Annotated in this window: 43 protein-coding genes and 1 tRNA gene; 16 read left to right on the plus strand and 28 right to left on the minus strand. The window is 57.5% G+C overall.

Annotated features, from left to right (window positions below):
* Positions 1-53: 53 nt before the first annotated feature.
* The 3 genes from M8010_RS19275 to M8010_RS19285 form a co-directional block, all read right to left on the minus strand.
* The gene (locus tag M8010_RS19275; RefSeq protein ID WP_250094331.1) at positions 54-3,239 is read right to left on the minus strand and encodes an Ig-like domain-containing domain; all 3,186 of its coding nucleotides are present in this window, start codon (positions 3,237-3,239) and stop codon (positions 54-56) included.
* 13 nt (positions 3,240-3,252) lie between these two features.
* On the minus strand, positions 3,253-4,590 hold the full coding sequence (aupA, locus tag M8010_RS19280) for an alkane uptake protein AupA (protein ID WP_250094332.1): 1,338 nt from the start codon (positions 4,588-4,590) through the stop codon (positions 3,253-3,255).
* A gap of 353 nt (positions 4,591-4,943) precedes the next feature.
* Positions 4,944-5,183 carry a TIGR02647 family protein gene (locus M8010_RS19285; protein ID WP_250094333.1) on the minus strand — a complete coding sequence of 80 codons (240 nt, stop codon included), beginning with the start codon at positions 5,181-5,183 and terminating at the stop codon, positions 4,944-4,946.
* A gap of 136 nt (positions 5,184-5,319) precedes the next feature.
* On the opposite strand from M8010_RS19285, the gene M8010_RS19290 reads away from it, so the two are divergent.
* Positions 5,320-5,652 (plus strand): tRNA-binding protein, encoded by a 333-nt coding sequence (locus M8010_RS19290; protein WP_502846236.1) that lies wholly within the window; start codon positions 5,320-5,322, stop codon positions 5,650-5,652.
* Positions 5,653-5,664: 12 nt separating this feature from the next.
* Here the strand turns inward: M8010_RS19290 and M8010_RS19295 are convergent.
* The 4 genes from M8010_RS19295 to rpsU form a co-directional block, all read right to left on the minus strand.
* A tRNA-Ile gene (locus tag M8010_RS19295) sits at positions 5,665-5,741 on the minus strand.
* 116 nt (positions 5,742-5,857) lie between these two features.
* Positions 5,858-7,705 carry an RNA polymerase sigma factor RpoD gene (gene rpoD, locus M8010_RS19300; RefSeq protein ID WP_250094335.1) on the minus strand — a complete coding sequence of 616 codons (1,848 nt, stop codon included), beginning with the start codon at positions 7,703-7,705 and terminating at the stop codon, positions 5,858-5,860.
* 179 nt (positions 7,706-7,884) lie between these two features.
* On the minus strand, positions 7,885-9,618 hold the full coding sequence (dnaG, locus tag M8010_RS19305) for a DNA primase (RefSeq protein WP_250094336.1): 1,734 nt from the start codon (positions 9,616-9,618) through the stop codon (positions 7,885-7,887).
* 153 nt (positions 9,619-9,771) lie between these two features.
* Positions 9,772-9,987: a 30S ribosomal protein S21 gene (gene rpsU / locus M8010_RS19310; RefSeq protein ID WP_007153483.1), complete on the minus strand. Its 216-nt coding sequence runs from the start codon at positions 9,985-9,987 to the stop codon at positions 9,772-9,774.
* 239 nt (positions 9,988-10,226) lie between these two features.
* On the opposite strand from rpsU, the gene tsaD reads away from it, so the two are divergent.
* A complete protein-coding gene (tsaD, locus tag M8010_RS19315; RefSeq protein WP_250094337.1) occupies positions 10,227-11,282 on the plus strand; it encodes a tRNA (adenosine(37)-N6)-threonylcarbamoyltransferase complex transferase subunit TsaD in 1,056 nt (351 codons plus the stop codon).
* Positions 11,283-11,285: 3 nt separating this feature from the next.
* Here tsaD and plsY read toward each other — a convergent pair whose 3' ends face one another.
* Positions 11,286-11,879: a glycerol-3-phosphate 1-O-acyltransferase PlsY gene (plsY, locus tag M8010_RS19320; protein ID WP_250094338.1), complete on the minus strand. Its 594-nt coding sequence runs from the start codon at positions 11,877-11,879 to the stop codon at positions 11,286-11,288.
* Positions 11,880-12,039: 160 nt separating this feature from the next.
* On the opposite strand from plsY, the gene folB reads away from it, so the two are divergent.
* On the plus strand, positions 12,040-12,396 hold the full coding sequence (folB, locus tag M8010_RS19325; protein WP_250094339.1) for a dihydroneopterin aldolase: 357 nt from the start codon (positions 12,040-12,042) through the stop codon (positions 12,394-12,396).
* Positions 12,396-12,914 (plus strand): 2-amino-4-hydroxy-6-hydroxymethyldihydropteridine diphosphokinase, encoded by a 519-nt coding sequence (gene folK / locus M8010_RS19330; protein ID WP_250094340.1) that lies wholly within the window; start codon positions 12,396-12,398, stop codon positions 12,912-12,914. Before folB ends, folK (M8010_RS19330) begins: the two co-directional genes overlap by 1 nt.
* 15 nt (positions 12,915-12,929) lie before the next feature.
* On the opposite strand, the gene pgi is transcribed toward folK (M8010_RS19330), so the two are convergent.
* From pgi to dksA, 10 genes are all read right to left on the minus strand, one after another.
* The gene (gene pgi / locus M8010_RS19335; RefSeq protein WP_250094341.1) at positions 12,930-14,594 is read right to left on the minus strand and encodes a glucose-6-phosphate isomerase; all 1,665 of its coding nucleotides are present in this window, start codon (positions 14,592-14,594) and stop codon (positions 12,930-12,932) included.
* A 24-nt stretch (positions 14,595-14,618) separates the two neighbouring features.
* Entirely contained in the window at positions 14,619-15,467 is an 849-nt protein-coding gene (gene panC, locus M8010_RS19340; RefSeq protein ID WP_250094342.1) for a pantoate--beta-alanine ligase, read from the minus strand.
* On the minus strand, positions 15,464-16,258 hold the full coding sequence (panB, locus tag M8010_RS19345) for a 3-methyl-2-oxobutanoate hydroxymethyltransferase (protein WP_250094343.1): 795 nt from the start codon (positions 16,256-16,258) through the stop codon (positions 15,464-15,466). Before panB ends, panC begins: the two co-directional genes overlap by 4 nt.
* Before the next feature lie 131 nt (positions 16,259-16,389).
* Positions 16,390-16,902: a 2-amino-4-hydroxy-6-hydroxymethyldihydropteridine diphosphokinase gene (folK, locus tag M8010_RS19350; RefSeq protein ID WP_250094344.1), complete on the minus strand. Its 513-nt coding sequence runs from the start codon at positions 16,900-16,902 to the stop codon at positions 16,390-16,392.
* 2 nt (positions 16,903-16,904) lie between these two features.
* Entirely contained in the window at positions 16,905-18,251 is a 1,347-nt protein-coding gene (gene pcnB / locus M8010_RS19355; RefSeq protein ID WP_250094345.1) for a polynucleotide adenylyltransferase PcnB, read from the minus strand.
* Between the two features lie 686 nt (positions 18,252-18,937).
* Positions 18,938-20,344, minus strand: coding sequence for a sigma-54-dependent transcriptional regulator (locus M8010_RS19360; protein ID WP_250094366.1), 1,407 nt, complete (start codon positions 20,342-20,344; stop codon positions 18,938-18,940).
* A 7-nt stretch (positions 20,345-20,351) separates the two neighbouring features.
* A complete protein-coding gene (locus M8010_RS19365; protein ID WP_284048219.1) occupies positions 20,352-23,312 on the minus strand; it encodes an ATP-binding protein in 2,961 nt (986 codons plus the stop codon).
* Entirely contained in the window at positions 23,302-23,478 is a 177-nt protein-coding gene (locus tag M8010_RS19370; protein ID WP_191966977.1) for a hypothetical protein, read from the minus strand. The genes M8010_RS19365 and M8010_RS19370 overlap by 11 nt, the downstream gene beginning before the upstream one ends.
* A gap of 50 nt (positions 23,479-23,528) precedes the next feature.
* On the minus strand, positions 23,529-24,401 hold the full coding sequence (gene gluQRS / locus M8010_RS19375) for a tRNA glutamyl-Q(34) synthetase GluQRS (protein WP_250094346.1): 873 nt from the start codon (positions 24,399-24,401) through the stop codon (positions 23,529-23,531).
* Positions 24,402-24,454: 53 nt separating this feature from the next.
* Positions 24,455-24,895, minus strand: a complete 441-nt coding sequence (dksA, locus tag M8010_RS19380; RefSeq protein WP_250094347.1) for an RNA polymerase-binding protein DksA — start codon at positions 24,893-24,895, stop codon at positions 24,455-24,457.
* Between the two features lie 118 nt (positions 24,896-25,013).
* On the opposite strand from dksA, the gene sfsA reads away from it, so the two are divergent.
* A complete protein-coding gene (gene sfsA / locus M8010_RS19385) occupies positions 25,014-25,742 on the plus strand; it encodes a DNA/RNA nuclease SfsA (protein ID WP_250094348.1) in 729 nt (242 codons plus the stop codon).
* Between the two features lie 31 nt (positions 25,743-25,773).
* On the opposite strand, the gene M8010_RS19390 is transcribed toward sfsA, so the two are convergent.
* Complete coding sequence (locus M8010_RS19390) at positions 25,774-27,402, minus strand: bifunctional aminoglycoside phosphotransferase/ATP-binding protein (RefSeq protein WP_284048220.1); 1,629 nt, start codon at positions 27,400-27,402, stop codon at positions 25,774-25,776.
* Positions 27,403-27,431: 29 nt separating this feature from the next.
* Here M8010_RS19390 and mrcB point away from each other — a divergent pair, with 29 nt between their 5' ends.
* A complete protein-coding gene (gene mrcB / locus M8010_RS19395) occupies positions 27,432-29,798 on the plus strand; it encodes a penicillin-binding protein 1B (RefSeq protein WP_250094350.1) in 2,367 nt (788 codons plus the stop codon).
* Positions 29,795-30,370: a tetratricopeptide repeat protein gene (locus M8010_RS19400; RefSeq protein WP_250094351.1), complete on the plus strand. Its 576-nt coding sequence runs from the start codon at positions 29,795-29,797 to the stop codon at positions 30,368-30,370. Before mrcB ends, M8010_RS19400 begins: the two co-directional genes overlap by 4 nt.
* A 50-nt stretch (positions 30,371-30,420) precedes the next feature.
* On the opposite strand, the gene M8010_RS19405 is transcribed toward M8010_RS19400, so the two are convergent.
* Positions 30,421-31,329 carry a DUF4382 domain-containing protein gene (locus M8010_RS19405; RefSeq protein ID WP_250094352.1) on the minus strand — a complete coding sequence of 303 codons (909 nt, stop codon included), beginning with the start codon at positions 31,327-31,329 and terminating at the stop codon, positions 30,421-30,423.
* 223 nt (positions 31,330-31,552) lie between these two features.
* Here M8010_RS19405 and M8010_RS19410 point away from each other — a divergent pair, with 223 nt between their 5' ends.
* The 4 genes from M8010_RS19410 to M8010_RS19425 all read left to right on the plus strand — a co-directional run bounded on the left by M8010_RS19410 (position 31,553) and on the right by M8010_RS19425 (position 34,699).
* Positions 31,553-32,140, plus strand: a complete 588-nt coding sequence (locus M8010_RS19410) for an RNA polymerase sigma factor (RefSeq protein ID WP_250094353.1) — start codon at positions 31,553-31,555, stop codon at positions 32,138-32,140.
* A complete protein-coding gene (locus tag M8010_RS19415; protein ID WP_250094354.1) occupies positions 32,094-32,858 on the plus strand; it encodes a zf-HC2 domain-containing protein in 765 nt (254 codons plus the stop codon). Before M8010_RS19410 ends, M8010_RS19415 begins: the two co-directional genes overlap by 47 nt.
* Positions 32,855-33,253, plus strand: coding sequence for a hypothetical protein (locus M8010_RS19420; protein WP_250094355.1), 399 nt, complete (start codon positions 32,855-32,857; stop codon positions 33,251-33,253). The genes M8010_RS19415 and M8010_RS19420 overlap by 4 nt, the downstream gene beginning before the upstream one ends.
* Positions 33,254-33,391: 138 nt before the next feature.
* A complete protein-coding gene (locus M8010_RS19425) occupies positions 33,392-34,699 on the plus strand; it encodes a tetratricopeptide repeat protein (RefSeq protein WP_250094356.1) in 1,308 nt (435 codons plus the stop codon).
* A 39-nt stretch (positions 34,700-34,738) separates the two neighbouring features.
* On the opposite strand, the gene M8010_RS19430 is transcribed toward M8010_RS19425, so the two are convergent.
* The 6 genes from M8010_RS19430 to M8010_RS19455 all read right to left on the minus strand — a co-directional run bounded on the left by M8010_RS19430 (position 34,739) and on the right by M8010_RS19455 (position 40,871).
* Positions 34,739-35,659: a lipase family alpha/beta hydrolase gene (locus M8010_RS19430; RefSeq protein ID WP_284048221.1), complete on the minus strand. Its 921-nt coding sequence runs from the start codon at positions 35,657-35,659 to the stop codon at positions 34,739-34,741.
* 234 nt (positions 35,660-35,893) lie between these two features.
* Positions 35,894-37,174 (minus strand): glutamate-1-semialdehyde 2,1-aminomutase, encoded by a 1,281-nt coding sequence (gene hemL, locus M8010_RS19435; protein ID WP_250094357.1) that lies wholly within the window; start codon positions 37,172-37,174, stop codon positions 35,894-35,896.
* 3 nt (positions 37,175-37,177) lie between these two features.
* Positions 37,178-37,873: a thiamine phosphate synthase gene (gene thiE, locus M8010_RS19440; protein WP_250094358.1), complete on the minus strand. Its 696-nt coding sequence runs from the start codon at positions 37,871-37,873 to the stop codon at positions 37,178-37,180.
* Positions 37,861-38,622 carry a bifunctional hydroxymethylpyrimidine kinase/phosphomethylpyrimidine kinase gene (gene thiD, locus M8010_RS19445; protein ID WP_250094369.1) on the minus strand — a complete coding sequence of 254 codons (762 nt, stop codon included), beginning with the start codon at positions 38,620-38,622 and terminating at the stop codon, positions 37,861-37,863. The genes thiE and thiD overlap by 13 nt, the downstream gene beginning before the upstream one ends.
* 38 nt (positions 38,623-38,660) lie before the next feature.
* Positions 38,661-39,083, minus strand: a complete 423-nt coding sequence (gene hemJ, locus M8010_RS19450; protein WP_250094359.1) for a protoporphyrinogen oxidase HemJ — start codon at positions 39,081-39,083, stop codon at positions 38,661-38,663.
* Between the two features lie 3 nt (positions 39,084-39,086).
* Positions 39,087-40,871 carry a chloride channel protein gene (locus tag M8010_RS19455; RefSeq protein ID WP_250094370.1) on the minus strand — a complete coding sequence of 595 codons (1,785 nt, stop codon included), beginning with the start codon at positions 40,869-40,871 and terminating at the stop codon, positions 39,087-39,089.
* Between the two features lie 134 nt (positions 40,872-41,005).
* Here M8010_RS19455 and argC point away from each other — a divergent pair, with 134 nt between their 5' ends.
* The 4 genes from argC to erpA all read left to right on the plus strand — a co-directional run bounded on the left by argC (position 41,006) and on the right by erpA (position 43,687).
* Complete coding sequence (gene argC, locus M8010_RS19460) at positions 41,006-42,043, plus strand: N-acetyl-gamma-glutamyl-phosphate reductase (protein WP_250094360.1); 1,038 nt, start codon at positions 41,006-41,008, stop codon at positions 42,041-42,043.
* Positions 42,044-42,052: 9 nt separating this feature from the next.
* On the plus strand, positions 42,053-42,793 hold the full coding sequence (locus M8010_RS19465) for a DUF6776 family protein (protein ID WP_250094361.1): 741 nt from the start codon (positions 42,053-42,055) through the stop codon (positions 42,791-42,793).
* 1 nt (position 42,794) lies between these two features.
* Positions 42,795-43,268 carry a bactofilin family protein gene (locus tag M8010_RS19470; protein ID WP_250094362.1) on the plus strand — a complete coding sequence of 158 codons (474 nt, stop codon included), beginning with the start codon at positions 42,795-42,797 and terminating at the stop codon, positions 43,266-43,268.
* Positions 43,269-43,357: 89 nt separating this feature from the next.
* Complete coding sequence (erpA, locus tag M8010_RS19475; RefSeq protein WP_250094371.1) at positions 43,358-43,687, plus strand: iron-sulfur cluster insertion protein ErpA; 330 nt, start codon at positions 43,358-43,360, stop codon at positions 43,685-43,687.
* A gap of 25 nt (positions 43,688-43,712) precedes the next feature.
* Here erpA and M8010_RS19480 read toward each other — a convergent pair whose 3' ends face one another.
* A complete protein-coding gene (locus M8010_RS19480) occupies positions 43,713-44,810 on the minus strand; it encodes an anhydro-N-acetylmuramic acid kinase (protein WP_250094363.1) in 1,098 nt (365 codons plus the stop codon).
* Between the two features lie 3 nt (positions 44,811-44,813).
* Positions 44,814-46,211 (minus strand): peptidoglycan DD-metalloendopeptidase family protein, encoded by a 1,398-nt coding sequence (locus tag M8010_RS19485; protein ID WP_250094364.1) that lies wholly within the window; start codon positions 46,209-46,211, stop codon positions 44,814-44,816.
* Between the two features lie 307 nt (positions 46,212-46,518).
* Between M8010_RS19485 and tyrS the strand changes: the two genes are divergently transcribed.
* The gene (gene tyrS, locus M8010_RS19490) at positions 46,519-47,721 is read left to right on the plus strand and encodes a tyrosine--tRNA ligase (protein ID WP_250094365.1); all 1,203 of its coding nucleotides are present in this window, start codon (positions 46,519-46,521) and stop codon (positions 47,719-47,721) included.
* The last annotated feature ends 413 nt before the right edge of the window (positions 47,722-48,134 follow it).

Genomic DNA, 48,134 nt, shown 5'->3' on the forward strand with positions numbered 1-48,134 from the left:
AATAACAACCAATGACGCCAATAATTCAGGCATCGCTGGTATCCTTTAGCTTCTCACTCACACTGGTTCTTCCTGGAGCACGTCAGATCACCGGAAAACGGTGTTTCTGGATGGGCACTAACTAGAACATTGATCTCCGGGCTTTCAACGTTGCGTTGTTCGATTTGCATTCGGCCGTCATCAAAGAAGGTAATCGGGCCCTCCAGTTTCAGCGTGAAGGGATAGCTGAAGAGGTTATGGCGCAAAACGTCGCCTAGAGGCAAGGCGAGATTGGGTGCGTCCAGCGTCAGGTCTGCCTCGGTTTTGAACATCGGCCGGCCATCGTCTCCCTCCACAATGATTCCACGAATCAGGCTGTTTCGGGTGCAGTTCTCTTCGCAGTCCGCGTCGTCTTTGGCGTATCGCATGCGCAGAATCTGAGGTCCTGTGACTTGTGGATCTTCGGGAGATAGAAGAACATCAGTCAGCCCGTTTCCGTCGTCCAGATATACCTCGAGAGAAGTGGTCGCAAGCAGCGTCGGATATAAAAGTACTCGCACGCCTTCTTTACCCGTCTCGGGGTCAACTGCAGGGCCAATCACTTCGGTATTTAATCCGTAGGTCTGGTAGATGAACTTTTTCTCTGGGCAGTCAGCCCCCGCCGTTTGACAACCGACACGCGCTTCACTTCTGTCGCTGCCAAGCACTCTCGGCTCTCGGGCTGGGTTAATCTCAAGCCTCGCAGCATTTGCTGAAGGCAGGAAGCCATCCTGGCCATCATCTGCGTGCTTAAATGGCTCCAGGCAGTCAGTGCCACCCAGCGTTGCGCAATCCACCACATAATTCGAGTTGGTGTCGCGAATGGGCAGATTGCGCAGCGGAGTAAACACTGACTGGTTCGCAGATGCGCCCTTGAAGTATATGGTCATGGACGGGCCGCCGGGCGCAGTGGGGTCTACCAAAAGATTGGTTTCCAGCGGAAATCCATTTTCTCCGCATATGTCATCCGGATCACAAGTTGCGGAGTTGGACGAAGTCAGCGTGTACCGGTAGTGAGTGCCTTCTTCCCAGGGAGTGTTCGGATAAAAGCGGACGCGCTGGTTACTCTTCTCGAGCCTGCCCGAAACGATTTCGCCGTTGCCTACCGTTGCTGTGGGATCTGAAACCTTCTCTACGATGAAAGTCTCTGCGTTAATAGTGTTCAGATTCATGGACTGGGAGAAAACCACGGTGATCGGCCGGCCGGCTGGCAGTGTAGTGACGGGTAACTCGTCAGGCGCGTGCCCTGCCGGGTAGTCGAGATTTCCGCCCGAGGTGTTAACTGCATCCTGACAGACACCATGGGAGCCGGCGCTCAAGTCGACCTCGGTCGTCACACATGGATAGCCAGGGTAAGTCGTCAGCGCAAGCGGAGACCTTTGGGTGACTGAGCCGTCTCCTAAATCCGGTAGGGCAAAGTTCAGGTCTTGCGGCATGGCACCATTGCCGGCCAGATCCGTCAGTGCGTTGCCAATCTGCAGAGTGTAATCAACACCATGCTTGAGCCCACCTTTCGGATTCAACACCAAGGCAGTTCCATCCAGTTTGGCCTCCAGTGAGCCATCATCGGTAGTCAACGGGTTGCCACCTTCATCCAGAACGATACCGTCAGCAATGGTTTCGGCATCCAGCGGCTCATCAAAGTTCAGAATCACAGGGTCGCCCGGGCGCTGCATGGCCTGGCGGGTGTCGGGCAGGGCATCTTCCGGCCCTGGCATCCAGCTCACCAGTTGGGGGCCGGTGTTGTCCGCAAGCTCTTCGTCGCGCTGCTCGGCAGCACTGAGTGCCGACGTGGAATCTGTAGCGGCCTCGATGCGGAAAGCGATGGTGGAGTCGGTGAACTCCTGGCCCAGCAGGTTGGGTTCAACCATACCGATGGCGTCGATGGTCAGTACGCCGTCTTCCACGATGGCGATGCCGGATAATTCCACGCCCAGCAGGTCCTGGGACAGGGATGCATTTGGCTGTGCCTCCTCGGTATTCATGGACACATCCATGAACAGCTTGATGTGGCGCGGAGCGTTCATGTCGTCGGTGTAGGGGTTGGGCATCAGGTAGCCGGTGGCGTCCGACAGCATGGTGACCTTGATGTTTCCGGTTTTCTGCATCTCGCCGGTGACCGGGTCGATCACAGGTACGGTGCCATTAACCCGCACATCGAGACTACTACTGCTCAGCACACTGCCTTTGGGTACGCGCAGGGGCAGGGGTTCGTCGGCTTCGAACGCCGGGGCATAGGCCAATTCCGCAAACAGGCCGCCGATCTGTTGCGATGGACCGGCGACGCCCTGTAGTACTGAATTCAGGGTTACACCGTTGATGATCGCGCCATTGAGACGGGAGCGGCGGGCGTTTTCCTCGTTTGCGCTGGCGTTCAGTCCAGAGTCGATTACCTCCTGGAAGAGCACCACCGTCGGGCTGGTCTCCCGCGGAGTAACTTCTTCACTGAACTCTTCCAGCGTATCGCCATTGATACCTGGGAGATCGCGGATGGAAACCGTATAGATCTCGCCGGCGTTCAGTACATCGTCTTCTCGGCCGCATCGTTCAGGGCTGTCCGCAATGCAGGGGTCGATGGTCACATAACGGCCGTTTACCAGCACAGTTGCCGGCACGGTGTCGCCGTTGCTGTCTGTCAGCTCAATGACGCCGCCGAGGTCTTCCCACTGCGGATGTACCGCCTTGGTCAGGCGTAGCCGGAAGGTGGAAAAGTTCATTGGGCGGAAGGTGTTGCCTTCAGAAGGAATCATCTCCGCCACGGTGAATCTGGAATCCAGATTATCAAGCTCTGCAATACCGCTGAACTCGCCCCGGGTGGTGAACTGTATACCGTCCGGGCCCACGGCATTGGGTGTTGCTATCACGCGGTTACCCTCGGCTTCAAGCGTTTCGCTGAATTCGATGGTGTATTCAGTGCCCGAGTTGAGCTTATGATCTGGTGATACTTTCAGGCTTTGCCCCTGATCAACGGGCTCTGTTGAAAAGGCTATTTCATTGACGCCATCACTGATGCGGATCTTGCTCTCGATGTCGTCATCAGAGAGGGCGTGTGAGAACCGCAATACCAGGTCTGCTTTGGGGCTGACCTCGCTCTGCCCATCGGCAGGATAGGAGTAAACCACAGAACCCGGCGTTGCAGGTTCGTTGATGGATTGATCATCACCCCCGCATGCTGCAAGCAGGGCGGCGGGAATCAGTGCCAGGGTGTTGTTGTATTTCATGGCGAACCTCTCCTCAGAACTTCAGGGTGATGGAGCCGCTGATCACATGAATATCACCGTCGGCGGTGGCCTGTTGTTCGTTGCCGTCATAGTCGACGATGGTGAAATCCCGATCCTGCAGTTGCTGGTACTGGTAACCGAGGTCCAGCCGCACCGGATAGGCCAGCAGGCGTGTGCGCTCGTACGTTGCACTGATACCCAGGCCGGCCACAATCTTGTCGGTGTCCAGATAGTTCAGCTCCGGATTACGGGTGGTTTTCAGGGGAGACTCTTCGTACGCCAAACCACCGCGAAGGGCAAAATTGCGGCTGAGCTGATATTCGGCGCCAATACGCGGAACCAGTATGTCGTCGAAGCCGATGCGGTTGCCGGCACTGACATCCTCCTGATCCTTGATGGTGTCACCAGTGAACTCGTCTTCGAGTTCTGACCAGTTCTGCTGCTCGATGCTGCCGCCGACGCGCCAGCCATCACCCTTGTACTGAGTACCAATGGCAATGGTCTCAGGCTGGAAGGAATCTATGGTGGCAACGGCCAGGCTCAGGCCCGGGTCCGGAATGGTCTGGGTGACAATGATGTTTGAGTCCACGGAAGTGGAAGCAGACGATTTGGTGCGATAGGTGACCGCGCTCTCCCATCCGTCCAGAAAGCAGTCACTTTCCGGACAAAGTGTTTCGCCCCATTTGATGGTGGTGCCAAGAATGGATTTCAGAGACGGCTCGGCGTTAACTGCCAGCCGCTCACGGCTGGTTTCACCGCCGAGGGTTGATACCGCATCCAGTTGCGCGGCCGCTTCCAGGGTCACACGCACCGAGAAACCGCCTGAAATGCCCCGCCAGAAGGGAGTAGCGCCGCCAATGTTGAGGAATAGTGGCTCCTTTCCATACTGAAGGTACTGACCGGTCTCGGAAGTCTGAGAGGAGAAGGCCAGCATTTCCTTTCCATATTTCTCAACGCCCGCGATGAACCCCAGGTAAATCGGATGCTTGAAGCGGGTCAGTGATCCCAGGTTGGTTTTCATGCCAATCAGCACATGCTGGCTGGGAGAATCAGAAACGATATCACCGTCGGAATCAGACCGGCTCGATCGCAATTCCTGCTCTGCGTGAACGATTCCGCCCGTTAGCTCACCGCGCTCGTCGCTGGTCAGGTAAGACGGATTGTAATAGGTGGACGACACCTGGTCGTTGAACATGGACAGGGACTGGGCGGTTGCAACGTCCACGGGCATGACGCCATAGGTGGTGCCAAGGTTACCCATGCTGGCAGAGGCATTCAGTGAAATGCCGGCGGACGCCGCAGCAACAGCGACTGTGATTGCACACAGGGAAAAGCGGGAGGTTAAAACCATGAAACACACTCCATTTGTTTGTCTTGTTATTGGCCTTCACATTGCTCCCAAGGGAGAGCGAGAGGGCTGGTAATCATTATTGGTACTATTGTTCGACAAGCAGTGTAGTGATCTTGTCTAATCGGGACGTTGGCCTTCTTGACAGCTTTTGATGTCGGAACGACCACTGCCGGGACAAAGATGGTTTAAAAATGACTGAAATACAGAGTCTTATCAGGCCGGAAAGTGTGTTTTTCTGTTACGGAAGGTTTTGAGTGGTCGTAGGTTTTCCGAAGGGGTAATAAAAAGGCTCCCGGTGGGGAGCCTCTGATAATGCGTGGACTGGATAAACGGTATTAGCGGAATCGCGCGGCCTAGCGGCTCGCCAGTACTGATAACACTCTCTGAGCATGCTCGGCCGTTTCACTACCCAGGCTTGTCAGATAACCCCCATCTTTCTGGGTAATCAGTCCCTTGTGGTGAAGTCGTTCAGCTGCGGCAACCATTTCCGGTGCTGCCGAGTGCTGGTGAACCTTGATGCCTTCCTGGGCAGAAGACAGGTCGAACATAGCCAACAGGTTGAGTTCATCAATGTGGTCGGAAGAGAACGGCATGGTGCTTTCCTTGTGTTATTTTTGATGGCTTCAGTGTAGTTGTATATGAAGCCAGTGTATTCGGCAAAATCAATTTGGCTTTGAAATTTCCTTTGTCCGGATGGCCGGCTCATGAATCCCCCCAGGAGAATTGTTAATGATCAGTTGGGAAGACTTCGAGAACGTAGAACTGAGAATCGGCACTATCATTGAAGTGAACGAATTCCCGGAAGCCCGCAAACCGGCGTACAAGCTGAAAGTCGATTTTGGCCCTGAGGTCGGCATTCGCAAATCCAGTGCGCAGATCACCGATCTTTACGATCCCGAGACGCTAATGGGGAAACAGGTGCTCGCCGTAACCAATTTTCCGCCGAAACAGATCGGTCCGTTTCTTTCGGAGTGTCTGGTGACCGGGATCAAGACGGATGAGGGCGCGATAACCTTGGTGAGCACGGATCACAAGGTGAGTAATGGACAGAGGCTTATCTGAAGCTCGGAGGAGTGGTGGGCCCAGGTGGACTCGAACCACCGACCAAAGGATTATGAGTCCTCTGCTCTAACCAACTGAGCTATAGGCCCTTATCAGGGAATGCTGTTCCAGGATTCGCTTTTGAGGTGTTGCTTCCGGGGAGGGAGCAACAAAGCGGGCGCCATTATACCCATGAGGGGTGGCGCCCGCTACTGTTGTGGTGCTGTTATCCGTTGCCCTGGTCGTCAATGAAGCCGCGCAGGTGGTCGGAGCGGGAAGGGTGACGCAGTTTGCGCAGGGCCTTGGCTTCGATCTGGCGAATTCGCTCACGGGTCACGTCGAACTGTTTGCCCACTTCTTCCAAGGTGTGGTCGGTGTTCATTTCGATACCGAAGCGCATGCGCAGCACCTTGGACTCTCTTGCGGTCAGCCCGGAGAGCACGGAGCGGGTGGCCTCGCGCAGGCCTTCGGCGGTAGCCGAGTCGACGGGCGAGAGGGCCTGGATGTCTTCAATGAAGTCGCCCAGATGGCTGTCTTCGTCATCACCAATCGGGGTTTCCATGGAGATCGGCTCTTTGGCGATCTTCAATACCTTGCGGATCTTGTCCTCTGGCATTTCCATGCGCTCACCCAGCTCTTCCGGTGTGGGCTCGCGGCCCATCTCCTGCAGCATCTGGCGGGAGATACGGTTGAGCTTATTGATGGTTTCGATCATGTGCACCGGAATACGGATGGTGCGGGCCTGGTCCGCGATGGAGCGGGTGATGGCCTGACGAATCCACCAGGTGGCATAGGTGGAGAACTTGTAGCCACGGCGGTACTCGAACTTGTCGACGGCCTTCATCAGGCCGATGTTGCCTTCCTGGATCAGGTCCAGGAACTGCAGACCGCGGTTGGTATACTTCTTCGCGATGGAGATAACCAGACGCAGGTTAGCCTCGACCATTTCCTTCTTGGCGCGGCGGGCCTTGGCTTCACCGATGGACACGCGGCGGTTGATTTCCTTGATGTCGGAAACGTCCAGGTCGACTTCGGTCTGGATGTTGGCGATGCGCTTCTGCAGACGGACGATTTCGTCGATGCGCTCGGCAACCAATGACGCGTAAGGCTTCTTGCCCTTGGAGATCTTTTCGGCCCAGTCGAGGCTGGTTTCGTTACCCGGGAACGACTTGATGAAATCCTTGCGCGGCATTTTGCATTCGCGCACGCAGATTTTCATGATGGCGCGCTCATTCTCGCGCACCAGATCGTTGGTGGAGCGGACCACGTTCACAAGTTCGTCAAACGCTTTGTTGCCCAGCTTGAAGGGTGCGAACACCTGGCCGAGCTCGTTCAGAGCTTCCTGGGTTTTCTTGTGGCCACGGCCGTGTTTGGTCAGGCAGGCGTCGGCGGCGTCGAGCTTTTCTTTCAATAGCTCGAAACGCAGGCGGGTCTCTTCCGGATCAGGACCGCTCTCGGTTTCTTCTTCGCTGTCATCATCGTCATCGTCGTCGGATGAATCGTCGGAACTGCTGGTCGTGTCCGGGGTGTTGTCTTCGTCCATGAACGGCTCGGCGCCGTCCGGGTCGAGGAAGCCGGATACGATGTCGCTGAGACGGCCTTCGTTCTCGATAATACGGTCGTAGGCCTGGATGACAGTGCCGGTGATGCCGGGGAAGTGCGCAACGGCAGCCATGACATCGCGGATACCTTCCTCGATGCGCTTGGCAATGACGATCTCGCCTTCGCGGGTCAGCAGTTCCACGGTGCCCATTTCCCGCATGTACATGCGGACCGGGTCGGTTGTGCGGCCAGCATCGGATTCCACGGCAGCGAGTGCGGCGGCAGCTTCCGCGGCAGCGGCTTCATCGGCGGTGGAGTCGCCGTCGGTCATCAGAAGTGTGTCTGCATCCGGAGCAACTTCAGACACCTGAATGCCCATATCGTTGATCATGCGGATGATGTCTTCGACTTGGTCCGGGTCAGCAATGTCTTCCGGGAGGTGGTCATTCACCTCGGCGTAAGTCAGGTAACCTTGCTCTTTGCCTCGTGCAATGAGGTCTTTCAAACGTGATTTCTGCGAATTGCCTGACATAGACACCCTGTGAACTCGCTGGTAATAGTAAAAAAGTTAAACAGCCATTATAGCTGCCACGCGATTGCTCTGCCACCGGATGGTTAGATGGTGATCAACACTGCAAGTTTCAAGTGCAGTGCCGTTTCCGGCTGCATTTATTGCGTTTTCTGGCCCGCCGGCCCTGTGCTTGCTGCTGTTCAGTCGTCGCTCTGGCCGGACAGCGCCTTCAGTTCCTGCCGCTCTTCGGCGGTGAGGTCTGCAAGGCTGCGTTTTTCCGACAGCAGTGACGCCAACCGCTGCTTTCGTGCCACTTCCTGGTTCGGATTCAGCATCTCCCGGGCGCCTGCCAGGGTTTGTTCCCGTGCCGGCACGTGTTCAATGCCATCGAACAGGCCGTAGAACTGGTCTCTGGCCCGTTTGTCCGTTGCCAGCTGGTAGATCAGGGAGCGCCGGTCTTTGATGCCGGCCTCCAGAATCCAGCCAGCAAACTGGCCGGCCTGCCGGTACTGTCGGCTGCTCCTGCACAGCTCAGCAATTTCACTGGCCATGTCCGGCGCTTCCAGCAGTGCCAGGCAAAGCTGGGTATCCTTGCTGAGTTTTACGTCAATGCGTTGTTCCTGAACCCGGCGTTCGCTGTATCCGCCTTTGCCGTTCTTCTGGCGGCGGTTCTGCCAGTCACCCCGGTTGTTGCCGCACAGCCGCAGCATCTCGTGCCACATGGCATCCCTGAGGGTGCTTTTGGGCATTTTCCTGAGCAACGGTTCTGTCCGCGCCTTCAGCTCACCCCGGTCTTCCGGCAGTGTCAAATCCAGCCCTTCGCTCTGCCGGTTGAACAGGTAACGGGACAGTGGTGTGGCACCATCGATGCGTTTCTGGAACGCCTCCGCGCCTTCCTTACGCACCAATGTGTCCGGGTCTTCGCCGTCTGGCATCATCAGGAATTGCAAATGCAACCCATCGGTCAGTAACTCCAGAGCATTTTCCATGGCCTTATCTGCTGCGCGGTAACCGGCCTGGTCGCCGTCGAAACAGAACACCAGATGCCGCACCTGTTTCAGCAGGGCCGAAAGGCTGTCCTGGTTGGTCGCCGTGCCCAGCGTTGCTACCGCAAAGTGGATGCCGTTCTGCGCCAGCGCAATGACGTCCATATAGCCTTCGACAACCAACAGTTTGTCGAGTTGACGGATCGACTGTTTGGCTTCATAAAGGCCGTAAATTTCGCGGCTCTTATGGAATACATCAGACTCCGGAGAGTTGATGTACTTGGCTTTGTCGTCTCCCAGGGCGCGCCCGCCAAAGGCGATGGTCTTGCCGCGGCTGTTGCGGATCGGGAACATCACGCGGTTGCGGAACAGATCCCGTGGCCGACCATAGCGGTCGGATACGGTACCGGTTTCGATCAGCGGCGCCTGCAAGTCCTTGCTGGCACTGTCGAACAGGGCGGTGCCGGTGCCAGGGGCGTATCCCAGCATGTACTGTTCGATAATGCTGTCGTCCAGGCCCCTTTGTTTCAGATAGTCCCGGGCGAATTCGCCCTGCTGGCCCCTGAGCGAGCCCTGGTAGAAGCGGCTGGCATAATCCAGGGCGTCCGTCAGCGTTCGCGCCTGTTGCATTTCCTGGCGAGCGTTCTGGTCGTAAGGCACTTCCATGCCGGCACGCCGGGCCAGTTCTTCCACCGCGTCGGTAAACCCGAGGCCGTCAAATTCGCGGACAAAGCTGATGGCGTCGCCATGGGCGCCACAGCCAAAGCAGTGGTAAAAGCCCTTGTCCGGCCGAACGTTGAAAGACGGCGTTTTTTCATCATGGAAAGGGCAGCGGGCCTTGTAGTTACCGCCGGCCTTTTTAAGGGTGACACGTGATCCGATCAGCTCGGCCAGGTCTATGCGGTCGAGCAGGTCTTCAACAAAGCGTTGTGGGATCAGTCCACTCATGATGTCTCCGGTCGCGCGGAAAATGCCAGAGCTGGAAGTACAGCTAAAAATGCCGCCGAAGCCAGGCCTCGGCGGCATTTTTGTATCGCTCTGTGCAACCTGTGGCTATACAGGCGATTATAGGCTTGCAGTCAAGCGGCGTCCGGATAAAGCTTAGTATAGACGCTCGAACTTGCGCTGTTCCCGCTGAAGCTTCTTGAGATGACGCTTGACGGCTGCAGCTGCCTTGCGCTTGCGCACGGCTGTCGGCTTTTCGTAGTGCTCACGGCGACGTACTTCCGACAGGACGCCTGCTTTTTCGCAGGAGCGCTTGAAGCGACGAAGGGCTACGTCAAACGGTTCATTCTCTTTCACTTTAACAGCTGGCATTCGAAAATCACCTACCTGATTGATTCGGTTTCTGTTTTGTCTGATCGACCGGTTTGTCAAATCGACTCGATACCTGGTCAGATTGGCTAAAACTCGACCAGTGCTTATTTAAGGCCGGCAATGATAGCGCCTGCTCATGGCCAAGGTCAATGTTTGTTCGATGAAACTGACGGAGGGTTTCGGGTTTCTGCTAAAATACTGCGCTGACTTTCACCAGCCCGGAGTTGTGGTGCTTAATTATGCTGATTCTCGGTATTGAAACCTCCTGTGACGAAACCGGTGTTGCCCTGTATGACAGTGAGCAGGGCCTGCTGGCGCACGCACTGTTCAGCCAGATTGCCATGCATGCCGACTATGGCGGGGTGGTACCGGAGCTGGCTTCCCGCGACCATGTGCGCAAGTTGCTGCCGTTATGCGACCAGGTATTGGCGGATGCGGGCAAAGTTCGCGGCAATATCGACGGCGTTACCTATACGGCCGGCCCCGGCCTGGTGGGTGCGTTGATGGTAGGCGGCTCTGTCGCCCACGCATTGGGGTTTGCGCTGAGTGTGCCTGTGCTGGGTGTCCACCATATGGAAGGCCACTTGTTGGCGCCGATGCTGGAGGAGAATCCCCCTGCATTTCCGTTTGTCGCCTTGCTGGTGTCCGGCGGTCATACCCAGTTGGTGTTGGTCAAGGGTATCGGTGAGTATGAAATGCTGGGTGAGTCCGTGGATGATGCGGCCGGTGAAGCCTTCGATAAAACCGCTAAGATGCTGGGGCTGGACTATCCGGGCGGGCCACGAGTGGCTGCGCTGGCGGAGAAGGGCACGCCAGGCCGCTATCGGTTCCCACGCCCGATGACAGACAGGCCGGGGCTGGATTTCAGCTTCAGCGGCCTGAAAACGTTTACCCTCAATACCGTCAACGCGGCTCAGAATGCCGGTGGGCTGGATGACCAGACCCGCGCTGATATCGCCCTGGCTTTCGAGGCCGCGGTAGTGGATACCCTCACCATCAAGTGCCGCCGTGCCCTGGAGCAGACCGGCTGCAAGCGCCTGGTGATTGCTGGCGGCGTGAGTGCCAACAAACGGCTGCGGGCCGGGCTTGAGAAAATGACGGAAAAGCTCCGGGCAGGAGTGTTCTATGCCCGTCCGGAATTCTGCACTGATAATGGTGCCATGATTGCTTACGCTGGTTGCCAGCGCATGCAAGCGGGGCAACAGGATGGCGACCGGATTGTGTCGGTACCACGCTGGCCAATGAACACGCTGCCGCCCGTCGGCGAACCCAGGGTAAATGGTCTGGTTGATTAGGCGCTAGAAGCCAGGTTCCCGGCCTTGGGCCATGCGGATCAGGTTATTGCGGTGGCGCACCACGATCAGTATCGCCAGTAATCCGAACAATGGCAGGGTATCCGGCTCGATCAGCGCGCTGATAATCGGGCCGCTGACAATTGCCACAATCGAAGCCAGTGCGGAAATCCTCCAGCGCCACATCACCAGCGCCCAGATGGCCGCCAGCATCAGTGTGGTGACTGGCGCCAGTGCCAGCCCGGCCCCCAGAGCAGTCGCCACGCCTTTCCCGCCTTTGAAGCGATAGAACAGTGGAATCATATGCCCGGTTACCGCGCACAGTGCCACCATGGCCTGGGAGAGAATGGTCAGGTCTGCCTGGTGGGCAAGCCATACCGGTAACCAGCCCTTGGCCGCATCCAGGAAAAGCGTCATTGCCGCTGGTGGCCAGCCGCCGGTGCGGTAGACGTTGGTGGCGCCAGGGTTTCCGGAGCCCAGCGCGCGCGGGTCTGGCAGCTGCCAGGCGCGGCAAACCGGCAGCGCAAACAGCACCGAGCCCGCCAGGTAGGCGAGGGTGCAGAGCAGGACTGTCAGTACCGGGTCACTCAGATAACTCATCGGCGGTGTTCACTGGCAAAGTGGTTAAGACGCAAAGACGCGTGCAGGTCATTTGTGAGAAAATGCCGACCCCGCGACGAAGCAGGTCAGAATTCACACAGTATCCGCTGCCTGCGCGTTATTCAATCAGCAAAGAGTGGAAGCCCGGGAGAGCCATCCGTTGACAGATAGTGTACTGATTGAAGGTCTGGCTGTTGAGGCAGTTATCGGCGTGTATGACTGGGAGCGGGAGGTCAGCCAGCAGCTGCTGGTAGATCTGGAGATGGCCTGGGACAATCGCGTGCCCGCGGCCTCGGATGATGTCAGTGATGCATTGGATTATGCGCAGGTGAGTGAAAGGGTTTCTGCTTACCTGGTCCAGGCTCAGCCTCAGTTGCTGGAAACCGCGGCCGAAGGCATTGCTGATTTGCTGCTGGATGAGTTCAGTGTGCGCTGGGTACGGCTGACGCTTCGCAAGCCTGGTGCTGTGCCGGCTGCAGCAGCTGTTGGGGTTAAGATCGAACGGGGGGGTCGTTGATGGCACGGGTGTATATCAGTATCGGCAGCAATATCGACCGGGAGCGTTACATCTCTGCAGCTCTTGACGCCCTGAATGACGGGTTTGATGACTTGCTAGTTTCCTCGGTATACGAAAGCGAGTCCGTCGGCTTTGACGGCTCGCCGTTCTATAACCTGGTGGTGGGAGTGGATACAGACCTGACCGTGGCCGAGCTCTCGGCCCGCTTCAAGCAACTGGAGGCGGACAACGGCCGACGCCGGGATGTCCCCAAATTCAGCGCCAGAACCCTGGACCTGGATATTCTTACCTACGATAACGAAATTGGCAGGATCGATGGCGTGGAGCTTCCCCGGGGGGAGATTCTGAAGAACGCCTTTGTGTTGCTGCCGCTGGCGGAAATTGCGCCGGCCGACATTCATCCGATCTGTGGAAAACGTTACGACGCGCTATGGCAGGCTTACGACCGCGACCAGAAGCTATGGCCGGTGAATTTCACCTGGCAGGGCCAGCTGATTTCGCGGGCCGCTGCCAGGTAACTCCTCTTTCTGTTATCAGGACGAGTGGTGTGAGCGGAACAGCCGGATCAGGTTGTCTGTTGAGCTGTCGCTGGGCTCGGAGCCTTCGGCGGTTTCCCCGGTGAGGCGGTCCAGAATGCCCTTGCCCATCTGCTTTCCCAGTTCCACGCCCCACTGATCGAACGAATCCACGTCCCAGATGATGCCCTGTACAAATGTGCGGTGTTCGTAGAGCGCGATCAGGGCGCCGACGGTTTCCGGTGTCGACTTGTCCATCAGCAGGGTATTGCTGGGCTTGTTGCCGGGGATCACCTTGTGGGGTGCCAGTTTGTCGACTTCCTCGGCACTCATGCCCTCGGCTGCCAGTTCGGCTTTTGCCTCATCAAGGTTTTTGCCGGACATCAGCGCCCGCGACTGGCTCAGGCAGTTGGCGAACAGGGTAACGTGATGGCTGGCCACCTGGTTGTGGGTTTCCAGCGGAATGATGAAGTCCGCCGGAATCAGCCGGGTGCCCTGGTGTAGCAACTGATGGAAAGCATGCTGGCCGTTGGCGCCGACGCCGCCCCAGATTACCGGGCCGCTCTGGTACGTCAGCGGTTCGCCGTTCTGGGTCACGCTCTTGCCGTTGCTTTCCATGTCCAGTTGCTGCAGGTGCGCCGGCAGGCTGCGCAGGTAGTGGTCGTAGGGCAGGATGGTGTAGGTTTCCGCGCCCCAGAAATTGTTGTACCAAAGCCCGAGCATAGCCATTACCACGGGCAGGTTCTGCTCCAGCGATGCGGTGCGAAAGTGCCTGTCCATGGCGTTGGCGCCGGACAACAGGGCTCTGAAATTTTTCATGCCAATGGTAAGCGCTACCGGCAGCCCGATGGCGGACCATAGCGAGTAGCGCCCGCCAACCCAGTCCCACATCGGGAAGATGTTTTCTTCGGACATGCCAAACCTGACCGCTTCCGGTGTATTGGCGGTGACGGCCACGAAGTGCTTGGCGATCTGGTTTTCACTACCGCCGTTGTCCAGGAACCAGGCCCTGGCGACCTTGCTGTTCTCCAGCGTTTCCTGGGTACGGAACGACTTGGACTGAATCAGGAACAGCGTGGTTTCCGGATTGACCCGGCGCAGTACTTCGGCAATCTGGGTGCCGTCGATATTGGCTACATAGTGGCAGTTCAGCTGGCCGTGCCAGTAGGGACGCAGGGCCTCGGACATCAGCTTGGGGCCGAGGAAGGAGCCGCCGATACCAATGCTGACCACGTCCGTGAAAGGTTTGTTGGTATATCCCTGCCAGCGCTCGCTGAGCACCTCGTCCACGAACTGTTCCATGCGGTTCAGGGTCTTTTCCACTTCTGGCGCAATATTGGCGCCATCCACCTGTACGGGTTCGCCACTGCTATCCCTCAGGGCCACGTGCAATGCGGGGCGTTTTTCCGTCACATTGATGTGGTCGCCGCGAAACATCGCCTCGGTTCGTTCCGGCACACCACAGCTTCTGGCCAGTGCCATCAGCCTGGCCATGGTGTCGTCGGTCATGCGGTTGCGAGAGTAATCCAGCGATAGGCCCCCACCGCTGATAAAGAAGCGGCTGGCGCGGTCAGGGTCGTCGCGGAACAGGTCCCGCATGTGGGTGTTTGCCAGCTCAGCCTGGTGCTGTGTCAGTGCCTGCCACTCGGGCCGGCTGGTGAGTGGAGCAGAGCCCTGGGACATAATGGAATCCTTTCGTCTGTGTGGTTAACGGGTGATAGACAGGTTGTCGATAAGCCGGGTAGTGCCGAGAAACGCTGCTACCAGAAGCGTCAGCTCGGTGTCGTCTGCATTGGCCGGCTTGAGAGTCAGGCTGTTGGCGATGTTGAAGTAGTCCGGACGCAGGCCGGCTTCGCTGAGTGCGTTGTTGGCTTCCTTTTCCAGCGCTAAAAAATCGCTACGGCCTTTTCGGATCTGTTCCGCCGTGTTGTTTAATGTGCGATAAACAATCGGTGCGATGGCGCGTTCGCCCTCGGTCAGGAAACCATTGCGGGAACTCTTTGCCAGTCCGTCATCATCGCGAACGGTCGGGCTGCCGATGATTTCGACCGGTATCATCAGGTCCCGGGTGAGTTTGCGGATAACGGCCAGCTGCTGGTAATCCTTCTCGCCGAAAACGGCGATGTCTGGCTGAACCATGTTAAACAGCATGGTCACCACCGTTGCCACGCCTTCAAAGTGGCCAGGCCTGCTGGCACCGCAATGGCCCTCACTGACTTCCGGCACGATAACGCGAGTGTGTCTTGCCAGCCCATCCGGGTAGATTTCCTCATTGGAGGGGGCAAACACCAGGGTGCTGCCGGCGGCACCCAGCCGTTCCTGGTCCTCGATCAGAGTGCGCGGATAGGTGTCCAGATCTTCGCTGGCGCCAAACTGCATGGGATTGACGAAGATAGTGGTGACAACGATGTCAGCGGCTTCCCGTGCTTTTCTGACCAGCGAAATATGGCCTTCGTGCAGGTTGCCCATGGTGGGCACCAGCCCGATGCGCTTGCCCTGCTGGCGATAGCTGCGAAGCATGGCACGGAGTTCTTTCAGCGTATGTACGGTTCTCATGCCTTGAACGTATGCTCCTCGGAGGGGAATGTGCGGTCGCGAACAGCGGCCACGTAGGCTTCGATGGCACCTTTTACGGAGCCGGACTCGGCCAGGAAGTCCTTCACGAAACGTGGCTTGCGGCCGGTCGTCATGCCCAACATGTCATGGACAACCAGTACCTGGCCGTCGGTGTCTGCGCCAGCGCCAATACCGATCACCGGTGCCTGAACGGCCTGGGTTATACGGGCTGCCAGTGGAGCAGGTACGCACTCCAGCAGAATAACATCCGCGCCCGCGGCAACCAGCTCACAAGCATGTTCGATCATCAGCTCGGCGTGCTTTTCATCCCGCCCCTGGACCTTGTAGCCGCCAAACTTGTTGACGAACTGTGGGGTAAGGCCCAGGTGGGCACATACCGGGACACCCCTTTCGCTGAGAGCATGAATGGTGTCTTTCATCCAGTCAGTGCCTTCCAGTTTGACCATGTGCGCGCCTGATCGCATCAGTTCCGCTGCGTTTTCCAGGGCAGCCTCGACTGTGCCATAGCTCATGAAGGGCATGTCGGCCATGATCAGTGAACCGCGGTTGCCCTTGGCGACGGACGATACGTGATACACCATCTGGTCCATGGTAACCGGCAGGGTGCTGTCGTGTCCCTGCAGCACCATGCCGAGGGAATCACCGATCAGTATAACGTCCACGCCGGCCTCACTGACGATCTGAGCGAAGGTGGCATCGTAGGATGTCAGAACGGAGAAGGTTTCCCCCTTCTGCTTGCGGTCCCGCAGGGTATTGATGGTAATAGCCATAGAATCCTTGCCTTGTGTGTGAGTGCGCTAAAATCGGGCCCCAAAACTGAGCCAGATTATGCCGGCAATCTGGTCTCAAGGGTAATCCGGGGGTGTGTTTGTGGCAATAGCCTTACACCGAGCCATTGGTATCAGCCGGGCGGGAGTGTCCGCGCCACCGGGGTGAGTTGCTGCAGGTTGTTGTCCGGGCATTGCTGTCTCAGGTCTGCAAGGCTGCGGCCGTCCGGTAGAACCCGTTCCGGGTCCAGGTCCAGGAGCGGCTGGAGAACAAAGTCCCGGTTGGCCAGTTCGGCGTGGGGAACTGTCAAACGGTCACTGATGATGGCTTCGTTGCCGTACAGGAGAAGATCCAGATCCAGCGTTCGTGGGCCCCAGCGCTGAATTCGTTCGCGTCCGTGGGCCAGTTCGATGGCCTGAAGCTGGTCCAGGAGATCCAGTGGTGTGAGTTCCGTGCGCAGCCAGGCCGCACCGTTGACGAAATCAGGTTGATCCTGTGGGCCAACGGGCCTGCTGCGATAGAAAGCCGATTGCGCCACCAGCTCGGTTTTGGGTAGCGCTGCCAGCCGGGCAACGGCGCCGGCCAACTGCGCGGATGGCTCCGCCATATTGCTGCCGAGCCCGATAAAGGCGTCTGTGGCCGCCATAGTCAGGCCTTCTTTGCAGGCTTCTTGCGGCGACGCTTTTTGGGGCCATCGCTGCCCAGCTGGGTCAGCATGCGTTCCTGGCCGCGCTCGTCTGCTTCCTGGAACTCAGTCCACCATGCGCCAAGCCCGGGTTCGATCTCGCCGGATTCTTCCCGAACCAGCAGAAAATCATAGGCCGCGCGGAAGCGCGGGTGAGACATGGTCACAAGCGACCGTTTGCCCTGGCGCCGGGGCAGGCGCATCTGCAGCTCCCAGATCTCCTTCATGGGGCCGGAGAAACGTTTGGGAATGGAAGTGGCCTGAACCTGACGCCCGATCACCTTGGCAATAGCCTGGTGCAGTGCCGGCTGAACCGGCTCGCCGTTATCCTGGCGTTTGCGCCATTCCGCCTGCAGGGCAGGCCAGAGCATTGCGGCAAACAGGAAGTAAGGAGTAACGGACTTGCCCTGGGCAATGCGGGCATCGGTGTTGCGCAGAGCCTTGCGCACCAGTTCATCAGGTTGGCCGTTGTCGATGGCCTGTACGGTTTCGGGAAACAGGGGTGCCAACAGGTTGTACTCGCTGAGCAGGTCATAGGTGGCTTCACCGTAGCCCGCAGAAAACAGTTTGAGTACTTCCTCGAACAGGCGGGCTGGCGGAATGTGCGTCAGCAATGGTGCCAGCTCGCGGATCGGGGCCTCGGTTTCCGGTTCGATATTGAAACCCAGCTTGGCGGCGAAACGCACAGCGCGAAGCATGCGCACCGGATCTTCCCGGTAACGGGTCTCTGGATCGCCGATCAACCGCATCTGGCGGTTTTCCAGGTCTTCAATACCGTTGGCGAAGTCCACCACGGTAAAGTCACGGATGCAGTAATAAAGGGCGTTGACGGTGAAGTCTCGGCGCAGGGCGTCTTCTTCCAGGTTGCCGTAGACGTTGTCCCGTAACAGCAGGCCGTGTTCGCTGGTCCTGCGGTCATCGTCATCATCATTGTCCTCATCCGCTTCCGCAGCGTTGCCGCGGAAGGTGGTGACTTCGATGACTTCACGCCCGAACAGTACGTGGACGATGCGGAAACGTCGGCCAATCAACCTAGAGTTGCGGAACAGCTCATGCACCTCTTCCGGGGTGGCACTGGTGGCGATGTCAAAGTCCTTCGGCTTGCCGCCGAGAAGAATGTCACGAACGCCGCCGCCTACCAGGTAGGCTTCATAGCCGGCATTATTCAGGCGGCTAAGCACCTTTTTTGCGGGCTCGCTGATAACCGAGCGGGAAACATTGTGCTGCTCCCGGGGGATTTCCCGGCGCTGGTAAGTACGGGGCTTTTTCTTCCCGTTTCCTGATACGTATGACAATAGTCGTTTAAGCATTGAATTCCGTTATAGCGGTAAGCAAAAGCGAGAGTTTAACGGTTTGGACGGGATTTGCACAGGTTGGAAAACTGCTGGGCCAAATAATCAAAAGGCGGATCCGTTTTCACGAACCCGCCCTGAAAGCGTTGACGATCTGCATTGTTTTTGTTTTTACCGGGATTTTTCTTCGTTTTTCTACCCCACTGTCAACCCCCAAATACAGGGGTTTCAGTAGTGCAAACGGAAAGCTTTGAATACACAGAGCAGTCAGAGACAACGGACGGGCCTTTAGGTAAATGCTGTGCCGTCTGTTCGACGATTCTTCTCCACATCTACAACCCGCACGTGCCATGGGACCACTAAAAAGCAAAGTACCCAAAACACTCAGTTCGCTCACGTTCCGTTTTTGTTTTTGTTACCGAACGTCTTCTACAGCTTTTTGTTCTTGTTGTTGGCGCTGTGTATCACTGTTGTTTTTGTTGTTGTGCGCCCTATAGACTGCAGTCCGTGTGCCAGGTTTTGGAAATTGTTTATTAACAGCTAGTTAGTGTTTTTCAATCTTTTCCGAAGGGTACGTATAAGTCCGGAGTGTTACTGATCGCTCGTTTTTTAGATCAAGGGTGTTACCGTGAGGAACACAGGGTAACAAATGAGTGCGGGTTCACATTTTCCCGGTAACACCGTTGCAGCCAGATGCAATTCCCTCAATTGCCTGAGCTCTTCTTGCGGGGAATGCCCAGGCGCTGGCGCCGCTCCCACAGGGACTTTCGGCTGATACCAAGTTTCTGCGCGAGCTCGGTTTCGCTCATGCGGTCCTGGTTCTCCAGTACAAAGTGCTGGAAATAGTCCTCGAGGGACAAATCACTGGTTGCTTCCGCGTCGCGCGAGAGCGTTTGTTCATTATTGCCTTCAACCAGGGAGTCCGGAATGTTTACGTCGCCGCCTTCGCCGTCCAGGTCCAGCAGGGATGGGGTGATCAGGTCGTTGTCGCACAGAATGGTGGCCCGCTCAATCGCGTTTTCCAGTTCCCTGACATTACCTGGCCAGCGGTGTCTCTCGAGTGCGCGCATGGCTTCCGGTGTCAGGTTCAGGTCGGGTTTTCCCATTTTTTCGCCCTGACGCTTCAGGAATCGCTGCGCCAGGCCCAGGATGTCTGCCTGGCGTTCCCGCAGTGGGGGAATGCGAACCTGCATAACGTTCAGGCGATAAAACAGGTCCTCCCGAAACTCGCCGGTACGGGTCATGGCTTTGAGGTTGCGGTGTGTTGCGGCAATCATCCGCACGTCCACCTGGCGGCTCTGCGTGGAACCCACCTTGCGGATCTCTCCCTCCTGGAGCACTCGCAGCAGACGGGCCTGGGCTTCAGCGGGTAACTCGCCGATTTCATCCAGAAACAGGCTGCCGCCGTCTGCAGCCTCGATCAGACCTGTCCGTGCGGAAACGGCGCCGGTAAACGAGCCTTTTTCGTGGCCGAACAGTTCGGACTCGATCAGGCTTTCCGGAATCGCCGCGCAATTCACCGAAATGAGCGGATTGGCGGCGCGCGGGCTCATAAGATGCAATGCCCTGGCGGCGAGCTCTTTGCCAGTACCCGACTCACCCTGGATCAGTACAGTGGTTTCGGTAGGTGCCACCTTGCGTATCAGGGTGAACACCTTCTGCATGGCATCACAATGGCCATACATGATGCTTGCCGGATCGCCGTCAGTATCAGCCGCAGTTCCGCGGGCGGTTTTCTCCTCCGGAGCTTTGCCTGCCTGTGGCTGCCTGGCAAGAATGCTCTCCACCGCTTCCAGCATTTCGTCGTGGTCGAAAGGCTTGGCGATGTATTCCACGGCCCCCATTTTCATGGAGTCGACGGCGGAGCGAAGGCTGGCATAGCTGGTCATGATCAGTACCGGAGTGTCCGGCGCGCGCCTGATCAGTTCGGTACCCGGCGCACCGGGTAATCGCAGGTCGGAAATGATCAGGTCAAACTGTGCGGGGTCGTGGTTTTCTTCTGCTTCTTCGACCGAACCCGCGTCGGCGACTTCATAGCCGGCATGGGTAAGCAGTTTGCGAACCGCTGAGCGGATAATCTCTTCATCTTCTACGATCAGAATGCGAGGCATAACGGTTTTACGACCCTTGGTTCTGGCTGATGGCATTTCCGGTGCCCGGCTCGTAGGCAGGCAACCTAATACGCACGCGGGTTCCCCGGCCCAGGTCGGCATTCACCGGACTGTCCACCTGTAAGTTGCCATAGTGTTCTTCAATGATGCTGTACACCAGTGATAACCCGAGGCCGGTCCCTTTGTTGGGTGCCTTGGTGGTGTAAAAAGGCTCGAAGATGTGGTCCAGTTGTTCTGGTGGTATGCCGGACCCTTCATCGGTGACTTCGATAATAGCGGAGTAGCCATCAAGGTTTCCACTGACGCGGACCTTTCCACCTACCGGTGAGGCGTCACGGGCATTGGCCAGAAGGTTGATAAATACCTGAACCAGCCTCTGCTCGTCGCCCAGAATCATCAGGTCTGCAGGGCAGTCGTTCACGTAGTGAACGCCCATGCTCTTATCGCTGAGTGAGAGCAGGTTGATGGACTCATCCACGCAGCGGCGGATGGTCACTGGCTCATAGCGGTTGGCATGGGCGTGGTTACCGGTGCGGGCAAAATTCATCAGTGACTGAAGAATGGTGGATATCCGCCGGGTTTGCTGCTGAATCTGGTCGGCGGTGGAGAGGATGTCCGGATCGTCGGTCTCAAGCTTCAGGTTCTGGGCCAGTGACGAAATGCCGGTGACCGGGTTGCCAATTTCGTGGGCGACACCTGCCGCCAGCCGGCCTACCGAGGCCAACCGTTCGCTATGCATCAACTCGTCTTCAAGCAGGCGGGTTTCGGTCTGATCTTCCACCAGAATAATACTTCCGCCCTCGGTGTGATCAGGCCCGCTCAACGCTGCTTTGTGAAGATTCAGCCAGTGGGGCCTGCCTTTCAGGTCCAGCCTGTGTTTGTATCGATGCAGATCCTCGCCGCTGTTGAAGTCATCCAGCAACAGGTGCCAGTGCTCCGGCAATGCCATCAACCTTGCCCCCACCACGTCGTCGGCGGTGATGCCCGTGAGCGCTTCCATGGCGTTGTTCCACATCAGGATTTCGCCGTCTTCACCCACCGAGCAGGCAGGGATGGGCAGGTTCTGGAGAGTTTGGCGGTAATGCCTGCGCAGGTTGTCCAGTTCTCCGGCCAGCCCCGTCAGGCGGTTCTGGTAGTCGCCCAGGGCCCGTTCCACGTAGCGGATATCCTGGGCCGTGCCGCCACTTGCCATGGGTTTGTAACCAAGGTGCCGTTTGACCAGGTCTCGTGCAACGGCGGGGCCGAGAAGGCCCGATAGGTTCACCTCCACCCGGTCACGGAGCCGCCTGAGCTGATAGGGGCGATATTCCACATTTGGCAGCTTGAGCTGGGCCAATGCCCGCTCTACTTCCCGCCTGGCAACACCAAGGCCCAGTGGAACGGCCAGTTGCCGCACAAAATCTGCCGAGGAGGATGCCAGCAACTCCCTGCGCTGGGGGCGGGACAGTGCCCCGAGTGAGCAGGCTTCGGCGGCACCAGCCTCTTCAGCGGTGCTGGTGCTCAGAACTGAAATCAATGTAAACACGACAACGTTTACCGTCAGGCTGACGAAGGTAAAGATATGCCAGTTGCTGTAGTCCGGAACCAGCGGTGCCCCGAGGAACTCCAGCAGGTTGGCAGTGTGGGAAAATGGCAGCACTAGCGTGACTATCCAGATAACCAGCCCGGATATCAGGCCCGCGATCAGCCCGCGACGGTTGCCTTCCGGCCAGTAGATAACCCCCAGAGCGCCGGGTAAAAGCTGGAGCATGCCGGACAGGGAAATGGCCCCCAGAATGGACAGGTCAAGATTCTTGCCCAGGGTTTCGTGAAACAGCAGTGCCGCAAAAATGATGGCAGCAATCAGTACCCGCTTGACCCATCTCAGCCAGTGGTAGATATCACCCTGGTCTTTCGGCGTGCGCAAAGGCAGAACTGCGTGGTTCAGTACCATGCCTGCCAACGCCAGTGTGCTGACTATCATCAGTCCACTGGCCGCAGACAGGCCAGCGATGTACATCAATAGCGTCAGTGCCGGGCTGCCCAGCGCCTGGGCGGTGCCAATAGCGTAGAAGTCCGGGCCGGTGGTGGCAGCCAGCGCCTGGCCGCCCCAGAGAATCAGTGGCACCGGCAGGCCCAGCAGCAACAGGTATAGAGGAAGGCCCCAGCTTGCCTTCGCCAGCGCCTTGGGGGACGGGTTCTCGCTGAACGTCATGTGATACATATGCGGAAGCACCAGGGCGCCGGCAAAGGACATCAGCATCAGGGCACGCCAGCTACCGTCGTCGATGCTCATGGTCATGGAGCTGACCGGTGTGCTTTGATCCGCCAGCCAGCCTTCCAGCCCTGCCATGCCATCGAACACGCCGAACAGAATCACACCACCGAGGGTCAGCAGCGCGAACAGTTTGACGATCGAGTCGAAGGCGATGGCAAGAACCAGGCCCTGGTGATTGTCCGACCCCTGGCTGCGCCGCGTGCCAAACAGCATGGCGAACAGAACCACGATGATGCTGAACAAAACGCTGATCAGCCGGGGTGAGGTGTCTGGTGCCAACAGGCTGGCGGATGTGGAAACTGCCTGAATCTGCATGCTCAGCAGGGCCAGTATGGCGGTGCCGGAACAGACGGTGACAAGGGTTCCTGCCCACTGGCTGCGATAGCGATAGGCAAACAGGTCGGCAAGGGATGTGAGCTGGTAAGCGCGGCCGATACGCATGATCGGGTTGAGCAGCACGGGCGCCAGCAGGAAGGCACCACTGATGCCCAGGTAGTAGGCCAGGAAGCCGAATCCGGACTCCGCAGCTATTCCCACCGCAGCGTAGACTGCCCAGATGCCGGCATAAACGCCAAGGCTCAGGGTATAGACCAGGGGGTGTCTGACCCAGCTGCGGGGCAGTACGCCTTTTTCGGTGATCCACGCGATACCGAACAGCAATACCAGGTACAGCAGACTGGCCAATAACAGGCCGGGAGCACTAAAACTCATTGGGATCCCGGCGCCATTCCAGCCAGAAGCCAATTGCAATCAGACCGGCCCAGATGACGTATGGGCTGTACCAGGCATTCTCCGGTGAAGTCCACCAGTCAAGAATGTTGGGCGAGAAAATGTAGATGGCCAGAACCAGAAGGAAGACCAGACGGTAGATATACATCAGGCATGATATCCGCACTGTCGTTTGAGTGAAGCTTTATAACACGTCGCTCACCGGGCTGTCAGGTGAATCCGCTCCGGTGCCCAGTTGGCTGTAGCCAGGTCGAGCAGGGTATCGATGTCTTTGGCTCCCGACAACAGACCTGAGTCCTGCCCCAGGGCCGCCAGGGCCCGTTGCAGATTGTCTTTTGCTAGCTGGTCATCCAGCGCCGGGGCATGATTCTGTTTGCTGAGTTTCTGCCCTTCATCGTTGAGTATGACCGGAATGTGCATCCAGTGGGGCGGCTGAGCCCCCAGGGCGCGGTAGATCTGCTGTTGCTGAGCGGTCATGTCCAGCAGGTCCGAGCCCCTGACCACGTGGGTAATGCCTTGATCAATGTCGTCTGCCACCACCGCCAGTTGATAGGCATAAAATCCTTCCTTTCTGAGGATGACCGGGTCGTCCAGTTCGGCATGCACGGTTTGCGATTGGGGCCCAAGCAATTGATCGTGCCACTCACTGTGCTCGTCGTGAAGCGCAAACCGGATAGCGTACGGGCGCTCGCCAGGCTCGGCATGGCCTTCGCGGCAGCCTTCAGGGTGTCGGCCGCCATGCTCCTTGAGTTGCTTGCGTGAACAGGCGCAGCGGTAGGCCAGCCCACACTCCAGCAACCGGTCAATCAGGCGGTGGTAATGGGCATGGCGCTCAGACTGGAAACGTACCGGTTCATCTGAGTGCAGCCCATGGGCGTCAAGGCTTGCCAGTATTCTATCGGTGGCTTCCGGGGATTCCCTCAGCGGGTCGAGGTCTTCAATCCGCACCAGCCAGATGCCATTGTGGCTGCGGGCTTCCAGGAAGCTGGCAACCGCCGTTACCAGCGAACCAAAATGAAGCGGGCCGGTAGGCGAGGGTGCAAAGCGGCCCCGGTAAAGAGGTTCAGTCATGGTCTGTGACTGCCGGCCCCAGCTCGGGGACCAGCGTTCTCAGGAAGTGGACATTAAATGCCAGTCTGGCGCTCGCGGATTTCGGCGAGAGTCTTGCAGTCGATGCACAGAGTCGCAGTGGGGCGCGCCTCAAGGCGGCGGATGCCGATTTCAACACCGCACTGATCGCAGAAGCCGTAGTCATCTTTGTCGATGCGGTCGATTGTCTGGTCAATTTTCTTGATCAGCTTGCGCTCGCGGTCACGGGTGCGCAGTTCCAGGCTGAATTCCTCTTCCTGGGTTGCGCGGTCGCTGGGGTCCGCGTAATTTGCTGCGTCTTCCTGCATATGGTGCATGGTGCGATCGACTTCTTCCATCAGCTCCTGTTTCCACTGCAGAAGCAGATCCTTGAAGTGCTCGAGCATCTCGGCACTCATATATTCTTCACCCTTTTTCATTTCATAGGGGGTGAAGTTGGTAATACGTTCGCTTGGTTGTGCTGCAGTATTTGCCATAAATACGGCCTCTTATAATCCTGAAAAGCACTCGCCCTGGAGCGGGAATTTGCGGAAAATAGCAGATTAGTCCCAAGGGCGCCAGCCTTGTAACAACAACTTTAGCATGGAGTCATGAATGAAGTTACCCGCGCCGCTGATCGAGGGCAGGCTGATTCGCCGTTATAAACGTTTCCTTGCAGACGTATTGTTGCAGGATGGCAATGAGGTGGTCGCACATTGTCCCAACACCGGCTCCATGCTGGGCTGCCAGCCGCCGGATGCGAGGGTCTGGTTGAGCACCAGTGACAACCCCAGGCGCAAGCTGAAATACACCTGGGAGCTGGTTGAAACGTCCCCTGACGAAATGGCCTGTATCAATACGTCGCGGCCCAATAACCAGGCACGGGAAGCGATTGAGCAGGGCACAGTGCCGGAGCTGTCGGGTTACGGGGTATGCAAGGCAGAGGTGCGGTACGGTGCGGAGAAAAGCAGGATCGACCTCCACCTGTCTGGCCACAAAGACCTTGCCGATGCCTGGGTAGAGGTGAAGAACGTCACCTTGTGTGACGATGGCCTGGGGTACTTTCCGGACGCGGTGACGACAAGAGGCCAGAAACACTTGCGGGAGCTGATGGCCCAGGCCCGCGCCGGAGAGCGGGCGGTGCTGTTTTTTGTGGTCAACCATACCGGGATAACCAGCGTGCGGCCGGCGGATCATATCGACCGTGCCTACGGTGAGCTGTTGCGCGAGGCACACGCCGCCGGCGTTGAGCTGCTGGCCTACAGGGCAGCGCTCACCGGCCTGGAGGGGCCGGATGGGGATATATCGCTGGTGAAGCCAGTGCCCGTCATTCTGAAAGGCTGACGGGCACCGTGCCTGCCGCCTGCGCCAGGATTCAGGCGCTGGGCAGGCCGAAATGCTGGCGGATACGGTCTGCAACAGCTTCGGCCACGTGTTCCTGATCGGTGTGCAGGTGGATGGTGTGAGTTTTTTCGTCGGTGGTCAGTGGCTCAAACCAGGTTTCCTGCACTTCAAGCAGCTCTTCGGTGGCCTCGGAGGCATCATCAGCGCGCTTGCGAATCCACTCCCGGCGGCTTTCCAGAGGCGCTTCACAGTGGATCAGCGCGAATGGCATGCCCCGGCTTTCCGCGACGTCCGCCAGTAGTTCACGTTCGGCCTGTTTCAGACAGGCCGCGTCCACGATAACTGGCATGCCCCCTGCCAGTAGCTCGCCGGCAAGATCCGCCAGGTGCTGGTAAGTGCGCTGGTTGGCCTCTTCGGTATAGAGGTTTTCACCAGTGGGAGACTTGCTCTGATCCAGCGGCCCCAACCCGAAAAGCCGCTTACGTTCGACATCCGAGCGTAACCGGATCAACCCCAGCTCGGCGGCCATGGAGCTGCTTACCAGTGATTTGCCACTGGCGGACAGCCCGGTGGTGGCCAGTAGGTAAGGGTTGGGAATAATGCTGTAATCTTCCGCCAGTTGGGCATAATCGCGGTACTTCTGCATCAGGCCTTCTTTGTCAGCATCTGTGAGCGACGGGTTGCCCATGGTAAACAGAGCAATCTTGGCGCGAACCATGGCGCGATAGGCCTTGTACAATGGTAGTAGGGGCAGGGCGTCGAAATCGCCCCGGTATTCCAGGTAAGTATTCAGCACCAGGTTGGCCAGTTCCGGCTCGCGGCGGGACTCCAGGTCCATCAGCAGGAAAGCCAGGTCGTTGATGACGTCGATCCAGCGGAAGGGCTCGCTGAATTCGATGCAGTCGAACACGGTTACTTTATCTTCGTACACGGTGATGTTCGCCAGATGCAGATCGCCATGGCATTCGCGAACAAAGCCGCCGTCGTAACGTTGTGCAATCAGGGCAGACTGGCGCTCGAAGGTGGTACGGGTCCATTGCTCCAGGTTGTCCAGCTGCAACAGAAGCGTTTCGTCTTCAATCATCGGGCGGATCTGGTCGAAGTTTTCCTGCATGCCGGCGTAGACTGCCTCTGGCGTTCCCAGAGGTTTGCCGGGGGTGACCGGTGGCTGGGTTTCATGGAAGTCAGCCACCTGGCGGGCCAGGCTGGTGAGCAGTTCTGGCGTCAGCTTGCTGTTTTCCTGGCGCACGTCGAACAGGTCGTTCTGGTCGAACTGGCGCATACAAATGGCGTACTCGAAGGCTTCGCCCTGGCCGCCAAGTTCCGGGGCGTCCGATGAGCCGGTGATGGGCAGAACGTCCAGGTACAGGTTTTCGGCAAGGCGGCGGTTGAGGCGAAGCTCTTCTTCGCAGAAGCGTTTGCGCCGCTCCAGTGTTGAAAAATCCAGGAATCCGAAATCCATGGGTTTCTTGATCTTGTAGGCGAAGTCGCCCGTCAGGATAACCCAGGAGATATGCGTCTCGAGAACCTGAAATTCTTTCACCGGGTGGTCATAAAGCGCCGGATCCTGCAGTGCCAGAATCAGGTTGTCGGAATTTGCATCGCTCACGGCTCTCTCCTTGGGTTCCTCGAACTCGTTGATTTTTCTTGCGCCTATCATAACGGGCAGATTACAGAAATAACACACGGATGGCCTGCCTCACCGATGCCCCGATTCGTTATAATCCCGCCATGAAAAAATCTGCCGCCCCAAGAAGATCCCCGAAAAAAAACAATCGCAAAGGCAAGAGCGCCCGCCAACCCTGGTTCTGGCGTCTGTTTTTCCGTGTATTTTTCATCGGCGTGGTGCTACTTGCCGGCTGGATGGTCTACCTCGATGCTGTGGTGACCTCCCGCTTTGAAGGCCGCCGCTTTGAAGTGCCGTCGCGGGTCTATGCCAGGCCACTTGAGTTGTACGATGGCGCCAGCGTCAGTTCCGGAGCCCTGCAGCGGGAACTGGAACTGTCCGGTTATCGCGCCGGCGATGGTAGCGCAGCAGGGACATATCGTCGTAACGGCGGGCACTTTGAGATCAGTACCCGGGGATTTCTGTTCACTGACGGCCTGGAGCCGCGCCGGCGACTGTCACTGAATATCTATGCGGACAGGGTGCAGGACTTCAGGGTGCTGTCTGGAGACAACTCACCCATTGTCCGCCTGGAGCCGGCACAGATCGGCGGCATCTACCCGGCCCACAAGGAAGACCGGGTTCTGGTTCAGCTTGAGGATGTTCCGGTTCTGTTCACCGATACGTTATTGGCAGTGGAAGACCGTAACTTCCATGATCACTACGGCATTGCTCCGCTGTCCATAGCACGGGCGATGCTGGCCAACATCCAGGCCGGCCGAATCGTACAGGGGGGCAGTACGCTGACCCAGCAACTGGTGAAGAACTTCTTCCTGACCCGTGAACAGACGCTGCTGCGCAAGGGTAATGAAGCACTGATGTCGCTGTTGCTGGAACTGCATTACGAGAAAGACGACATACTGGAGACCTACCTCAACGAAGTGTACCTGGGACAGGCAGGAACGCGCGCCATTCATGGTTTTGGTCTGGCCAGTCAGTTCTATTTCGGTGAATCCATTCGTGATATTGAACCCCATCAGGTTGCGCTGTTGGTGGGCATGGTAAAGGGGCCCAGTTACTATAACCCGCGACGCCGCACCGAACAGGCGCTTTCCCGTCGCAACCTGGTGATCGATGTGATGGCCGAAACCGGACTGATCGGTGAACAGGAAGCCGCCAGAGCCCGCGCCCAGCCACTGGACGTAACTGATCGAGCCTCCTATTCGGAGAATCGGTACCCGGCCTACATTGATCTGGTACGCCGCCACCTGGCCAGGGATTACAAGCAGGAGGACCTGCAAAGTGACGGTCTGCGCATATTCACGACGCTGGACCCGGCAATCCAGTATGCTGCCGAGTTTTCCGTAAAGGATATGCTGGGGCGCATGGAGGGCGGCTCCGACACCACGCTGGAGTCTGCATTGGTAGTCACCTCACGTGACAGCGGTGAGGTTCTGGCGCTGGTGGGCGGTCGCGACCCGCAGTATGCCGGGTTCAACCGTGCTCTGGATGCCCGTCGCCCGATTGGCTCGCTGATCAAACCGTTCACCTATCTGACGGCGCTCCAGCAACCGGAACGCTACAACCTGATTACGCCCGTGGAGGACAAGGGCTTTTCCCTGGTGTTCGACGACGGTAGACGTTGGGAGCCAAAGAATTATGACGGTGAAGCGAGGGGGCTGGTGCCTCTGCACGAAGCCCTGTCTCACTCGTATAACTTTCCTGCTGTTCGCGTGGGGCTCGACGTGGGAATCGATGCAGTGAAATCCACGCTCCAGGGTTTTGGAGTAACCAGTGGCATATCCGAGTATCCTTCCATGTTGCTGGGTTCCGTAGCCATGACGCCGGTAACCGTGGCCCAGATCTACCAGGGGCTGGCGACGTCCGGTTTCAATACGCCCTTGAGAACCATACGGCAGGTAACCGACGCGGAAGGCGAAGCACTTTCCCGTTACAGCCTCAAAGTGGATCAGGTGGCCGACCCCGCTGCGGTGCATCTCGTTCAATACGTCATGCAGGAGACCATGCAGGAAGGCACGGGCCGATCCGCGTACCGTACTGTGCCACGTGAGCTGACACTTGCAGGCAAGACCGGAACCACCGATGATGGCCGCGACTCCTGGTTTGCCGGTTTCAGCGGGGATCTGCTTGCGGTCAGCTGGGTAGGCCGCGACGACAACGGGCCGACGTCACTGACTGGCGCCACCGGTGCGCTGCCGGTCTGGTCGCGGTTTATGAGCCAGGTACCCCAGCACGGGTTTTCTCCGGTGGTGCCGGACGGCGTGGAGTACCACTGGGTCAATGCCGCGGAAGGCGCCCTGACTGACGAACACTGTGAAAATGCACGCCTTGTGCCGTTTATCACCGGTAGCGAACCCGATGCAGAGGTATCCTGCGGGGGCAATCTGGAGCGGCGGATACGGGGCTGGTTTGAAGGACTCTTCCAATGAAACCGAATACATTGAAATATGCGGGTGTAGTGGGCCTGATGCTTGGGATGGTGGGCTGCGCTTCGGGACCGGGTGGCGGCTCCATTTACGTGCCGGCCGGTAGTTCCTCCTCCCGTGACGAGGCGCCGGAACCGCCACAGACCAGCGGCAGTGCTGAAGAACCTAGGGTTGAGCGCAAAAGTGAGCAGCCTGAGGAACCGGTGCGAGAGCCCGAGCGCAGCGCACCGAGCTATCAGGACGAAGGCGATGCACTCTCGCCAGCCGCGAAAAGTCTTATCCAGCGTGCAGACACCTTGATGGCTGCCGGTGATACCCAGGCTGCGGTCGCGCAGCTTGAACGGGCCCAGCGGATTGCCCCGCGTTCGGCGCAGGTCTACTTCAAACTCTCGGAAGCCTACGTGGCGCTGGATCAGTTGGGTTCGGCAGAGCAGTTTACCCTGAAGGGTCTGTCGCTGGCAGGCAGTGATGTGTCATTGCAGCGTTCAGGCTGGATGCTGCTGGCGGATATTCGTCGGGCCAGGGGGAATGTGGCAGGGGCGAATCAGGCTGAGGAGAGAGCCGGAGCCCTATAACGAAAAATCCCCGCCGGAGATCCGGCGGGATTCCGAACTATTCCGTTCAACTAGTCGGCGGCTGTCAAATCGACAGTAGTTTCCTCCCCTTTAATGACTTCAGCGTTGACGCCAGAAGTGAAATCGAGATTCTCGTCAATCATGTTGCCTTCAGCATCTTGGCGTTCATCCATGTCACAGGTATATGCAACAGTATAATCGCCGGCTGGAAGGAACGCTGCAGTGTAATCGTATTCACCAATCTCTGTGTCCACAGGCGCGACGACCAATGGCTCATTCTCACTGCCAAGATCGTCTGGTGTTACGTCGGTTCCTTCGAAGATGTAAACGCCGCCAGCGTAAGCATTGGCATTGTCGCAAGTCGCCAGAAGTGTCTGACCAATGGTGCCCTTGATGGTGCCTACTTCGGCGTTGTCGACCAGCCTTAGCACTGGCTTCAGCAAATAACTATTAAGTCCGGGAGGGTTTATTAAAGACTTACGGACATCAAAGTCGATTGTGAAGTTCGCTGACCCACCGGCGGGCACAACGAAACCAGATGTCTGCAGCCCACGTTGATTACCGGACGGTACGAAAAGGTCGTTGGTGCCGCCATTATCATCGATAACTGAAAACGTGCTTTCATCGCCCAGTTTCAGTCGAATCCACTCGTAGCTGCCAGATGGTAGCTCTTGATCGGCCAGGAGAGTTTCAACGGCACCGTCCTGAAGGTCGAGGAGGTTGATGTTTTGAAGGTTTTCGGGGTTATTCACTTCAAAACTGATCCGTTCTCCGTCGGCTGGCTGGAGTTCCAGACCGACGATCGTAAGGTTCACCTCCTGAACACTGTCTACGGCAGCATCAGTGAGATTGAATGACGCAGTCCCGGTAGAACCGCTGTCGCCGCCCCCACTTCCACCACAGGCAGCGAGCGCACTAGCAAGGGCAGTGACAGTAAAGAGCTTGAGAGAATGATTCATACTAATCTCCGTTGTTTGATTTATCTGGCTCTGCATGCATTTTTATATGCCGCTGCAGGCCTAACGACGAAACAGGTAAGGGCGTTCCATGGTTGAGCGTTACTGTTTGTTAAAAAACTCACATAAATCATTAGAAGAAGATTTTCGTGGCAATATACTTGGGCTTGCGATGCAGCTATGCTCCACATTCGACTGATCATCCACGAGCGCACGGGCACCGGATTTGGCATTACTTCCCTTCAAACCTTCCCGTTCCAAGCGATTTGAAAAGCTGGTCCAGCCCCATCTGGGGGCCATGTACCGTTTTGCCTTCCGGTTGGCGGGGCAACAGCAGGATGCTGAGGACCTGGTGCAGGATGTAGTGGTGAAACTCTACCCCCGACTTGAAGAGCTGGAAGCGATCGAGCAGCTGCGGCCCTGGCTCAACCGGGTGCTGTATCGGCAGTTTATCGACGAGGTGCGGCGTCGGGGCCGTCGTGCGGACAGGCCGGTGAGCGACGTGGCGGAGCCTGAGCGGCAGGCGACGTTTCTCGACTCTTACGCAGCGGATATGCCGGAGCTGGCCGAACAGCTCAGTAGCGAACGCCTGAAGCCCATCATGGACTCTGTTATCCAGGAGCTGTCGCCGGATATGCGCACATTGATGCTTCTGCACGACGTGGACGGATGGAGCCAGGAGGACATTGCACGGATGCTTGAAATACCGGTGGGCACCGTGAAATCGCGGGTTCATCGTTGCCGGGCGTCGCTCAGGGAAAAACTGCTTGAGCGACCGGAACTTTTTCCGCAGGCCGGGCGTGTGGAACAATGAGGTGATGGATATGTTGTGTGACGAGTGCAAGAGCAATCTGCGTTCCTGGTTAAGGAACGAACTTTCTGCGGTGCAGGCCAACCGCATTGAGCAGCATATTGCCGATTGTAAAGACTGCTCCATCGCCGCGCACAATGAACAGGTGATTTCTGACGTGTTACGGGAAAGCCAGGCTGTGCCTGCTCCAACGTCTGGTTTTGAGGATCGGGTTCTCGGAGCTGCCACCGGCAGAGACGGGCAGTCCCGTAATGGTTATGTTGGCCATGGCTGGAGCGCGCCTGTGGCCGGTGGCGCCATCGCGGCTGCCCTGGTTGTCGGTATTGCACTGGGCTTTGGTTGGAAATCCGGCCCGGGGTCCGATGTCGATTTCGTGCATTTCGGAGCGGAGCCGGCCGGCAGCAACCAAAGCCTGGTCGCCGAACCTGTTGCCCGCAATGTCCGGCTTGCATTCAGCTCCAGGGAAGCGCTGGAAGGAGTTACCCTGACGGTGGAGTTGCCCCCTCATGTCGAAGTCGCAAGCTACCCTGGCCATCAAAAGCTGAGTTGGAAAGTGGACCTGGATAAAGGCGAGAATGTGGTCAATCTGCCGCTCAACATACTGTTCTCAGGTGAGGGCGAACTGGTAGCCCATCTTGACGACGGCCGCAGAACAAAGACATTCCGCACCAGCCTTCTTGATGGTGCTCCAGGGAATGGCGATCAGGAGCCTTCATCATGACTCCCGGTTTCTGGCGCAGTGTTGTTTTTCATGGCTGCCTCGGTTTGTTATTGGCAACATCCGGAGTAGCCGTCGCCAATGACGATCTGGATGTGACCATGCGAATGGTCACAGACGATGACGACCTGACGAAATCCGTTGTCCGCGAGATTGAACTGCGTGAACCGGTGGCCCTTGAGCGTCGGAACGGCGAAACGGGCAAGCCCGCTGATACACCCGGCGCGGCACGAGGCATCGAAAAAGCCCGAGAGGCACGGGACAGGGGGCGTGAGGCGGCACGGGCTGCGGCAGACCGTGCGAAGGAAGTCCGCGAACGGAATGAAGCGCGCGAGCGCCCCGAGCGGCCAGAGCCGCCGGGTGCGTCCAGACGCCCTGAGAAGCCCGAGTTGCCCTGACACGGGCTTCTGTCTTCATCGTAATGCTCCCCTGCTACTAACTGCTTCGTCCCTTGCTATACTCCCGATTTTGTTGTCCCCGCACTCGACTTTTCGCGTGCAGGTATCGACGTTTCATCGTCTTATCCGGAGTCAGGCTTGCGGCCCTCGAAGTTAGCTACATTCTTTATTGCCCTGACAATCCTCTCGCCTGCTTCAATGGCAGAGGAGCGGGCCGGAAATGCGGACTTTGAGGCCGGCGTGGCGGCATTTGGGGCCGGCGAACTCACTGCTGCCCGCATCCATTTCGAACAGGCCAGGGCAGATGGTCTGGACACCCCCTCACTGCTTTATAATCTTGGCGTTGTCTATTTCCGTCTTGGACAGCATGATTTCGCTGAATCCGTTTTCCTGGAACTGCTGGGCACCCCCCATGCACCTCTGGCCCGTTACAACTTAGGGCTTGTTATGCAGGAGCAGGGCCGGTACGAGGCTGCCCGCCAGTGGTTCGAGCAGGCGGCCGGCCCGGATTCCCCGGAAAAGGTAAGAGCGCTGGCATTTCGCCAGCTTGACGAGACGCAAACTTCACAATTCGACGATATTGACCGTAATGGCTACCTTGCGGCGGCCGCCGGCTATGATGACAACATTGCCGGAACACCGGATGACGCCTCGAGTAATCAGGCCGGTACATTTGCTGACCTGCTGGCGACCGGAAATCTCCACTTCGATAACGGCGTCAGCCTGCTGGGTGTTGCCTATACCCGCCAGTATCCGGATAACGCCGAATTCGATAACAGTTACCTCAGCACGGGTGCCGCCTGGCGGAAAGGTATCGGTGAGGGTGAGCTGACTTCTACTTTGAGCCTCGCCGGCTCCTGGTTTGGCGCTGACGCCCTGGAGCGCGAGTTACGGCTGGAAGCGGTATATCGTCCTGATAATTGTGCGTTCGGTATCGGAGCTTACGGCTATGACTGCAGCGTCGACGGGTCGGTTTCCACCATTCAGGGAGGGAGCGGTTTCAGTGCTTACGATGGGGAAATGCTGCGGTTGGGGGCTGGCGCCGAGAAAGGTGTCGGGAACTGGGTCTTCATCGGCCGTTATCAGTTCGAGCTCAACGATCGTAGGGATCTGACCGCCGGCGAGCAGTTTGTCAGTGTATCCCCGTTACGCAACCTTTTATCGGCCGAAGCGCGCTATTACGTGTCCGCCCGGTTATCTTTGTCTGCCAGGGGGGATTACCGTCATTCCCGCTACAAGGATGAACACCGGCTGTTATCGGGCGCGGATGTCATCTCCGAACGCCGTACAGACCATCGCCTGAGGGGGGTGTTACTGGCCCAGTATCAGTTAACCGGCCCATGGCTTGTTCTGGCGGAACTGAGCATGGTGAACAACCGCAGCACGATTGAGCGATACGACTACAATCGCCGGGAGGCGATGGTGGGTATTGAGATGGGATTCTGATGTGATGGCCGGGCGTCCGTTCCCGGCCAGGGCCTGAGATCAGAGGCCGGCGTTTCTCAGCCGGTTGGCCTGCTGCAGGTAGACCGTTTTCGGGTCGGTTTCGAACAGGCTGTGCAGGCCAAGAGCCTGGTTTACCTCATCCAGGTGGTTCATGAAGTAGTTGTCGCGAATGACCTTGCCAAAGTGGTTGCTGCAACGCCCGACCAGGCCGTCGTTGGCGCTGAAGCTGAACGCCAGGCTGGTGGTGCCCAGTAGCGCATCCGATGGATCAAGCACGTTGGTCAGAACACCCGTCCCGCCCCAGGAATAGAAACGTACCCCGTTGGCTGAATAGGCTCCTTCACCGCATGCACTGGTTGGAACGCCCGCTGGTGCAAACTGATTGAATTCAGCGCTGCCCTGCGTCGTCAGCGAGTACAGGCTGGAGCTCAGATCCTGGTTGTAGCCACCGCCGGACAGCAGGTCGATCAGACCGCCAAGCGCGTTACCCACTGATGCCGCCAGACTTTCCGCCGGGGAGCCGTAAATCAGGTCTGCAACCGGCGAGCCCTTGTGGGGCGAGCCAACCGACGTGACCGAGGCCACCAGGTCGGGCCGCACTCTGGCAATGTACCTTGCGGTTGGACCGCCATGGCTGTGGCCGATCAGGTTTACCTTGCCGTGGATGGCGGCAATGGATGCAATCTGGGGAAGCAGTGCTTCGCCTCGGGCGATGGTGCTGTCCAGAGCCGGTACCTGGGAAGTGTAAACGTCAGCACCATGCTTACGCAGGTCTTCTGCGATGCCGTACCAGTAATCCACGCCGGCAACCGAGTCGAAGCCGAACATGCCGTGAACCAGTACCACAGGATAACGGGTATCGGTGTAGTCGGAGGGAGTTGAATCCCACCACCAGGCCATTGAGGGTGAGGACCATGCCAGAACAGCCAGCACGGCGAATGCCTTGAACCATTGTTTCATTGTTGCACCTACAGTTTGCTGTTGTATTTGTTAGGTAGTCGCAGATAGTGCATCTCATTGTGTGAGATCTGCACATAGTTCGATCAGAAGGAGCGATAAGTCAACGGCAAGGGAAGCCGTGGAGGGGTGGGAACCGTCAAAGTGTGACGCGGTTCATCTGTGTGGCCTGAGAAGACATGATTTGAATGGTTTACTTCCGGGCCGTAGCCCGGAAGTTTTTATATCTCGAAGTCTTCAGAGTGTGGACATGACTTTGCGTGCTGCTTCCACGGTCTGGTGGATGTCGTCATCCGTCAGGGCGGCACTGGTGAAGCCGGCTTCGAACGCAGACGGCGCAAGATAGACGCCTTCCTTGAGCATGCCCTGGAAGAATTTTTTGAACCGTTCCACGTCGCAGGCCATCACCTGGTCGAAGCGTGTGATATTTGGGGCATCGGTAAAGAAGAAACCGAACATGGCCCCGGCGCTTTGCACTGCCAGGGGAATGCCGGTGCTGTCTGCCGCTTCTTTCAATCCGTCACGAACGGCAATGGTCTTTTCGGTCAGGCGGTCGTGGAAGCCGGGTTCGGAAATGGCGTTCAGCGTCGCCAGGCCGGCGCACATGGCCAGTGGATTGCCGCTGAGTGTGCCAGCCTGGTACACCGGCCCCAGGGGAGAGATGTGCTCCATGATTTCCCGCTTGCCACCGAACGCACCCACTGGCAGCCCACCGCCGATGACCTTGCCTAAAGCAGTCAGGTCCGGAGTCACGCCGTAAAAGCCCTGGGCCCCGCCGAGGGACACCCGGAAACCGGTCATGACCTCATCAAAGATCAGCACAGTGCCATGCTCGTCGCACACTTCCCGTAACCCCTCCAGAAAGCCCGGCACTGGTGGAATGCAGTTCATGTTGCCGGCAACCGGCTCAACGATAATGGCGGCTATCTCGTCGCCCATTTTGGCGAAGGTCTCACGCACACTGTCGATGTCGTTGAAGGTCAGGGTCAGCGTATGCTCGGCAAGGCTGGCGGGAATGCCCGGCGAATTGGGCACGCCCAGGGTGAGGGCACCGGAGCCGGCTTTTACCAGCAGTGAATCCACGTGGCCATGGTAGCAGCCTTCAAACTTTACGATCTTGTCCCGGCCGGTATAGCCCCGGGCCAGGCGAACAGCGCTCATGGTGGCTTCGGTACCGGAGTTCACCATGCGCACCAGGTCAATTGACGGCACCAGCTCACAGACCTTCTTTGCCATTTCGGTTTCCAGGGCCGTCGGGGCGCCGTAACCGATGCCCTGGTCCACCTGGGCGTGCAGGGCGTCCTTGATGGTCTGGTTACCGTGGCCAAGGATCATGGGCCCCCAGGAGCCAATGTAATCGATATAGCGACGGTCGTCTTCGTCAAACAGGTAAGCGCCTTCAGCATGCTTGAAAAACAGCGGTGTACCGCCGACTCCCTTGAAGGCTCTGACCGGAGAGTTGACCCCTCCGGGAATGTATTTCTGAGCCTCGGCAAATAGGGTTTCGGACTGGGTCATGGTTCAGGACTCCTGATGTACGGAAGATGAAAAAAGTGGATGATGGGCGGCAAACAGCCGGCTAAATTGACGCGCCCGCTCCTCAATGGAGGCCAGGTCACCGTCGAAAAGCCCGCCAACGACCGCCAGCATGTCGGCACCGGCACGGATCAGTGCTTCGCCGTTGCCCGCGGTGATGCCGCCAATGGCGGTTACCGGCTTGCCAAACTGTCTGGCTCGGGCCAGTACCGACGTGTCCGCGGCGGGCGCATCCGGCTTGGTTTTCGAGTTGAAAAAGCGGCCGAAAGCCAGGTAGTCGGCACCGTCACGGTCAGCGCTTGCGGCCAGAGCCAGATCGGCATGGCACGTAGCGCCTATGATCGCATGTTCACCGAGCTGTTGTCTGGCGCTAACGAGGGAGCTGTCAGATTGCCCCAGGTGTACTCCGGTTGCGCCGCAGCGTCGGGCCAGCTCCGGGTCATCGTTAATGATCAGCGGTACGCCGGCATTGCGGCAAAGGGCTGTGAGGTCCCGGGCCTGCTGCAAACGCTCCGGTTGCGGTGCGCTCTTTTCGCGATATTGGACCAGCACCGCCCCGCCCCGAAGCGCGGCTTCCACCGCTGGCAGAAGTTTGTCTGCAGGTAACAGCTGACTGTCGGTAATGGCATAAAGGCCCGGCCGCAGCCCTTTGGCAATGGCGTTGGCGCTCAATTCTCCCATGGGATGCCCCGGTCCGGTACCGGTTGGCCTTCGCCGACTTTAAGGGCGTGCCGTATGGCGCGCAGCACGTAATTCTGGGCCTGGGCAATGGCTGCACGGGCGGAGAGCCCGGACGCCCTGCCAGCGGCTATGGATGCGGCCAGGGTGCAACCGGTACCGTGGTACTCACCACCAATACGCTCAACGTAAAAGTGGAGGGGGTCCTGGTCCCGGGTATAGAGGGTGTTGACAAGTTCCTCGCCCTCACCGTGCCCGCCGGTCGCCAGAACCGTCTGACAGCCGGCTGTCAGCAGGTTATGGGCAGCCCGGGCCTCATCTTTATCACCGCCCAGCAGGGCCAGCTCGATACCGTTGGGCGTAATAATTTCCGCGCGTGGGAAAAGGCGTTCCTTCATGCGGTCGATCAGGGCCTGGTCAGAGAGATCTCCGCCACCGGCGGCCTTGATGACCGGGTCGGTAATAACCGGAATGTCCGGATGGTCGGCCAGAAAATCCACTAATACATCCACCACGGCGGCATTGCCCAGTGCACCGGTTTTTATGGCGTGTATGGGGGAGTCGGCCGCCAGGCATTCCAGTTGCTGGCGGATCATCTCCGGGTCTGTGGCGGTAGCGTTGTAGACATTCCGGGTATCCTGCACTGTCAGACAGGAAAGTACCGGCAACGGATGGCACCCCAGAGCCGTGATGGCCTGGATGTCAGCCTGGATGCCAGCTCCCCCCGACGGGTCGAGGCCGGATACAATCAGAACATGAGGACGGTGATAAAGTTTGATGATCAGGCTCCTCAGAAGGGTTTAACAGAAGCAAGAATGACAACGGCGACCAGGACCAGAACCGGCACCTCGTTGAACCAGCGATAGAACACGTGGCTGCGGGTGTTCCTGTCGTCGCGGAATACCTTCACCAGGTGTCCGCAATAAAAGTGGTAAACGATCAGTAGAACCACCAGCAGCAGCTTGGCATGTAGCCAGCCCTGGCTCATATAGCCCTGGACATTGTAACCGATGAGCCAGAGTCCAAAAACGACCGTCGCCACCATGGACGGTGTGGTGATGCCACGATAGAGCTTGCGCTCCATGATCTTGAAACGCTCCCGGCCGGGCTCGTCCTCACAGGCTGCGTGATAGACAAACAACCGGGGCAGGTAGAATATGCCGGCGAACCAGCACACCATTGAAATAATATGCAGGGCTTTGACCCACAGCATTGGTTAGCTCCGTCGGTATTGGTAGTAGCTTTCGATATCGGTTTTCAGCAGCACGCCGTACACGCGCTGAATCGTCGGCGCAACGTGGCGCTGAACATACAGGGCTTCTACGCTGGTGTGTTCAAACTCGTTCAGTGCCTCCTCCAACGTGGCTTGGTATTGCACCGGGGCAATATCCCGGCGATTGGCGGGAATGTCCATAAGGTCGACCTGGTCAGGGGCCTCTTCTTCCTCCTCCTGCTCGCGGTTGGCTGACGCTTTGGTATCTTCCAGATAACGCGCAAGATCCACGGCGGGCAATAGCGCGGTGGGGCCGCTGCTGCCTTCAACCACCAGCCATTTCGGCTCGGATTTCAGAATTTTGCCAGCCTCCTCCCTCGACAGAAAACGCTCGGTACGAAGAATGCTCCTGTCCATGATGGCACCGACGGAAACCCGCCTTAATGCCTGAATTACCGGGGAATTCTGGTAGCTCAGCCCCTGGCTCTTGAGGATGGTCAGAAACAGGGATTTCTTGCCAAAGGCTTCGCTGGTCACCAGGCTGGCAGTGGTGATGACCAGCATACCCGGAAGGATGATGTTTGGATTTCTGGTGAGCTCCATCAGCGCCATCAGAGCTGCAAGCGGGGCCTGCAGTACCGCCCCCATCATTGCCCCCATGCCCAGCATGGCATAGAAGCCCACTGACGATGCTGTGTCTGGAAAAATCTGCGCGCCAATCAGACCCATAGCGCCGCCCAGTGTTGCACCCATAAACAGTGTAGGGCCAATTACCCCGCTAGGCATACCAAGGCCGAGGGTGATTGAGGTAATCAGCAGTTTGGCAATGCCGGCACCCAGTAACAGCCAGAACGGTAGCTGATTGTCGAGGGTGAACTGAACCGTGTCGTAGCCGATACCCATAACTTCCGGCACCACTATGGCAAAGGGCACCATGAGCAGCCCAGCGATGGTGAGGCGCAGCAGTACCGGGCGGTGATGGTGCCGGCCAGTCGTGTCGACCAGCTGTATGAACGCCGCCGCAGCAACCCCGATAATAATGGCTATGGCAATAATCCACGGGATTTCCAGCAATGAGTTCATGGTCAGCGGGGGGACGCTGAATGCCGGTTCGGAGCCATACATGGCCTGACTCACTACGGCAGCAGTCACTGATGCCAGGATAATGGGCGTAAAGCCGGCGATGGTGTATTCCATCATAACCACTTCCATGGCGAAGATGACGCCGGAAATGGGTGTGTTGAAAGAGGCGGAGATGGCCGCGGCGCACCCGCAAGCGACCAGTGTGCGGATGCTGTTGTTGGGCAGCCGCATCCACTGGCCCATAAGGCTTGAAAAGGCCGCGCCAAGATGGACCGCCGGCCCTTCGCGGCCGGCGGACTGGCCGGTAACCACCGTGCTGACGCCCGTCACGAACTGAACCAGAGCGCTGCGGATTGAAATATAGCCCTGATGGTAGTTCAGGCGCTCCATGACATGCACGATGCCGACCTTGCGATCATGGGTGGCAAGATTGTGCATCAGCAGCCCAAGCCCGACGGCGCCGGCGAGAGGGAGGATAGCCCGGGTGAGAATGCCCAGCTCTTCAAAGGACTCAGAGCCTTCGCCTGGCAGAAAGTATTCCAGTGGCCACTCAATGGCCAGCCGGAAAATCAGGATCACGCCACCGGTAAACAACCCGGACAGCAGGCCGAGAACCGCCAGTTGCGGCAGTGCATCCACACCGGACAGCCGGCGGCGGAAAACCGGGATCAGATTGTCGGTAGTCTTGTGCCAGAATTTACGCATGAACGCCGGGTTTCCGGAGGTAAGTGGTTTCCTGACGATATTGTAACCAGCGCTGGTGGGGCTGCAATAAGTCATTGGTTTATCATGTTAGACTATTGGGCTTTCGGGAACCTGATTTGTAGCTGGAGTAACTGGTGATAAAAGTAGGTATTGTAGGTGGAACCGGTTATACCGGTGTTGAACTTCTGAGAATTCTGGCAGTTCACCCTGAAGTGACGGTGAGCTGTATTACCTCGCGCTCGGAGGCGGGCATGCCGGTCGCCGATATGTACCCGAACCTGCGTGGCCATTATGACCTTGCGTTTTCAGAGCCCGATGTGAAAACGCTGGCAGCCTGTGACCTGGTCTTTTTCGCAACTCCCCATGGTGTGGCGATGCGCATGATGCCGGAATTGATGGCGGCGGGTGCCCGTGTTGTGGATTTGTCAGCCGATTTCCGCCTGAAGGATCTGGATGTCTGGGCCAACTGGTACGGTATGCCTCACGAGAGTCCTGAGTGGGTAGAAAAGGCAGTCTACGGCTTGCCGGAAGTGGTGCGGGACGAGATTCGCAGCGCACAGCTGGTGGCCAACCCTGGCTGTTACCCTACAGCGGTTCAATTGGGCTTTCTTCCCTTGCTGGAAAGTGGACTGGTCGACCCATCGCGACTGATTGCGGATGCCAAATCGGGTGCCAGCGGCGCCGGGCGCCAGGGCAAGATCGGCATGCTGCACGGTGAGGTGGGTGAGAGCTTCAAGGCTTATGGTGCTTCAGGCCACCGGCATCTTCCGGAGATTCGCCAGGGACTGTCACAGGCGGCCGGTAGCGATGTGGGTGTAACCTTTGTACCGCATCTGATTCCCATGGTCCGCGGCATTGAAGCCACGCTGTATGCTGAGCTACGTAATCCTGCGGACTTTGATCGCTTGCAGGCATTGTTCGAAGACCGCTTCAGGGAGGAGCCTTTCGTCGATGTGATGCCGTTTGGCAGCCATCCGGAAACCCGCAGTGTCCGTGGCGCCAACAGTTGCCGCATGGCACTTCACCGGCAGGAACAGAGCAATATTGTGATCGTATCTTCGGTGATCGATAACCTGGTGAAAGGTGCAGCGGGTCAGGCCATCCAGAACATGAACATCATGTTCGGTCTGCAGGAAACCATGGGGCTGGAAGCGCCCGCGTTGCTGCCATAGGTCTGTCCGGTGAGCGAATCGAGAAAACCTGCTGAAGAATATGTTGTCATCAGACATCGTCCTGGCTACCGGCTTCGGCGCACCCTGATACTGCTGGTATTTTCTATTACCGCCGCCGTGCTTGGGTATGCGACGGGCATGGCCCAGGGCGGATTCCGGTTTTCAACGGCGGAAGAATCCCGTGATCGCCTTGAAGAGCAGGTCGAGCAGCTTCAGAGCCAAAGCAGGGAAACCAGCCAGCAGCTGGTCAATCTTGAACGGGGTCGAACCATCGACGCCCAGGCCCTGAACCAGGCCCGCAGAACCATTGTGAATCTCGAAACGCAGATCGCATCACTGAAAGCAGACCTGACATTCTATAAAAACATCATGGCGCCCTCGGAAACCAGCAAGGGGTTGCAGGTTGATCGCCTGGCTATGCAAAGTGCCAGGCAGGAAGGAGCCTACAATTTCAAACTGGTGTTAACCCAGGTGGGCGATAACAAGAGCTACATTTCAGGCGTGGTTGCGGTAAACGTGATCGGCATGCGAAATGACGAGAAAGAAGTCATCGCCCTGCGGGACCTTTCCGACGACATAGAAGACCTGGGGGTCAGATTCCGCTTCCGGTACTTCCAGGATATTGAAGGTCTTCTGCGGGTGCCTGAAGGCTTTGAGCCCCTTGAGCTGCAGGTGGTGGCACGTGCCGAAGGCAGTAAATCGTCCCAGGCGGAACGTACATTTGATTGGGATGAACTAACGGAGAACTGACATGCTTGGCAAGAAGAAACAGAAACCCCGTCGCCCCACCGGGCATTTCGATACCCTCGTCTCATCCCGGACAACGGTGGAGGGGGATGTACATTTCTCCGGAGGGCTTCATGTTGACGGCACAATTCGCGGTCGGGTGGTCGCAGAAGAGGGTGGTGACGCGGTTCTCAGGGTGTCTGAAGTCGGGTCCGTGGAAGGCGATATCGTCGCGCCTCACGTGATCGTCAACGGCACGGTGCATGGAGATGTATACGCATCCACGCATCTTGAACTGGCGGAAAAAGCGTCCATTCACGGTAATGTCTATTATAATCTGATCGAAATGGCCATGGGCGCGTCGGTGAACGGTAGCCTGGTTCACCAGAACGAGCCGGTCGGGCTACTTGGTCGCGACAGGCATCAGTCGAATGCTCCCGATATCGATAAAGGCCAGGCTGAAGATCGCGGTGACGATGCTGTGCCCGATAAGGAATAGTTGATTGTTTTAGTCAGGAATATGATAATCAGATCAGATTTTCTCGTGGCAAACCGGAGGCGGACTTGAGTGTAGTTCAGCAACAGGCAATGACACCGGTGTTTTTCAGTGACAGTGCGGTGTCCAAAGTGCGTGAACTGGTTGAAGAAGAGGGCAACGCTGGTCTCAAACTTCGCGTGTTTGTGACCGGTGGTGGCTGCTCTGGTTTCCAGTATGGGTTTTCTTTTGACGATGCTCAGGATGACGAAGACACTGTCATCGAGAAAGAGGGTGTCATGTTGCTGGTGGACCCGATGAGCTACCAGTACCTCGTTGGGGCAACCGTGGATTACCAGGAAGGGTTGCAGGGCTCACAGTTTGTTGTGCAGAATCCTAACGCAAGCTCAACATGCGGTTGTGGCAGCTCTTTCTCCATCTGACCTGACTGTCTGGCACACCGTCAGGTCAGGCGTAATAGACTGCGCCCAGAATTCTTTCTCCGCTTGCTCCCGTTACCTCCGGAAGGTTTCCTGACTTACCTGACAGCGTCTGGCTGGCCAGCCAGGCGAATGCTGTGGGTTCAACCCACTGTGGGTCGAGCCCCAACTCCGCCGTAGAAGCAATTCGTAAAGGGCTGCAGGTACGTTGCAGTTCCCGCATTAGCACCTTGTTTTTGGCGCCTCCGCCGCACACGAAGACAGTCATTCCCTTGGCGGGTGGTATCTGCTGTGCCACGGTGACAGCGGTCAGTTCCAGCAAAGTCCTCTGGACGTCCGCGCCGGGCAGGTCCGGATGCCGGTTCAATAATACTTTTAACCACTCCAGGTTGAATCTTTCGGTGCCGGTACTTTTTGGTGGTTGCCGCGAAAAATAGGCTTCGGAGAGCATATCCCCCAACAGGCTCTGGTCAACGATGCCTTCGTCTGCCCAGGCGCCATCCTTGTCGTAAGCGCGCCCGGTCTGGTCAAGGCACCAGGCATCCATCAATGCATTCGCCGGCCCGGTGTCGAACCCGGTAACGGGCGCTCCGTCATTGGCGGGTAAGTGGGTGATATTGGCAATTCCGCCAAGATTAAGAATACAGCGATCCTCTCCGACAGCGCTGAAGAATGCTTTATGGAAAGCCGGAACGAGGGGGGCACCCTGTCCGCCGGCTGCCAGGTCACGACGTCTGAAATCGGCAACGGTTGTTATGCCGGTGCGTTCTGCAATGAGGGTGGGGTCGCCAACCTGAATGGAAAAGGGTGTTGAACCGTCTGGCTGATGCCGTAGTGTCTGCCCATGGCTGCCAATCGCTGCAATCGACGTTGCCGGGAAACCGGATTTTTCGATTACACTGCTTGCGGCAAGGGCAAACAGGGAGCCGGTGGTGTGGTCCAGTTCTCCAAAGTCATCGGGGGTGCCACGATTCTGGCTGAGATTGGAAAGTCGCTGACGGATGTCGTCCGGATAATCAATGGTGTGAGTGGCATGAACCCGGATTTGCTGGCGTTCGAACGACACCAGTATGGCGTCAATGCCATCCATACTGGTGCCGGACATCAGTCCTATCCAGGCTTTCATGTTTTACTCGTCTGCGGCCAGGGCGAGTTGCTGGTAATCCTGGCGGAACAGCTCAAACCGGGCTACTTGCTGGTTGGCGTGCTTTTTGAAGCGGGCCATTTCTGACTGCGGTACCGGCTTGGCATCCGGCAGTTTCACGGTCCGGGAATTCCTCGGGGACCCATTAACACGGAACTCATAGTGAAGATGGGGGCCGGTTACCATGCCGGATGAGCCCACGTGGCCGATAGTGTCACCCTGTTTAACGCGTGTTCCGTTTTTTATACCTTTGCCAAGACGGCTCATGTGGGCATAAAGGGTCGTGATGTTGTCACCATGTTTGAGTATCACGGTGCGCCCATAACCGCCTTTCCAACCTGCAAACTGAACCCGGCCATGGCCGGCTGCCTTGATCGGTGTTCCCGGAGGCGCCGCGTAGTCTGTGCCTTCGTGCGGGCGAACCACATCCAGAACAGGGTGGCGGCGCTGCAGGTTAAAGGATGAGGAAACCCGTGCGTTGATGGGGGTTCGCAGGAACGCTTTGCGCATACTGCTGCCATCGGGGCTGTAGTAGTCAGTATCGCCGTTGCTGTCGGTGTACTGCAGTGCAATGACGTCCTTGCCCTGGTTAACGAAACGGGCTGAAATAATGTTGCCAGTGTCGAACTTTTCGCCATCCAGGTAGAGTTCCTCGTAAACCACTTCAAACCGGTCGCCCTTGCGTACGTCGTAGACGAAGTCGATATTCCAGCCGAAGATGCCTGCCATTTCCATGGCCAGCCTGTCGGACATACCGGCGTCCCGGGCAGCTACGTAAAGCGAGCCATCAATAATGCCAGAGGCAAACGCTGGTTTTACATCGGGCTCACGGACAACGGTTTCCCCTTTGAATCCATCTTCGGTTTTTTCGACACGGAGAGTTTCAAGAAGGTTGCGCTGGAGACTGACCGCTGCAAGGTCGCCGGCATCATCGGTTGCGAAAGAAATGGTTTCACCCGCATAGAGCCGCTGTAATTTGTCAGCCTCTCCGTCGCCGTGAATAACCGACAGCATGATACCGTCGTTGAAGCCGGCCTTGCCGAAAAGCGACGACAGGGTGTCGCCAGACTTGATTTTGTACTCGTGCCATTGCAACTCTGGCTCACTGGTTTCTGCGATGGCGGTCGCCGTATCAAGTGCTTCGGATAATTCGGGTGCTTCCGTGGTGGCTGTGTCGGTATCTGGAGTCGGCTTTTCATCGTTCTTGGCCTGCTCGGCGGGGCGAGCGCCTGACTCGCTGACTGTGCCCTCTTCAAGATCCAGTGCGTAGGCCATTCTATTGGCTTCGACGTTGGCACTTGGGCTCATAAGAATGGCGGCGGCTACGACAACACTGGTCGCAGCGGCAATGGTAATGTGGGTCTTGGGAAACATTTTCAGCACGTGTCGCATCCGTTTTGATCGGCATTCCGGTAGGTTGTACTACCTAATTAAAGCTGTTGTTCAAGTATAGTCCAACAGATTACCGTATAAAATGCACTCAGGACAGCTTCCAACATTAACGTTGCCGGTACGCAGACCGGATTTCCTGGGTCAGGGTTGCTATAATCCTTGCCCCTAATACAGTCGGCCCTGTCTAAAAACTAAGCAGGGATACTCTAACAGGTAGGCCGGTAACGCACAGAGTTCTTTTGTAGTGGTCTGTAACCGTCTTTCCGCCCAAACTATCAGATTCGAGGGTGTGTAGTTAATGGCATCTATTGATGAGGCACTGGCCGTAGTCAAGCGCGGCATGGATGAGCTGATTTCAGAAGAAGCGCTGATTGATAAGCTGCAGGAGGGGCGTCCCCTCAGGATCAAGGCGGGGTTTGACCCGACAGCGCCTGACCTGCACCTGGGACATACCGTGCTGATTAACAAGCTGCGCCAGTTTCAGGACCTGGGGCACGAAGTCATTTTCCTTATTGGTGACTTTACCGGCATGATCGGCGACCCAACGGGCAAGAGTGCGACCCGGCCACCGTTGACTGAGTCGCAGGTGGCCGAAAACGCCATCAGTTATAAGGAGCAGGTGTTCAAAATCCTGGATCCAGCGAAGACGCGGGTGGTTTTCAACTCCGATTGGATGAGCAAGCTCTCCGCTGCCGATATGATTCGCTTGGCTGGGCAATACACGGTCGCGAGAATGCTTGAACGGGACGACTTCACCAAGCGGTACCGCGCCGAGCAGCCGATTGCCATTCACGAGTTTCTGTACCCTCTTGTTCAGGGATATGATTCCGTGGCTCTTGAGGCAGATGTGGAGCTGGGAGGAACCGATCAGAAGTTCAATCTCCTGATGGGTCGCATATTGCAAAGGCATTATGGGCAGTCGCCACAAGTTGTTCTTACAATGCCGATACTCGAAGGGCTCGATGGCGTTCAGAAAATGTCGAAGTCCCTGGGTAACTACGTGGGCGTTAACGACTCACCGGGTGAGATGTATACCAAGTTGCTCTCGATGCCGGATGATCTGCTATGGCGTTACTTCGAGTTGTTGAGTTTCCGGCCTCTCGCAGAGGTGGAAGAATTCCACGCTGCTGTAGATAAGGGGGCAAATCCCCAAGACTACAAAAAGTTGCTGGCGGAAGAGATTATTAGCCGTTTCCATGACGCCGAGGCGGCTGCAACAGCTCACAAATCCGCCGGCAACCGGGTGGGGCTCGGCGAAATTCCCGAGAATGTGCCCGTGGTGGAGGTCTCGCTTGCCGGGCGGGATGAGTTGCACATTGTGTCTTTACTTAAGGAATCGAATCTGGCGAGCAACGGAAAGGCGGCAAAGGACGTGTTTGGCCGTGGAGCTGTTTATATTAACGGTGAGCAGGTAAAGGACGAGCGTATGTTTACTGCCGGTGATGACTGTGTTGTCCAGGCTGGTAAAAAGAAAATTGCGCGTGTTCTGGTTAAGGATTGAGCGGAATCCAGGCATTTTGAGAAAAAATTCAAAAGCTCGTTGACACCTCGAGTGAGCTCTGTAGAATACGCATCTCTTTCGAGGGACACGCCGCTGAGGCGGGTCAGAAATTGAAAGGCAACTGTTTGAATTAACTGAAGATTTCAAGTTTTTAAATTCTTCAGAAAGCGGTTGACAAGGCGGTGATTCGATGTAGAATACGCTACCTTGATCGGGCAAGCCCCGAACGCTCTTTAAAAAGTTGACCAAGTAATTCGTGTGGGCGCTGGCCGAGGTATTTCGGACACGAAATATCAGGACAGTGACTCGTCGAAATTGAGTTTTGTCTTGAGCAAGAATAGAGGATCTTCGGATTCTTGTATGATTTAAACTGAAGAGTTTGATCATGGCTCAGATTGAACGCTGGCGGCAGG

Source organism: Marinobacter sp. ATCH36 (assembly GCF_023555055.1).
Lineage (GTDB): Bacteria > Pseudomonadota > Gammaproteobacteria > Pseudomonadales > Oleiphilaceae > Marinobacter.

Excerpts from the sequence above, each read along its gene's own strand:
- M8010_RS19420 (WP_250094355.1), top strand. The coding sequence starts at position 32,855 with ATGACTCCCGGTTTCTGGCGCAGTGTTGTTTTTCATGGCTGCCTCGGT.
- pgi (WP_250094341.1), bottom strand. The coding sequence starts at position 14,594 with ATGTCCCAGGGCTCTGCTCCACTCACCAGCCGGCCCGAGTGGCAGGCA.
- panC (WP_250094342.1), bottom strand. The coding sequence starts at position 15,467 with ATGAGAACCGTACATACGCTGAAAGAACTCCGTGCCATGCTTCGCAGC.
- M8010_RS19405 (WP_250094352.1), bottom strand. The coding sequence starts at position 31,329 with ATGAATCATTCTCTCAAGCTCTTTACTGTCACTGCCCTTGCTAGTGCG.
- hemL (WP_250094357.1), bottom strand. The coding sequence starts at position 37,174 with ATGACCCAGTCCGAAACCCTATTTGCCGAGGCTCAGAAATACATTCCC.
- M8010_RS19390 (WP_284048220.1), bottom strand. The coding sequence starts at position 27,402 with ATGATAGGCGCAAGAAAAATCAACGAGTTCGAGGAACCCAAGGAGAGA.
- dksA (WP_250094347.1), bottom strand. The coding sequence starts at position 24,895 with ATGGCAAATACTGCAGCACAACCAAGCGAACGTATTACCAACTTCACC.
- M8010_RS19275 (WP_250094331.1), bottom strand. The coding sequence starts at position 3,239 with ATGAAATACAACAACACCCTGGCACTGATTCCCGCCGCCCTGCTTGCA.
- M8010_RS19360 (WP_250094366.1), bottom strand. The coding sequence starts at position 20,344 with ATGCCTCGCATTCTGATCGTAGAAGATGAAGAGATTATCCGCTCAGCG.
- tyrS (WP_250094365.1), top strand. The coding sequence starts at position 46,519 with ATGGCATCTATTGATGAGGCACTGGCCGTAGTCAAGCGCGGCATGGAT.
- aupA (WP_250094332.1), bottom strand. The coding sequence starts at position 4,590 with ATGGTTTTAACCTCCCGCTTTTCCCTGTGTGCAATCACAGTCGCTGTT.
- M8010_RS19430 (WP_284048221.1), bottom strand. The coding sequence starts at position 35,659 with ATGAAACAATGGTTCAAGGCATTCGCCGTGCTGGCTGTTCTGGCATGG.
- folK (WP_250094340.1), top strand. The coding sequence starts at position 12,396 with ATGGCACGGGTGTATATCAGTATCGGCAGCAATATCGACCGGGAGCGT.
- folK (WP_250094344.1), bottom strand. The coding sequence starts at position 16,902 with ATGGCGGCCACAGACGCCTTTATCGGGCTCGGCAGCAATATGGCGGAG.
- M8010_RS19455 (WP_250094370.1), bottom strand. The coding sequence starts at position 40,871 with ATGCGTAAATTCTGGCACAAGACTACCGACAATCTGATCCCGGTTTTC.
- thiE (WP_250094358.1), bottom strand. The coding sequence starts at position 37,873 with ATGGGAGAATTGAGCGCCAACGCCATTGCCAAAGGGCTGCGGCCGGGC.
- M8010_RS19365 (WP_284048219.1), bottom strand. The coding sequence starts at position 23,312 with ATGAGTTTTAGTGCTCCCGGCCTGTTATTGGCCAGTCTGCTGTACCTG.
- tsaD (WP_250094337.1), top strand. The coding sequence starts at position 10,227 with ATGCTGATTCTCGGTATTGAAACCTCCTGTGACGAAACCGGTGTTGCC.
- M8010_RS19290 (WP_502846236.1), top strand. The coding sequence starts at position 5,320 with ATGATCAGTTGGGAAGACTTCGAGAACGTAGAACTGAGAATCGGCACT.
- pcnB (WP_250094345.1), bottom strand. The coding sequence starts at position 18,251 with ATGCTTAAACGACTATTGTCATACGTATCAGGAAACGGGAAGAAAAAG.
- M8010_RS19400 (WP_250094351.1), top strand. The coding sequence starts at position 29,795 with ATGAAACCGAATACATTGAAATATGCGGGTGTAGTGGGCCTGATGCTT.
- plsY (WP_250094338.1), bottom strand. The coding sequence starts at position 11,879 with ATGAGTTATCTGAGTGACCCGGTACTGACAGTCCTGCTCTGCACCCTC.
- gluQRS (WP_250094346.1), bottom strand. The coding sequence starts at position 24,401 with ATGACTGAACCTCTTTACCGGGGCCGCTTTGCACCCTCGCCTACCGGC.
- mrcB (WP_250094350.1), top strand. The coding sequence starts at position 27,432 with ATGGCCTGCCTCACCGATGCCCCGATTCGTTATAATCCCGCCATGAAA.
- M8010_RS19285 (WP_250094333.1), bottom strand. The coding sequence starts at position 5,183 with ATGCCGTTCTCTTCCGACCACATTGATGAACTCAACCTGTTGGCTATG.
- panB (WP_250094343.1), bottom strand. The coding sequence starts at position 16,258 with ATGGCTATTACCATCAATACCCTGCGGGACCGCAAGCAGAAGGGGGAA.
- M8010_RS19370 (WP_191966977.1), bottom strand. The coding sequence starts at position 23,478 with ATGTATATCTACCGTCTGGTCTTCCTTCTGGTTCTGGCCATCTACATT.
- hemJ (WP_250094359.1), bottom strand. The coding sequence starts at position 39,083 with ATGCTGTGGGTCAAAGCCCTGCATATTATTTCAATGGTGTGCTGGTTC.
- rpoD (WP_250094335.1), bottom strand. The coding sequence starts at position 7,705 with ATGTCAGGCAATTCGCAGAAATCACGTTTGAAAGACCTCATTGCACGA.
- M8010_RS19480 (WP_250094363.1), bottom strand. The coding sequence starts at position 44,810 with ATGAAAGCCTGGATAGGACTGATGTCCGGCACCAGTATGGATGGCATT.
- M8010_RS19470 (WP_250094362.1), top strand. The coding sequence starts at position 42,795 with ATGCTTGGCAAGAAGAAACAGAAACCCCGTCGCCCCACCGGGCATTTC.
- sfsA (WP_250094348.1), top strand. The coding sequence starts at position 25,014 with ATGAAGTTACCCGCGCCGCTGATCGAGGGCAGGCTGATTCGCCGTTAT.
- dnaG (WP_250094336.1), bottom strand. The coding sequence starts at position 9,618 with ATGAGTGGACTGATCCCACAACGCTTTGTTGAAGACCTGCTCGACCGC.
- erpA (WP_250094371.1), top strand. The coding sequence starts at position 43,358 with ATGACACCGGTGTTTTTCAGTGACAGTGCGGTGTCCAAAGTGCGTGAA.
- rpsU (WP_007153483.1), bottom strand. The coding sequence starts at position 9,987 with ATGCCAGCTGTTAAAGTGAAAGAGAATGAACCGTTTGACGTAGCCCTT.